Raw genomic sequence first — 57671 nt, 5'->3', positions numbered from 1 at the left:
ACGGCCTGTACGCTGGGCGGCGCAATGCGCTGTCCGAGGGCGGCGCTTTTGAGCACAACGTCATTCGGGCCGTCAGTGATAAGAATGACCTTTACGCCAGCATCCAGGCGCTGAGCCAGCCACGCATCCTGAGTCTGCTCGCCGCGCAGGTAGTCAACCTCCTCAAGAGATACCTTAAGCAGCTCGGCAGTGTCTAAAAGCTGGGTCACCAAGCCCGTATCGGCCGCGGCATCTGCCCATAAGTTATGCCGCAGGTTGGCATCCACGCTAACCAGGCAGCCCGACTGCTTGGCCATTTTTGCCAGAGCAAGAGTGGTTTCGGCAATTTCTGGGTCGGTGAGGCTATTGCTGCATAGGTGAACAATGGCCGGTTTTTCAAATACCCCTGGCGGCAAATGATGAAGGCGGTAGAGCAGGTCGGCAGCCGGTGGGCGGTAGAAATCAAAGGTGCGCTCGCCCTGAGCATCACGTGAGACAAACGCGAGCGCCGTACGGGCTGCTTTGGTCAGCACAACGCCGTGGGTATTGACGCCGTGACTATCAAGTTCGCGAATCAGAAAGTGGCCAAACGTGTCATCGCCCACCATGCCTAAAAAACAGCTGGGTACTCCCAGGCGAGCACAGGCAACCGCCACATTAGCGGGTGCGCCGCCAGCGTAGGGGGTGAAGGTTTCCTGATGATCGTGTGTATCCCCCAGGCGACTAGAGAGCATATCGACGAGCGCTTCGCCAAAGGTAATCACAGAAATCATGGGCGTTCCTTGTTGTTATATTAGTTATTAGACGATAGATATTCGGTGTTGACCTGGGTGTTAAAACACTTCTTCGTTGTGCAACGCTTCGGCCGCGCCCAATAAACCGGTCCAGGGAGCGGTGACGACCCATATGGGGATATCAGCGTTATAGGAACCCATGCGGCCTTTATTGATATACGCGCTGCAGAGTTCGCTTTTCGGCAGCCAGTCCAGCAGGCGGGGAATGATGCCGCCACATAGATAAACCCCGCCGCGCGCGCCCATGGTCAGCGTTGCGTCGCCACATACATCGCCCAGGATTTTTAGAAACCGCAGCAGCGTCCGGCAAGCGATTTCATCACCCTGGTTAGCGGCCTGAGTGACTTCGGCCGCGGTGGTAAAACCTGACGCTACGCCATCAAGGGCACAGTGCGCGGCATAAAGATCCACGATTCCCTGACCGCACAGCATGCGTTCTACACTTACGCGTGAATAGTGCTTGTGCAGCTCATCAAGCAGCTTACGCTCGTAGGTGTCGGTGGGCGCAAACGTCACGTGGCCGCCTTCCGTAGGTAGCGGGACCCAGGCGTGCAGCCCAGGAAATACGCCCGCGACCCCCAATCCTGTACCCGGGCCGATCACCAAACGCGAGGCATGCGCTTGGGTGGTGCCGGCCTTTACTTCCACTAGATCCTGTTCAGGCACGTGGGGAATGCCGAGCGCCTGTGCAGTAAAGTCATTAATGACCTTAAAAAGTGACAGGTTCAGCGCCTGCTGAACCTCGCTTTTTAAAAACTGCCAGTGGTTGTTGGTCATTTTGACCTGCTCGGCGTGTACCGGGCAGGCAAACGCCAAACAGGCTTCGGTGGGCGCGTTATTGCCGGTAGCGCCCACCTGACTTAAGTAGTCCTGAGCAGCTTCAACCACACCTGGATAGTCGGCGCAGGGCAAATTGATAATCTGCTGGGGGGCCGTTTGCCCCGGGGTTACTAACGCGAAACGAGCGTTAGTTCCCCCGATATCGCCAATGAGAGCGGGTCGGCTCATTGGTCCTCCTGCTCAATTTTTTCAAGCTCGCGCGACAGCACTTCGGCTTCGAAGCCGCCAAACACACCGGCGCCTTCTTCGGCTTTGGTCGCCAGGTGGCGGAAGCCGCCAAATAGTTCACGGCCCATGCCGAAGTGACTGTGTTCAAGATTGACCTGTGCACAGGGGCGGGCATTGAACGTGGCGGCATCCACCAGCACGTTAAGCTCGCCGGTTTCGGCATCCAGGCGCACGATATCGCCATCCTGAAGCTTGGATAACGGCCCGCGATCAACCGCCTCCGGCGTTACATGAATGGCGGCAGGCACTTTGCCCGATGCGCCCGACATACGGCCATCGGTGACCAGGGCAACTTTAAAGCCCTTGTCCTGCAACACGCCCAAAAACGGCGTGAGCTTGTGAAGTTCGGGCATGCCGTTGGCTTTAGGGCCCTGGAAGCGCACCACGACGATCACATCGCGATCCAGCTGGCCGGATTCAAACGCCGCTTTGACCTGATTCTGGTCATCAAACAGCTGAACCGGCGCTTCTACCACGCGGTGGGCCTGCTTGACGGCGGAAATCTTGATCACGCCCCGACCCAGGTTGCCGTCCAGCACGGTAAGCCCGCCGGTGGGTGAGAAGGGATTGCTGACCGGGCGGAGTACCTCTGAATCAAGGCTTGATTCAGGCCCTTCGCGCCAGGTGAGCTTGCCGTCTTCAAGGAAAGGCTCCTGGGTGTAGGCGCTCATGTCGGTGCCAAACACCGTAGGAATGTCGCCATGCATAAGCCCGGCTTGAAGCAGCTCGCGAATCAGCAGGCTCATGCCGCCGGCCGCCTGGAAGTGGTTCACATCCGCCTGGCCGTTGGGGTAGATACGCGTCATGCTGGGCACTACCGCTGAAAGCTCGGTGAAGTCATCCCAGTTGATGGTAATACCCGCCGCCGCCGCCATGGCGACCAGGTGCAAGGTATGGTTGGTAGAGCCGCCGGAGGCCAGCAGGCCGACCATGGCATTGACGATGGCACGTTCGTCGATCTGCTTGTAGAACGGGCGATAGTTGCCGCTCTGCTCGGTATTGCGAATCGCCTGCTCGGTGGCGTAGCGGGTGAGTGCTTCACGCAAAGGTGTGCCGGGGTTAACAAACGACGCGCCGGGCAGGTGCAGGCCCATCATTTCCATCATCAGCTGGTTGGAGTTGGCGGTGCCGTAGAAGGTGCAGGTGCCAGGGCTGTGGTACGACTGGGATTCGGCCTCCAGCAGTTCGTCTCGGCCAACCTTGCCTTCCGCATAGAGCTGGCGCACCCGGGCTTTTTCATCGTTGGGCAGGCCGGTCGTCATCGGCCCGCCAGGCACAAAGATGGCCGGTAGATGGCCAAAGCGCGCGGCACCAATAAATAGCCCAGGCACGATCTTGTCGCAGATCCCCAGATACAGCGTCGCATCGAACATGTTGTGGGAAAGCGCGACGGCTGTTGCCATGGCAATCACATCGCGGGAGAAAAGCGATAGCTCCATGCCGGGCTGGCCCTGGGTCACGCCGTCGCACATGGCGGGCACGCCGCCGGCAAACTGGGCGGTTGAACCCATTCCCCGGGCGGCTTCTTTAATAACCGCGGGGTAATCTTCAAAGGGCCGATGGGCTGACAGCATATCGTTATACGACGATACGATGCCCACGTTGGCGCTATTGGTTAACTTGAGGCGGCCTTTATCGGTAGGTACGTCACAACCGGCAAAGCCGTGCGCCAGGTTTCCGCAGGAAAGCTCACCACGGTGCACGCCTTGCTTATGCTGGTCGGCCATATGCGCTTCGTAAAGCGCACGCCGCTGCCGGGAACGCTCGCGTATACGTTGAGTAACCTCGGCGACGGTGGTATTTAACGTAGCAGGTGTTGGGCTCGGCATAAGGACCTCTGCATGATAGAAACGGCACGATTTGTGTAGTTATTTTACATACTAATGCGCGAAATTAAGAGTTTTAAAAGCGTAACAGAACCAATCGCGTAGTTTTATTACTCTATGTTGATAAAAACGGTTGATAAAAACGGTTGGTAAGACAGTTGATAAAAACAGCTGGTAAAGACAGTTGGTAAAAGAACGTCTTGCTCATTAAAAGCTAACCACGTGCAGTGCACTTCACGTGGTTAGCCCAGCGTAGGCCTCTGAATGAAACCTAGTATAGCGTATGCCGGTGCTCTCTCAGGCAATGCCGCCCCATAAGGCTATCGGCTCTCCACTTCGTCGCGTTTGATCTTGAAGAACATCGCATAAAACGTGGGAACGGCAATCAAGGTCAATATAGAGGCAAACAGCAAACCGCCCATGATGGTTACGGCCATGCTGTTGAAGAATGCATCCCATAAAAGCGGAATCATGCCCAGTATCGTCGTGCCCGCGGCCAGAAAGACCGGCCTCAAACGGCTGATGCTGGCATCCACCAGAGCGGTAAAGCGCGCGGTGCCCGAGCGTATCTGTTCATCAATCTCGTCCACCAGGACGATGGCGTTTTTCATCAGCATGCCCGAAAGGCTCAGCATGCCGAGCAATGCGGTAAACGAGAAGGGCAGGCCGGTGATTAAAAGCCCAATCACCACCCCGCATACTGACATGGGCACCACCAGCCATACGATCAGCGGCTGCCTAAGCTTGCCAAACAGCAGAATCGAGGTGAGTACCATGATCAAGAAGCTTACCGGGAGCTGCTCGCCCAACGACGCCTGGGCATCGCCCGAGTTCTCGTGCTCGCCACCCCACTCAAGCGTGTAGCCGGGCGGCAGTTCGATAGCCTCGATTTCCGAGCGCACGGCATCAAATGCCTGGGCGGCGGTATAGCCCTTGTCGGGCTCGGCGCCGACCGTCAGGGTTCGCACGCGGTTGCGCCGCTCAATCAGCGCTTCCTCTGCGCGTATTTCAAAATCGTCGACCACCTGGGTGATCGGCACGAACTGCTGCTGTGCTTCGCTGTAGATCTGGCGGTCGCGTAAAAGCGCCACATCATCACGCTCGGCCTGGGGGGCGCGTGCGATGATGGGAATCAAGTGCTCGCCCTCGCGGTAGGTGCCCGCGCGAATGCCGGAGGAGGCGAACTGCAGTGTCTGGGCGATATCTTCGCGGGTAACGCCGGCAATACGCGCGCGCTGCTCGTTGATGATCGGCGCCACGACAAGCTCCTGCTGGCGCCAGTCGATACGTTCATCGATCAACAGCGGGTTGGCCGCCATGCGCCGGCGGGCCTCGTTACCCAGCTCACGCAACACCTCGGCCGAGGGGCCTTGAAAGCGTGCTTCGATATCCGCGCCGTCGCCCGGGCCGAACTGCAGCCGTTGGGTGCGCACCTGGGCGTTGGGATAGCGCTCGTTTAGCTCCTTGTAAAACTCCCGGTCGAGCGCGTCGATGGCGTCAAGTTCGTTGGTGCGAATGATGAACTGCGCGTAGCCGGTATTGGGCTGCTCCGGGGAGTAGGTAAGCATGAAGCGCGTCGCCCCCCGGCCCACGAAGCTTGCCACGGACACCTCGTCCTCGTGTTCGAGAATATATGCCTCAATCTCGCCAACATCACGAATCGTTGCGCGGATATCCGTGCCCTGGGGCAACTCGTAATTGATAAAGAAAAGCGGCGTACTGGAGTCTGGAAAGAACGACTGCGGCACCAATGTGAATGCCCACATGCACACCCCGGTGAGTACCACCAGAGCCGTCACGGTGATAATGCGCAGTTTAAGCGCCGCCAGCAGCAGCATCCGGTAGGTGCGATAGACAATCCCGCCGTAGCCGCGGTCTTCGTTGTCTTCGTCGCGCTGTTCGCTGCTTTCCTCGCCTGGGTCTTTTTCTTGGTCTTGGTCTTGGTCTTGGTCTTGGTCTTGGTCTTGGTCTTGCTCTTCGTCTTTCTCTTCACCTTTCTTGCGCAGCAGAAAGTAGCCAAACAGTGGGGTCACGGTCAGTGCCAGCAGCCAGCTCAGCATTAATGAAACGAGAATGACGATAAACAGGGAGAACATGAACTCCCCGGTCACATCGCTTGAGAGGCCAATGCCGGCGAAGGCCATGATGCCGATCAGCGTGGCGCCCAATAGCGGTATCTGAGTGCGTTTGGCGGCAGCGCTTGCTGCGCGCTTGGCCTTCATGCCGCGCTTGATATTGGTGACCATGCCTTCGGCCACCACGATGGAGTTATCCACCAGCATGCCCATGGCGATGATCAGCGCGCCCAGCGATATGCGCTCCATCTCGATATTGAAAATACCCATGACAAACAGCGTGCCCAGCACGGTCAGCAGCAGCGTACTGCCGACCACTACGCCGACCTTCCAACCCATGACCAGACACAGCACCGCGATCACGATGGTCACCGACATGGCCAGGTTGATCAGAAAGTCATTGATAGCGTCGTTGACCACGTTGTGCTGTTCGTAAAGCGGATGCAGCTCCACGCCGAGAGGAATCCGGCTTTGCAGCTGCTCCATGCGTGCTTCTACCGCCTCGCCGATTTCGATGATGTTTTCAGTGGCGATACCGGCGATGCCCAAAGTAAACGCTGGCTCGCCGTTATAGTGCATGATGTGGTCGGGAATATCGGACGGCTGACGGTAGATCGTCGCGATATCGGCAAGCGCGACCTGCTCAGTGGTGCCGGGTCGGCCGATGCGGATGGATTCCAGAAGCGTCGTGCTATCGATATTGGAACGCGCCACCAGGCGCACCTGTCGATCGCCCGTTCTGAGCGTGCCCGCATCTTCCACAGCGTTCTCGGTCTGGATGGTGTTGATGACCTGCTCGATGGGAATGCCCAGCGTCGTCAGCCGCTCATTGGAGATATCGATGTAGATGCTCTCTTCGCGCTCGCCGGCGGTGGTGACCCGGGCTACTCCCGGCACGGCCAGTATTTCGCGCTGAAGAAATGTCGAGATATCGCGCACTTCCCGGGCGGAGAACCCTTCGGCCGTGACGGCGTAAAACAGCCCGTATACCTCGCCAAAGTCGTCGTTCACCTGAGATGCAAGAGCCCCCTGAGGCAAGTCAGACTGGGCATCGTTGACCTTGCTGCGTAGCTCGTCCCAGATCTGCGGCAACTGGTTGCTGCCGTAGTTGTCCTGGATCTCGACCTGAATCTCCGAGCGGCCCGGCAGCGATTTGGAGTCGAGCACGTCGAGCTGCTCCATCTCTTGAATCGCGCGCTCCAGGCGCTCGGTAACCTCTTCTTCCACCTCTTCGGCGGTTGCGCCGGGGTAAGGAGTATTGATGATGGCGTAAGGAATGGTAAAGGAGGGGTCTTCGAGCTTGCCAACGGTATTGAATCCCCAGATGCCGCCCAGCAGACAGATCACCACAATCAGCCACGTGTTGATCGGTTTCTCGATCGAACGTTTTGCAATATCCATGCGGCCCCCTTAAAGCGCGGCGTCGAGCGGTTTGACCTGCATGCCATCGCGCAGCAGATGAACGCCGGTGGCCACCACTCTTGAGCCAGCCTCAAGGCCTGCGGTAATCATTACCTGGTCGTCGACCATCTCGCCCACGCTGACGCGCTGCGGGGCCACCGTGCCTTCGTCTGGATCAAACACCCATACCCGAAACTCGCCGTCTGCGTCGTTATCCAGGGCGCTGCTGGGCAGGGTGATCAAGGGGCTATCGATCTGTGCTTCCGGTTGGATGTAGACCGTGGCGGTAGTGCCGGGCAGGGCGATAATGCCATTGCCCGCCGGGGCGAACTCGACCTCGAACGTCTGGGCAACGTCATCGGGCTCGGTGACGTGCTCGCGGTACTCAAGCGGAATGCGTTGGCCCGGGAGGGTGGCAATCTCCGCCTCGGCGCTGAAGTGTCGGCCGTTCTCCAGGTGCTGCATCAATGCCTGGGGCACATTGAAACGAATGCGCAGTTCTGAAACATCCTGAATGCGCACGACTTCGGTATTGGGTGGAACAGTGGTGTATTTCTCGACCAGACGCCGGGCGATCAGCGCATCAAACGGGGCGTGAAGCGTGGTGTAGGCGAGTTCCTGACGAGCGCTGTCGAGCTGGGTTTCGGCGCGCTCGGCCTCGGCAATGGCGGCATCGAGTGCAGACTGGGAAACCGCCCCCTGAGCGCGTAGGTTGCGCTGGCGGTTCAGGTTGCGCCGGGCCTGCTCATACTCGGCTTCAGCGGCGCGCACCTGTAGTGCGTAGTCGGTCTGGTCCAATTGGGCGATCAGCTCACCCTGGGGTATTACCGCCCCCTGTACGGCGGGAAATTCGGTGATCCGCCCGCCGACCTGAAAGGCGTAGTTCACCGTGCTTCGTGCATCGACCCGGCCCACGAAACGGCGTCCGGGGTAAACCGCTTGCTGGCTTGCCTCTACTAGCTTGACTACCTGTGCGGGGCGCTCTTGCTGCTCTTCGTCGTCACCGCAGCCGGCCATTATCAACGGTGCAATAAGTAAAAAGATCCCTAAAAAAACCGGCTTCATGCGCTGCCTCCCTGCAAGCGGTTAACATGTCCCAATGGTGTTATTACGTCAGCCACCTACTATAGTTGTTGGCTGAAAAAAGGCGAACAGTCGTTTAAATTTTTAATTGAGAGTAACACTTAAGCGAAATCAATAAAGGCGCACAGGTAAGCCAATAAAAAGCAAGGAGAATTAATGAAGAAGGGATGCACAAGAAGCCGTTGGACGGGCATCGCGCTGGCGCTACTTCTCAGTGGTTGTGCGGTGGGACCGGACTACCAGGCGCCAGAACTCGAGCTACCTGAAACTTGGCCTGAGCATATCGAGCTTAGCCAAACCGAGCGCATGGATTGGCGCAACTGGTGGCGCCAATTCGATGACCCGGCGCTCACCGCGCTTGTGGAGCGCGCCACCCAGGATAATCTGGAGCTTGCCGTTCAGCTGGCGCGAATTCAGGAGGCGCGCGCCCAGCTCGGCTTTGCCGATGCCGAACTGTTTCCAAGCGTTGGGTATCAGCTGGAGGCCAACCGCGAGCGCACGCCCGGTGCCTCCATTCCGATCGACATCGAGCCGGTGCAGGATCTGATTACCTCGACCAGTAACCAGTTTTCTCTGGCAGGAAGCCTTGAGTACGAGTTTGACCTATGGGGGCGGCTTGCCCGTCAGCGCGAAGCGGCGCTGGCCACGTTCAGCGAAAGTCTGTTTGCCCGGGACGCCGCCGAAATCGGGGTGATTGCCGATGTGGTCACCACCTATTTTGATCTCAAGAGCGCCCAGTACCAGCAGGATATTCTGGAGCAGACCGAAGCCACCTACGAAGAAACCTACCGCCTGCAGAAGCTGCGTTATGACGTGGGCGATATCAGCGAGCTTGCTTTTCGTCAGGCCGAGGCCGAGTGGCGAGGCGTGCGTACCGAGCTTCCCCAAGTGAAACAGCAGGTGGAAACCCTGAAAGGGGCGCTGGCGATTCTGGTGGGGCTCACCCCACGTGAACTGATGAGCGAGCTCGATTACGGCGATACGCATCTGGTGGAAATTGCCGAACCCCAGCGGCTACCGCGCCTTCTGCCCTCGGAACTTATTCAGCGCCGTCCGGACATTCGCTCCGCCGAAGCCACGCTGATCGCTGCCAATGCCGGGGTGGGCGTGGCTGAAGCCGCCCGGCTTCCCTCGATCAACCTCAACGCCTCCATTGCCAGCGTGGCCGCCGATACCAGCGACCTGTTCACCGACAACGCCCGCGCCTGGGGCCTGGGGGCATCGATCGTCGGCCCGCTTCTGGATTTCGGCCGCAGCCGCGCCAATGTGGAGATTGCGCGATCCCAAGTGGAGCAAGCCGATGCCCAGTACCGGCTGACCGTACTCACCGCTTTTAACGAAGTGCGCGATGCGTTGAATAACTTCGAGCTGACCGATCAGCGTGTCGATGCGGTGGACGCGCAGCTTGCCGCGGTCTCGCGCGCCCGCGATCTGGCGGTGCTGATGCATGACCAGGGCCAGACAAGCATGCTCGAACGTCTGGATGCCGAACGCTCGCTGCTCTCAGCCAAGCTTGACCGCGCCGAGGTGCAAAGCGAGCGCCTGACCGCCGTGGCCACGCTGTTCAAGGCGCTGGGTGGGGGCTGGAAGGAAAGCACCTCAACCGCCGGGGAAGAGACGATCTAACCGCCCCTCGCATGGCTTGCCTCAGTGAAAGAGCCACCCGCCAAGGCGCAAGTTTTGATACTATTTGCGCCTTTCGTCGCGGTTGACCTTTATCCTGCCCTGGAGCCTGCCATGCATTCCCTTATTGCCCAGATACAACCTGCTGATTGCGCTGCTGGCGACAGGGCGCGGGCTTATCTGGACACGCTTACCAAACCACCGGGAAGCTTGGGGATGCTGGAGCAATTGGCTATTCAACTTAGCGAAATCAGCGGTGAGCTTGCGCCTTCTATAACACCACCCGCCGTGATTGTATTTGCCGCTGACCATGGAGTCGCCGCTGAAGGCGTCTCGGCATTTCCTCAAGCCGTTACGGCGCAAATGGTAGCTAACTTTGCCAATGGTGGGGCAGCCATCAATGTGTTTGCTTGCCAGATCAATGCGCACTTGGAAGTGGTGGATGTGGGGGTGGTCAGCGATGTTGAGGCCCCTGGTGTGGTCGTTGATAAGATACGCCGCGCCTCGGGAAATATCGCGATCGAAAACGCCATGCTTCCCGAGCAAGCCGAGGCTGCGATTGAGGTGGGCATTAATGCCGTAACGCGTGCGCAAAAAGCCGGCTGTCGCAGTGTGATTGTAGGCGAAATGGGCATTGCCAATACCACTGCCAGCAGCGCCATGCTGGCGGCCTTCACCGGCACGCCGGTCGCGCAGGTAGTGGGTGCGGGCACGGGGCTGGATAGCCAGCAGCAAACGCATAAAGTCGATGTCATTCAGCGCGCATTAGCAGCGCGCGTATACCAAACTGATGAGCCGTTAAGCGTATTGACCGCGTTGGGCGGGCTTGAAATTGCCGCGATGACCGGCGCTTATCTAGCCGCAGCCGCTTACCGACTGCCCGCGATTGTGGATGGCTTTATTGCGAGCGTCGCGGCACTTGCTGCCTGTCGAATTTGCCCTGCCGTGCGCGGTTATCTCATTTTTGGCCACCGCTCTGAAGAGCCTGGGCACGGCGTGGTGCTAGATGCGCTTGAAGCAACCCCGCTGCTTGCTTTGGGCATGCGCCTGGGCGAGGGCAGTGGCGCCGCGCTGGCATTCCCGTTGCTTCAGGCCGCCACCGCCATGATGGCTGAGATGGCGACGTTCACCTCGGCAGGTGTCGCGGACAAAGCGCCGTGACCCTTATGCTGCTTATCACGCTCGCCATTGGCTTGGATTTACTCATAGGCGATCCACGCTCTTTACCGCATCCCGTCGTTGTCATCGGCCGCATGATCAGCTTTTTGGAAAAGCGCTGGAACCAGGGCACGCCCACCCAGCGAAAGCGGCGGGGCTTTCTACTCACCGCGACGGTAGTGATAAGCGTATGGGGAATAAGCTGGGTGGTGCTTGCGCTGTTGACGGCCATTCATCCCTGGCTTGGGTTGGCCGCAGAGCTTTGGCTGCTGACCACTACCCTTGCCATTAAAGGGTTGGCGGATGCGGGGCGTGCCGTGGCAGCACCGCTTATGCGAGGTGATTTGCCAGGCGCACGCCAGGCGCTTTCCATGATAGTGGGGCGCGATACGGCAAAGCTTGATGAAGCGGAAATTACCCGCGGTACGGTGGAAACCGTGGCAGAAAACACGGTGGATGGCATCACCGCACCGCTGCTTTTTGCCATGCTGGGTGGCGCGCCTTTAGCGCTGGCTTATAAGGCGATCAATACGCTTGACTCAATGGTCGGGTATCGTAACGAGCGCTATGAAAACTTCGGCTTTGCGTCGGCCAAGCTAGACGATATCGCCAACTGGCTGCCCGCCCGGTTAACGGCGGGTTGCCTTTGGCTGGGTGGCGTTGTATTGACTGCGGTAACAACCAAGCCGCTGCATTGGCGGGGCGCGCTGCGTGCTACCTGCCATGAAGCGCCGCGCCATCCAAGCCCCAATGCCGGTTGGCCGGAAGCCATGGTGGCTCGGCTACTGGGCGTGCAGCTGGGCGGTATTAACACCTATCAGGGAATTGTCTCGCGCCGCGCGCCGCTCGGCGAACCTTTAGAGCCGCTTAACGTAACGCATATTAATATCACCATTGCGCTAATGCATATGGCTTGGCTGCTGTTCCTGGGGCTGATGTGGATATGGATATTGCTGATGCATGCAGTGTGAATATTATGTGTGTGAGTGATAAACCGCCGCGTATCACAAGCGCAGGGAGGCGGCGAAATCTCTTCATACCTGTTGGCGACGCGTTATAGTGCACTTTTTTCGAGCAGAGCCTAATAATGCTTTGCGAAAGCGTGGGCTTGCCAGTAACGTATTTTTGAACGGCGGTTGCGCAACGGCATGCTTATTCGCCATCCCCATCGTGTTTCCGGTTTAAGCAGTGGCCGGGTGCGTATTGCGCTGTGTGATACAGGTTTAATCCATTGACTATTAACGGTGCTGAATGATTGTGTTTGTTAGTGGCGGTGCACGCTCCGGAAAAAGCGAGGTGGCCGAGCTGCACGTAAAACAGGCTGCCAGCGGGGGTAGCTGCTACTACATAGCCACCGCCGAGATTTATGACGCTGAAATGGCCGCCCGTGCAGCACGCCATCAATGCGCTCGGGATGCCCGCTGGATCACGCTTGAGGCACCGCTGGCCATTGACCAGGCAATTGCGCAGGTACCTGACGGTGCCGCCGTATTGCTGGACTGCTTGACGCTCTGGGCAAGCCAGGTTCTGTACGCCAGTGAGCTAACCGAATCCCAAGGCAAGATGCTTTTAGCAAAAAGCATACGTGATGCGCGGGCTCGTGGATTACAGCTGGTGCTGGTGTCCAATGACATTAACGAAGACTTACCCGCTCGTGACCCGGAAACCTGGCGCTATGTGGCCTTTTTGCAGTCGCTGCATTGTTGGCTTGCCGCTGAGGCTGACTCAGTGCTTGAAGTAGTCGCAGGCCGTGTCATCGAATGGAAGCCCAAGGCAACCGCATGCTGAAGAGTGCGCTTTACGGGTGCGTTCTGGCGCTTCAGTTTTTAACCCGGTTGCCGCTACCCATTGCCTGCCCGTGGAACTCTGAAACCCGCCGTTGGGCCATCCGTGCCTATCCCCTTGTTGGACTTTTTCTGGGCTGCCTATTGGCGCTGCTGGCGCTATTAATGCACAACGCACCCACGCCGATTACGGCGCTTGCGCTACTCAGCCTGTGGGTAGGCTTAAGTGGTGGCTTACACCTTGACGGAGTAATGGATTTAGCCGACGCGCTGGGCAGCAACCAGCCGCTGGCGCGCCGCTGGGAAATCATGAAAGACCCTCAGATTGGCAGCTTCGGCATATTAGCGCTGCTTTTCTTGTTAGCCTGGAAGGGCGTGTTGCTGTGGGCGCTACTGAGCTATAACGCGCCGCTGTGGTGGCTGATCGTTTTACCTGCCCTGGGCCGTTGGGGCGGCGCAGCGCTGTTGATATTAACGCCCTGTGCGCAGTCAAAAGGGCTGGCTTGGGCCTGGAAGCAATCGCTTGGCGTGCATGACGTATGGCTTTCGCTAGTGCCTTTGCTGGCACTGGCGCTTTTTTACCCAGGCATCATTGCAATGCTGATCGCCACTGGCGTACTAGTGGGCGGCTGCCGGTGGGCGCTGGTAAAACTGTTTCAGGGTATTAACGGTGATATGGTGGGCGCTACGATTGAAGGAGTGGAACTATGGCTGATGGGATTAATGTGGAGCTGGTGGTGGTTCGCCATGGCATCACCGCCTGGAATGTAGAGCGCCGCTATCAGGGGCAGCGTGATATCCCGCTGCTCTTTCCCGAAGCCGAAGAAGGGCTTTTAGCACTACGTGCAGGGTTGGCCGATGAGCAGTTTGACGCGATCTACTCAAGCGATCTTCGTCGCTGCCAGCAAACCCTTGAGTGGGTGCAAGCGGCCAAACCGGGCGTACCGCTAAGCCTGGAACCCCGTCTGCGTGAGCTGCACTTTGGCGAGTATGAAGGCAAAGTATACGACGAGTTAAAAGACCTGCCGCATTATCGCGCCTGGATCGATAGCGTAGGCGAGCTGCAGATCCCCGGCGGGGAGTCAGCGGCCCAGTTACGTGAACGTCTGGACCTATGGCTTGCCGATGTGGCAGCGGATGCCCTGGCACATGGGTATCGAAAAGTTCTCGCCGTGACCCACGGTGGGGTTATTCGAGAGCTACGCCGACGTTTTGAAACCATCGATTTTTGGGAGGGTACCGTACTTCAAGCCCAGGGACGACGCTGGGAATTGACGTATCAACCGGACGTTAATGGGCAAGGAGAGTGGCTATGCAAGTGTTCATCGGTGGTGCCTGTTCCGGTAAGCGAAGTGTTGTAAAAAAGCGCTTTCCAAGTGCCGTATGGTGGCGGCTGTCACCCGGCCAGCGGTTACGCGAATGTGTAGGCATAATGCTACCCGGCACGCCGCTGGTAGTGCACGGCGTACTGGGTTGGTTAACGGCGACCATTGAATCGGATGTAGGTAGCGACGATTGGCGCGCGCAGTGGTGCGATGATCTAAACGAGCTTCAGCAGTCCGCGCAAGCGAACCACGTTACCCTGGTGATGATCGTTAAAGAGGTCGGGCGCGGCATAGTGCCCATGGAGCGCCAGCAGCGCCGCTTACGCGATTTGAACGGCTGGTTTTGCCAGGACGCCGCTGAGCGTGCCGAACACGTTTGGTATGTGCGCCATGGGTTGGTGCAGGCGTTAAATAAGTAATGCTATGTATTTATAAATTCAAATCTTTTAGTTTTTTGTAAGAAATATCTTACTTGCTTGTAAGACATTGGCGCTTCGTGTCGTGAATGGGTTGCCCTTTAGACTAATGCCGTTACCCTGATTGTTTCTCATTTTTGAGTCTCGGTCCAAGGAGCGGCACGATGGCAGACGGCACTGGCCTACAATTCACCTTAAAGCTACCCGGCGTTGATGATGCCGCTGTCATCGATTTTGCCTACCGAGAAGCGCTTTCTCAACCGTTTGAGCTGGGGCTAAATTTTGCCAGTCGCGATAGCCGCTTAAGCGCAACCGAATTACTTGACCAACCCGCCACACTCACTATCTGGCAAGATAGCAAGCCGCTACGCTACGTAAACGGCATGATCAGTGAGTTTATTCTAGCCGACCGTGGTCACCGGCGCACATTCTACTCTGTCAGGCTTAGCCCTTCGCTATGGCGCCTTTCGCTACGCCAGAACTCGCGTATTTTTCAAAAAGTGGACCCACTCTCCATCATCAATACCCTGTGTAGTGAACGGGGCATTAATGACGTGGTTTTTAACGTGATCCGCGAACCGTTAGAGCGAGAGTACTGCGTACAGTATCGCGAAACAGACCTCGCCTTTATCGAGCGCCTGGCGGCGGAAGAAGGGCTGTTTTACTACCATACTTTTGAAGAAGGCGCCCATCGGCTGGTATTTGCCGACGACCCGCGCCTGCTTGGCCACGTAGGGCAGCGTACCTACCACAGCCGCGCCGGAGGCACCGCGCCGATTCGCCATGTGCGAAAGCTTCGCCAGACCGCTCGCGTAGCGGCGGCTTCCGCCACGTTGAAAGATTACACCTTCAAGAACCCGGCTTATGCCCAGTTGCACGAACACGTGGGCCGCGACGTTGAACAGCACGGCCAGCGCAGCGACTACGAACATTTCGATTACCCTGGCCGCTATAAAGAAGACGCCTCTGGTAAGCCGTTTACGCGCATACGTGTAGAACATCTGCGCCGTGAAGCGCTCACTGCCCAGGCAGAAAGCGACCTGCCGGAACTCGCGCCGGGGCTGCGCTTCACGCTGGCCGACCACGATACCGAAAGCCTCAACCGCGACTGGCAGCCCATCGAGATCCTCCACCACGGCGAACAGCCCCAGGCACTTGAAGAGGACAGCGTCGGCCATTTCGACGCTAACGGCATGACGCGATATTTCAATCAGGTCACGCTCATTCCTGGCGACACACCCTGGCGAGCGACGCCCAACCCCAAACCGCGCGTGGATGGCCCTCAGGTCGCCTTCGTGGTGGGGCCGGAAGGTGAAGAGATTCACTGCGACGAACACGGCCGGGTCAAGGTCCAGTTCCCCTGGGACCGCTACGCCGAACCTAATGAAACCGCCAGCTGCTGGGTGCGGGTAGCCCAGGACTGGGCGGGCGGTGGCTACGGGGCCATGGCCATTCCGCGCATCGGCCACGAGGTGATCGTTTCATTTTTAGAAGCTGACCCGGACCAGCCGCTGGTGACCGGGCGTACCTATCACGCCGTCAACCAGCCGCCCTATGCGCTACCGGAACACAAGACCCGCACGGTATTGCGTACCCAAAGCCACAAGGCCGAAGGCTTCAACGAACTGCGCTTTGAAGATGAAGCGGGTGAGGAGCAGATCTGGCTACACGCCCAGAAAGACCTGGAGCTTTTGACGCTGAATGATCGCACTGAAGAGATTAAGCGCGACAGCCACCTCAAGGTGCACAACGACCGTATCAGCGAGATCGACAACGACGATCATGAAACGATGCACGGCAAGCGCCATACGCATATCAAAAACAATGACCACCACATCGTCGACACCACCCAGCACCAGAAACTCGGCCAGGCCCATCTGGTCGAAGCCGGGCAGGAGGTGCACCACAAGGCGGGTATGAAAGTGGTCATCGACGCCGGTGCCGAGATCACCCTGAACGTCGGCGGCACCTTCATGAAACTCGACGCCAGCGGGGTCACCATCGTGGGGCCTCAGGTCAAGATCAACGCGGGGGGTAGTCCGGGGAATGGGACGGGGCAAGCGGCGCAGCCTCCTAAACGTCCGCCGGTGTTGGAGGGTAAGGATCATGATCGGGTTGAGGCGATTGGGCATTCGCCGGTGTTGACGCCGATTCACCATGCCGCGCAGCTCAAGTCACTGCTGAAAGCCCCCGCCTACTGCGATATTTGTGAAGCGCCCAGCGATCAACAAGGGGAACGCTAAATGCGGACTTTCTCTACCGCGACGCACGCACTGATCGATGGCGTGCGGTATCCCGATGCCCTGAAACGCTTGTATCGCCGTGACGATGTCGAAGAGATCGAGCCGCTTTACCTCGCTACCCGCTGGAGCGATCTGGCCGAGCATGGCCCCATTGTGGTCAAACTCAAGCGACAAGGTTTGCTCAGTGAAGCCAATGATAGTCAAGACAACACGCTGTATCGGGCTCTCTCGTTTATCAATAGCCAAGCGGATACAGGGCAGCTTAGCCGCCATTTTCGCCGATTTATTACCTTCAAAGGCGCGGCTGGCCAGGAGCAACTGCTGCGTTTTGCTGATCCGCTGGTCACGCGCTTATGGTTGGAAAGTTACGCCGGGGCGCTGCTCCCTTCCCTGATGGGGCCTATCACTACCTGGTGGGTCGCCCACTGGTCCCCCAACTGGCGCGAGCAACGAACGTTCTCATGGCAGGCGTTTCAACGGAGCGACGATTCGTCTTCGGGAAATGCCCGTGTAGTCTCCAACAGCGCCCAGGCGCCCGATTTTCTACCCATGGCACACGCGCAATACGACGCATTGGAGGCAGTCGCTCACTGGCAGCTGAAAGAGCGCCTGACCGACTACTTTAATGAACATGCACGTACCGCCTGGCACGCCCTGCCTGCTCAGTACCGGGGGCAGTGGCTGGATGCACAATTGGCACAGGCCAAGGCCTGGGGCGCCAATACGCACCGCCAGCTGGCTATCTGGGTGGACCTCAGCTTGCACTGGGGGAATGACTTTAGTATCGCCAGTGATGGGCTTTACCATCGCTGGCGAGAACACGCCGCTGACGGCGCCCATCTCTCGGCGCAAGAGCAGCTGTATGCCATGGATCGTTGGAGCCGCACGCCCGCCGCGGATAGTGTTCCCTCTACTTCCCATCACACCGTCGCGACCCAAACACCACCTATCAATAATGAGGCCGCCCATGGCTAACACGGATGCTCAGGCGCAATCGCGCGATGCCGCCTTTGATGAAACGCCCATGGGAGGCGGTGTCTGCCCGCTGTTACTCGACATCGATATTTTTCCCGTACGTTATGCCATTGATGAGGCCCCCACCGAGGCAGGGGCGCCCGCGCCGCATCCGATTGCGGAAGAGTGGCAGGGCCCGGGTTATCCCGAGATCGACACCCGTGATTACACGCTACGGCAGTTGCGGGATGGCTGGCTGTACGTCTGGGTAAGCGAGGAAGGGGAGACGCGTATTGATGAGTACCTTATAGAGGGTGCCACATTCAATGGTGATCCCCATCTCACCTACTCCACCGGTATCTCCATCGCCATGGCGTACTCTTCCGTGAAATGGACCGAGCGCATTAACGAATATGTGCTGGAGAACGCGGATGTTCGTCAACGTATCATGCGCTCCGTCAATTTAAGCGCGGCGGTTAATACAACCACCAGCGCATCATTCTCCGCCCATGCCGGCCCGATCGCGCAGCTTGGCGAGCATGTGGCGGATATTACCCCCGATGGCGCGGTGGATGGGTTTACCAGTACCACGGTCTCAACGGTGGAAAGGCAGGCGGCAACGGAAAATGGCGACAATAGCGGTGATGAAAATCATGAAGAGACAGGGGGGGAGAGTAACGCCGAGGCTGATGAGGAAAGCATTTATCGACTGCTTGAAGTCAAGCCGGAGATAACCCAGGCCAGCGTTCTTGCCAATATCGATAATCACGATGAAGCGATCTTTGTAGCCTTGGATGACGATTTGGGCATCGTCAACGACCTGGCCATGGCCCTGGTTGGACGTGAAATCGAACTAGAAGCTTTTCTAGATGAATACGGACATAAGCTCGAGACCGCGCAAGTCATCAAAGCGCTGTGCCTGATCGATATTGATGACTTGATCAGTGATGATATTCGACAAGACCCTGAGCGCTATCGCGAGATAACCGTCAAGACTGGTGAGTTGCTCGATGCCTTGAAAAACGTCACTAATGGATCGGACAATACGTTGCTCTATAGGGATCAGAGTGCCAGTCAGTTCCGTGAAGAGCTCATTGAGCTAGGCATGTCGAACCCACCTGATCGCAATAGCCCCCTATACGAAGAGTGGCATGGCAAAGAGCTTACCCGTCTGGACGTTAGGCTGGACGAGGCAATCGCCTTCCTGGCCGAAAAGGTGCCCCTACTTGAGCGACTACAGGATCATATCGAAAACAGTCTGGCCGACCTGATCATTTGGCTGGAACGCTTGCCGCTATCTGCTCAGGAACTCTGCTTCGATACTGTTGATGCTGAACAGAATCGGGCCATTCATGAATGCGGCTGTATGGCAATGGAAGCGCTCGGCGCGACACAAACAGGACGCGCATGGCTGGATGACACCTATCAAGCACGCGAATCGCTGATTGGTTTTGCGATGAGTAACTTCGACCCTGCGTTGACGACCGCGTTAGAAACCATCGTGCAACACTTCATCGATGAAGGTACCGAAGATGGGAAGCCAGCGGATAGCGGTGTAACGGCGACCAGCGCAGTGTCGCAGGTCAGCGCGGGTATCGGCGTGCTCAAACTGGATGTGGTGCAGAATCACCCAATATATAAGGCGTTAGCGCCGCCTGTAAAAGAAGCGTTTGAAACGCTGCGAGCGGATGTCAGTCGCTCGAACGCACGTATATGGGGAACGATTGGTTATCAGGTTTTGCCCTCCTTGAGCGCTAAAGGCCAAGTCTCATTGCAGAAAGCGGTAAAGTCACTGATGCATCCCTCGATGGTGGCGTTGGTACACCCCGACGTGATCTCTACAGAAATCGTCCTCGACCCTGAGTATGAGGCTAGGCATCGGGCGTGGCGGGAACAGGCATGGAAAATCACGGGAGACATTCACGACGAAAAACGGCGCAGCAAAAACGCGGATAGCGCTCAAAAGCGCGCGGCCAGCACCAGAACATTGGAGCGGCTTGAAGAACAGCGTTACGAGCATGCCTTTGATGAGCCCAAGCGTGTTACCGCCTCCGACGGTTCGCTGGATCAGAGCGCGTCAGGCAATCAAACGCGGGCCAATAACCTTACTAGTGCGGGTTATCACGAGCTTCGTTATCAGCATCAACTAAAATTGATGGACGGGGCCAGTGCCGCTCGCCGACACTTGGCAAATCGCGTTGAACAGTTGGGTGGTGGCTTGGCATTGTTAATCGCAGGGTTGAATCTTTACAACTTTATAGACGCCGCGCGTACCGCCCAAAAAGAGGGCGTAGATGAAGAGGATATGCGTAAACTGGCGGCGACCACCGGGGCGGCTACGGTAGCTGTTATGAGCCTATGGGTGATGCCGTTTTGGGATCGCGCAGCGAAAAGATCTTTCCGCTTTAATGGCAATATGACCCGACTTACGGATGCCTCTATAAGAGAATGGAACAGCAATGGTAGAAATGCGGCATCACGTATCGCCGCCAAGTTAGCGACTCGAATGGCGGGGTTATCGGCTATTGGAGCGATTGCTGCTGGGTTGGATGCACAGCAAAGCTATCGTGACTTGGGTAAAGCGACGAGTAGTCAAGAGTACTTGGCTCTTGGAGCCAAAACGCTAGCAGGAGTAGCTATTACCAGTATGGCTGTTATTCAGTTCGGTGGCGCTGTTCTGGGCCGCTGGTTTGCATTTGCCTGGATACTAGGGCCTCAGGTCGCTATTGCTCTCTTTGTCGCCGGGGTTATTCAATTGGTCGCTTCGAATTTTGCTGCACGCTATAAACGTGAAGGGATAAGGAAGTGGCTATATATTAGTACTTGGGGTCTGGGCGACCTAGAGTGGGAAGACAGTGACGAGGGCAATAAAAACGAGTGGAAGGCGTTAATGGAAATTCTGCTTCAACCTTCCGTGAAGTTGACCAGTGTAACTGATGTGGCATTTGACTCATCCAACATGAGCTATTACGGGGTGGGTGGTATTGCTAGAAGTTATCAAGGCTGCTGGGTGCAAATTGCTTTTCCCACTATGCTAGCGGGAGAAACAATTAAACTGTCTGAAAATGTTCGAGGTGGATTCTGGGCACCCACCGGCAGCTATGAGAAAAGCCCTTCTCAGCAAGGCGAGCGTGGCTCTGCACTACCTGCAGACGCTGACTATGACTCAAATCATGTGCGTGTTTGGCAGGCCTGGATACCTGCTAGCGAACAAGCAGAAAATGCTCCCTTTATCCTTACGGTGAGTTATGCCGAAACTTTGCTATCGGCAAACGAAGGCCGCTCAAATTATACCTTTTATAAAGTCGATGTCACCTCTGGCAAAAAAGAAATCGAACCTAATGATGATAAAAACCTTGGAATAACTGCGCCTACCCGTTTTACGCACACGGTTCCCATAACTACTGAAGAGTAAGGATGCATTATGTGGTTTATTCAACCCAAACAGGACTATTTTTCTCAGATGCCTTGGAAGCATGTGCATGAATCAGCAGTTATTAACTGGCAAATTCGAGCACGTAACTATAATGTTTTTTTAGCTAATGCTTTATTTTATGTGCTTACTATTGTATGTGCAGTGGCAGCATATTTATCTTCTTTTGTTGGGGTAAGTTTGCTATCTAATTTTCTAATTGGGGGAGGGATGTTTATTTTTTTAATGTTAATTAATATGAGTATGACGCATCAAACTGCAATCCTTGTCTATCGATTTACAGAAAAAAATGCTGAAGTGTGCTCCTGGAAGCCGAAAATGGATACCGTAAAACCATTTCTAAAGTGGTCAGCCATTATTCTAATGCCAATTGTGGGAGTGCTTATCCTTATGGAGCCTTCTTTACTGATTGCCAGTTTTGGCCCGTTAGCAATGGGCCTAGCAGCATGGATGATGGGTTCATCAAAAGGATATCAAGAAATGGCGCGAGGCAGCCGGTATGAAGAGATTAACTGGGCTAAGACAGAACAAATAAAGGTATGGCGGAAAAGAAGTATTATTTCGCTGACCTATCAATGGAAACCCTTTAAAAGGAACTCAAGCTATCGTCCGCGAACGCATCTGATTTACTGTCTACCAGAAGAATTGGAAGAGCGTATACAGTTTTTTAAAAGTCATCTACCTGATGCGGAATATGAAGAAGGGAAAGTAGATATACTATAATGTACTGTATTTCAAAATGTATTTGTTTGGTTTTGTGTGTATGGGAGAACTTAATAGTAAGGAGAGCTATGGGGTTGGTGCGCCTACCCGTTTTTGAACTCACTGCTCCTATAGACCAAGAAGAGTAAGGATACTGATATGTGGTTTATTCAGCCCAAGCAGGACTTCATTGCCGAAATGCCCTGGAGGTATACGAATGAAAATGCCGTAATGAGTTGGCAGATTAAAGCCCGTAATTATAACACTTCTGGCATGAATTTTATTTTAATTCCAATGGTGCTGGTTAGTCTTGGAACGGGTTTTTTTGGTTTCAATATTGGTTCTATTGGTAGTGAAGGACTTTTACTCCCGCTATTGGTAGGAGCAGTGTTTTTTTTGTTTACAATATCACTTTCCCTATTTATTACTCATAATACTACCATCTTTGTCTATCGTTTTACTGAAACGTTAGTGGAGGTGCATTCGTGGGAGCCGCGGGAGGTATCGGGCAAGGCATTCCTGAAGTGGTCCGCCATTATTTTGCTACCTGTAGTAGGTGTGCTGGCATTGTTTGAGCCAGCCTTGATAGTAGCGGGTATTGGCCCCTTGGGAATGGGGCTAATGGCCTTAAAAGCGGGATCTCAACAGACAAAGCAGGATAGTAGTAAGCATCATTCATTTTATTGGCAAGACACTGACAAAATCTATCTTTATCCTGGTAGAAATATTATAGGTTTGAACACCCCTTGGTACCACCCTGAAAAAAAAACAATTATTCCTAATGGAATGAATGCAATTTATTGTAAAGAGGGCGAACGTCAAGAAGTGTTTAGATTCTTTAAAGAAAGATTGCCAGATGTTGAGGTGGTAGAAGAGAAGTTTCATCTGTGGTGATGCTGATTTGGTTGCTGATGCAACACGAACCTACCCTATCGGCGTATCGTTTTTGAAAACTACTTTATGGAGTCGCTGCAGCATTTTGGACAATGTGTTAGCAGCAGGGCCAGCATTGGCACTCTTATGGTTTTACCGTCCCAAGTGACGCAGGCAATGAGCTACCGATAAACGAGGCTCAACGATACCTGGTCCATGGCCGCGTTGAATGGGGTATCAATCAGCGTCAGATCGGCTGAAATATGGGTGTTCACAACAGCACAGTTAGACGTAAGCTTCGCTGCCATTCGACCGGGTAGAGATCCCAAGTAGCCGCAGGCGTGCAGTGATCACTGCCGTGGCCGACTGGCTGTGGTAGGAGTGTATCCTTGAACCGATTCAGTGACCCGAAACGCTGCTCTCACCAGGCGAAGACCGCTTACGTTTTACCTTTTACAAGCCTGACGCTGCCGCAGGCAAAAAAGAGATCGAACCCAATGGTGAGGAAACTCGGGGTATCCGCGCGCCTGCCCGCTTTGCAACCTACGCATGCCATTATCGAGGCACATTACGGTAACACCTTCATGCCAGACTGGTTTGACGAATTGACCGAGGGCGTCCGTAATCCGACCAGTTATCGTATTGCTGTACATATGCCCAATGTATCGCCAGCCATGCTTGAGTCTTTGGGCGGAGAGCCACCGCTACATCTTGCGCTAAAAGTGTGGAGATTGACTCCAGCAGGCCCGCGGGGACGCTGGTCATCGTCTCACTGGGAAGAGATTACTGAGACATGGACCAATAGTATGGTAACCACTACCGCCCTATCACAACATGCTGGTTTGCTAGTGAGGAGCGAAACATTCCCTGAAGAGCCTGGCAAGGTGCGTTATGTAGTGGGAGTGCGTTATTCGCGGCCCAATGAAGAGGGTGAGCGTCGCAGAGAGGAGCAGTACATTCTGATTAATCCGCGCCATGGGCGGGATACTGGTGGCAAACACCGCCATATGCCTGACGCTGAGCTCACACCTAACTCTACTAATGGCGATTGGCATGATATCGACGGCCGAACCATCGTAGCCCCAGCCACGCGCACGGACTGAGTATCCAATGGTAAAAAAGACACTTAACGAAGCGTTTCCAGAGCCAGCACCGGGCCAGCCCCACAGGGCTGGCGATACTGAGCGCATGGGCACTAACAAGGTAACGTATCTGGCACCGTTGCCACTACCTACTGGTATGGCACCAGTAGATTTTAGTCATGTCATCGGTGAGCTAAACGATACCTGGCTCGATTATGGGGCTGGACCACCTAATGTTCTTGGTTACCAGTTGGCATTATTAGGCCCTTTATTTATTATTTTTTTCTGCCTTGTATTAGTCCCATTAGTATTGATCTCTATTCTAGATTGGGAGTTCTATCGTCTTTTAATTAGTAGCGCTATTTTTGGGGGGGGAGGAATTTTCTTAATCTCATTATGGTCTATTCGAGGAGCATATCGGGAGCGTTTGAAAGAAGCCCCCATCCGCTTCCATCGCCAGCGCCGTGAAGTGTGCTTTATCATTAAGGAACGACGCGTGGGGAATGAGGTAGATGCGCCAGTCATCCTCCCTTGGGAGTCGCTGATGGCCTGGGCGGTCGAAGGGCACGGGGCGACTCAATACGGCACCACTCGGCAGTATGGTCTGGGAATCGGCTACGCACATCCCAAAACAGGTAAGTGGCTCAAGACAGAAGGTCGGACTGCTGGAATGGCACTATCTCTGGGAGAGTGGGAAGTGCTGCGCGCTTATATGGAGCATGAGTTGCACAGCCTTGATGAAGTGCAAGATCCCTTCGGCTTGCGTGCACCCGGCGACCCACCCCATCAGGGCGTGCACACCATCCGCAATGCTCGCCGTAAACTCCATCAAAGCTTGCGTGAACAGCCCTCGCTCTGGCGCTATCTCTATGCGATTGGTTGGTACTTTATTCATGCACTGACACTATGGACGCTACCGGGCTATCTGGGCGAGCGATAGCATCGAATCATTCAGCAGAAGCGGCCACTGCGGAAGTTAGCCGAAGTAGAAGAGTGGTCGAAGTCTCTTCCCAAAGAGCAGTGGGCCAAGCCGAGTGAGGAACTGGTACGTCTATCTGAAGAGGTGTACCGGATTCGTGAGCGCGACCTTCAGCGGCCCATCGAAGAAGTATTTGCTGAGGCTTACCGGCGGCAGGGGTTAGAAACCTGATTTTATGGCCAAAAAATATAAGGACCTCACGGGGCTAGACCCAACTAAACCGCAGCAAGCAGGAGATGTAGAGCGTCTGCCAGCTGGGCAAATCGTATTTCTGGCGCCTCACCCTCTTCCCACGGGGGAGGCGGCACTAAACGAAGGAGCGGTCAGCGAACTAAACGACACTTGGCTGGACTATGGTGCAGGATGGCCTGGCGTATTTGGTAATCAACTAATTTTGGGGGGGGCGTTTAAAGGATTTCTTCTGATTGCTGTTGTGGCGCCGCTATTGCTTTCTCCGTTTATGTCACAAAGACAGTTCAATGCTCTCGCTGATGGATTTATTATAAATGGCCTTTATATAGCGGCTGTTGTGCTGTTTTTTGGCCTATGGGGAGTACTTTCAGTGTACTCGAAACGCAAAAAAGTTATCCCGACGCGTTTCCACCGTCAACGTCGCGAAGTGTGCTTTGTTCCGGAAAGTAAAAACGGTAATGGCTACGAAGCACCTGTGTTTGTACCTTGGGAATCACTCCGGGTATGGGTTTTCGAGACCCGTGGCGCTACCCAGTATGGCGTGCAACAGCAATACGGCATGGGGATCGGCTATGTGCTGCCGGGTACTGATAAATGGGTAAAAACCGAATTTATGACCCCTGCTTTGCCGTTGGCTCTGGCCGAGTGGGAAGCGCTTCGCGGTTATATGGAGTATGAAATCAACTCCTTGGATGAGGTCCAGAGCCCCCTTGCCATTCGAGAAGAAGGTGATCCGCCTTGGGAGGGGGCGCATACCATCCGTAATGCCCGCCGCCGTCTGCATCGACGCCGTCGCAACGGGGAGGTTGGCTGGTTCTACACGCTGGGTTGGTATCTCTATCACCTGCTCACCTTCTGGACGCTTCCGGGGTATCTGGCCGAGCTCGAGACGTGGCTACTTAGACGCTCTGGTAAAAAGACACTGCCTGCTGAGATGGTGGAGTGGTCGAAACCATTGCCCGAAGAACAGTGGGCCAAGCCAAGCGCCGAGTTGGTAAGGCTCTCTGAAGAAGCCAGGCGGATTCGTAACGCCGACCCACAGCGTCCCATCGAAGAGGTTTTCGCGGAGGCATATCGTCATCAAGGTATAGAGGCCTGACGACGGCTACCCAAGTATATATTTTTCATGTAAGGCACCCCTATGTCGGCCAAACAACACCCAACGCCGCGTCCGGATATTCTTCAGTCCCACCGGGCTGGAGATGTTGTGTCATTTCCAGGTGGCAAGATTATTTACCTGTCGCCTGCTCCCTTACCAACAGGGTCGGCGCCCTTAGATTTCAACCAGGCGATTGGGGAAGTAAACGATGCCTATTTGGATTTCGGAGGAAGCCTTCCTACGCCATTTACTTGGCAGTTTACGTTGGGCATACCCTTTATAAGCTCACTTTGGGTTGTTGTGCTTACTCCATTGGTGCTCGGTTGGCTGACTTCTAATGAAGATATCTCTTTGGCCAGTGAGTTCATGGCATTCTTCGACATTACTATTGGAATAGGGCTATGGGGGGGATAATCCTTGCATTAGCTTTGGTAATCAAAGCCCACTACCACTTCAAGTTCCGTGAGGCTGTCCCTACTCGTTTTCACCGCCAGCGCCGTGAGGTCGCCTTTGCGCCGGGTGACGGCAAGCCGCCCATCATCGTGCCCTGGGAAAACGTGGCGGCTTGGGTGACTCAAGCGCAGGGTATGACGCAATACGGTGTGCAGCGTCAGTATGGCTTGGGGATAGGCTTTATCGAGCCTGAAACCGGGCAGCAGCACTTTCTGGAATTATCACAGCCCGGTATGCCCTTGGCGTTGGGGCTTTGGGAAGCGGTGCGGGCTTATATGGAGTACGAGGTCAATACGCGCGAAGAGATTCAGGATCCTCATGGCTTGCATCGCCCCGGTGATCCGCCCTACGAGGGCGTGCACACCTTCCACAATGCCCGGCGCCGGTTGCACCGCCGCTACCGCGAGGGCGACATCGGGCTGTTCACGGTCACCATGTGGTACCTGTGGCACATTATCGACCTATGGACGATACCTTTTCATCTGGCGGAATGGGAAATCCGCACCATCCAGAAGGCAGGGCAGAAGACACTACCAGAGAGCCTTGATGAGTGGTCACAACCTCTGCCTGAAGAGCAGTGGGCCAAGCCCAGTGAAGAGCTGATGCGGCTATCAAAAGAAGTTAAACAGCGCCATGACCGGCAGCCGAATCGGCCTATTACCGCTATCTTTGCCGAGGTTTATGCAAACGAAACGTCGCTCATAACATGAGGCAATGGTAGCTAACACTACAGTCAGCGCGTTCCATAACGCTATATCGATACACCAGTATTGGAGAGTAAAGAAGTGAGCGAAAAAGTAGTAAGTGATCAACAGGAAAAAGTCTTAATCGAAAATATTGATTTTAAGTGCCCCTCATGTGCTTCTTGCTTCAGTGAAGAATCGCAATGGATCACTAATCTTTTAGAATCCAAAACGACCACTTGCCCAAACTGTGGAAGCGAGCTGCTGATTGGAGCAGAAGAAGAGGGCCTTCTGGCAGCTTTAATGAAGAAGAAAGAGCGATTCGGTAAAGCAATGTTCGTCTTTATGGTGCCCTACGCTATAGGAGGGCTTATCGTATCCCTTTATTTCGGCGGGCTCGGTTTTATGCTTTATATGCCGGTCGGACTGGTTATTTTCTCTCTGTTGAAAATGTTGTTTGATAACCAACCTGACCTGACGATTGGCTTGAATCAAGCCTCATAACAGACATGCCAACGATGCAATCAACAATGGGGATAACGTAACCTCAGTAATGAATGGCAGCATGGCTCCAGAAAAGGTATTGCTCCTAAAGTGATTAAATGTAAATCGAATGTTTAAAACCAGCCCCAACAAAGCGCTGCCCCCCATGCGTGCGGGTGAACGGGAAAGCCGCGCAGGGGGCGAGCAATACTGTTTAAGCCCCCTGCCACTGCCTACGGACAGCGAAGGCTTGGCCGATGTAGCGCATATCGATGTACACCACGATGGTGTCACAATGGATATTCGCCAGGGCGCTAGCCCCGACAGCATGATGACGGCAGGACATATGTTAAGCGTCGGGACTGTGTTTATGAACGGCTTTTTTTTAGTGGTGTTTTGTATGGCAATGATAAAAAACACGGCTTACAGCCAGGTATTAGCATTCTGGGGCGGGGGGCTGTATTTCGGTTTTTTATTTGTATTTATTTTAGGCATTATTTGGATCAATACATTACTCAAACGCATCCCTCCTATTCGCCTAAACCGCCAGCGCCGTGAAGTTGCTTTTGTAGTAGAACCCCCAAGTCGCTTCTGGCTTCCCGCGCCTCAAAATCTGTGGTTAACGTCTGCGGCGGGTGTAGCTGCAGCGGCACCAGGAGGAATGGGGGTCATTGAAATTGGCGAATGGCTGCGCGGTGCCCGGGAGAGTTTCCCTGTGGGTTTAACGCTACTGCATATCGGCGCCATGGCCTTTTTCTTTGTTTATCCTGCTATTTATGACGCCCTCTGTCGGCTATTCAAACGCGAGCGGCGCACGGTGTTGGTGCCCTGGGAAGATGTGGTCGCGGTGTGTGGCTTCAATCCTAACCTGGGTCCAGGGGCGATCACCGGCTTTGGCTGGAACTTTGCGCTGCTGCCGCCGGATCCGGAGCGCCCAGGCTATACACTGCCAGGGGCGGGTATCATCGTCAGCGTGGGTGGCCTGCCCGGAGCGTTGGCCCAGTGGGAGTATATTCGTCGCTTTATGGAAGAGGGGGAAGAGGCCATTACCCCTTCCGCCAAAGAGTGGGGCGTCGAGTGGTACAATGCCTATGTGGCCCGTGAAAAAGCTGAATGCGAGCGTACGAACGACCCAGCCAGGTGGAGGCGCTTTCGGCGTAAGCGGCTCTGGGAACACGCCCGCTTTGCTCACTGGTACACCGAATACCGCATGAAGCATATCCTACCCAAAGCTGTGCCCCGCGACTGGCTTGCCGAGTGGTCGAAGCCTTTACCCGAATCCCAATGGGCCAAGCCCTCGCCAGCACTTGCTGAACTGAGCGGAGCACTCCGTGCGGCTTACCAGCGCGGTGAAAAGTTTGTTGAAATGGGCGATGTCGAAAAACGTTTCGGCATTAATTCTATTAAGTTCAGGCAAACCCCTTACCCTTCGTTTCCATTTAAATAGGAGTGGGGCGTTCTATGCGACTTCGCATGATAGGTGCATGGCGAGCTAGGCAGACATTTAGAAAATTCAACATGACTAGATGCAGTGAGAAAGTAAGCCACGGGGTAATCGCTTAGCGTCTGCGGTAGCGTGGTATTGATGAATGTACTTGAGTAGTAAATCTTACCGATTACTTGGCCACGCCACGTTCAGAGATATATGTTCGCAAAGCCTTCCTCTGGAAGCCTGGTTGTGCAATTGGCTATTCCAAAGAGGCAAGATAACATGCTGGTATTATCAAACGCTCTATAAGGAAGAAGCCATGTCGATGCATGAGTTTGAAGACCTAGTGGAAATGTCAGTCCAGAGTCTTGATCAAGCTGGCGAGCATAGCAGCGAGGATTTGCGTGATCTGTTTTACAATCTTTACCAATTTCAAGCGTCATGGGATACCAGTTTCACGCATTTTCGAGTGATCGATACTCTGCTGGAGCATAAGTTTGTGTATCAGTTTGAGATATCTCAGCATCCTGATTATGCGGAGCACGAGACGTTTTTTAATGGAATCAGTGATTTTTCTTTCATAAATTTAAAGCCACAAGAAGAGTGGCACGAGCAGTCCAATCCAACGGCAGGTTATATCAAGCCTCCTTATTTATTTTTTGATGCTAGTTCACCTCTTTGGCAGCAGTTTGTGGAACAAGGTGATCTTATAGGCAGTGATGCGTTGCCCCCCAAAACGATAGATACTGTAGATATGGTTAAAGAAGTGATTTTTTCCGCTAAATCTCAGGACGATCATGAATTGATCAGTCTCTGGTACACGGCGTTAGGTTTACATGTTGGGTTATTTTCTTCAGAGGAGGAGCAGATTAGTATTAAGGAAAGCTCAAGTATCAGCAATATTAGAGATATAGTACTGGAAACGAACGCTTTAGAGATTGATGCAGGCTACGGTTTTTTAGCACAGCCTACGCCTGACCTGGTTGAGGAAGATGCTTTTTTAACCTGGTGGTTTCAAGTAGGCGAATAATATTTTCAGTTGGGCAACATTAAACTATGCAGAGCATACCTTATTTGTACCCATTGATTATATTTTCGCTTGGTATTGAGTGATTTCGGCTAGATTGGAAAAAATGATCTGCTACCAACCGGTCAGGGCAATCGTTTTTTAAATGTTGTGTTTTGTACGGTAAGGAACCCGTCAAATTGACCGGGTCACGACAACTTGCTAGTTTACGCGCTCTTTCAGGTGTCGGCGGCCAAAGCCGCTGGTGAAACGGGAAGTTGGTGCCCAATCCAACGCTGCCCCCGCAACGGTGATCAAGTTAAGAGCCCTCGTTACCACTGTGCAATATAAACGCATGGGAAGGTGAGTGCTTGGAAGCGTCAGTGTGCTTCGCTTGTCAGCCCGGAGACCGGCCTGAGAGAGAGGGCTATATCAGCCGAACATGCCAGGACGCGGTGGGCGCTCTCAAGGCGATTAGTGACTTCCTGCTATTCCCTTGTGGTGCCTGCGCTTGGCGATTATAAAAACCACGCTGTGCGGGTTGGCACAGCGCGCAAGGTACCTCCTCATGCCTAACTATCTTCCTGTTTCTGCCGCGCTTGCTGCGTTGGTTGTATCTCCCGTGGTCGTTGCTCAGAGTGACCTGCCAAGCGCTCAAGCTGGTTTGCAAAGCACTCTTAACCCGGTAGTGGTTACTGCCGCGCTGGCGCCGCGTACGGCCAATGACAGCCTTTCCTCGGTTACCGTATTGGATGAAGCCACGCTGCGCCGCCAAGACCCGGTGAGCATTACCGATCTGTTTCGTGGCCAGCCGGGGGTGGATGTAAGCTCTAACGGCAGCTTTGGAAAAAACAGCAGCGTGTATATTCGCGGTACTGGAAGCGGCCAAAATGTGCTGTTGATTGACGGTATTCGTTTACGTTCAGCCACCAGCGGCGGGGCTGCCTGGTCGTATCTTGACCCGCGTATGTTTGAGCGCGCTGAAATCGTGCGCGGACCACGGGGTAGCCTGTACGGTGCCGATGCGATTGGCGGGGTAGTGCAGTTATTTACGCCCCAAGCGAGCGAAGCGGGGCCGCAGCCGAGGTTTTCGATAGGCGGTGGTTCGTTCAATACTCAGCGAGTAAGCGCGGGAATCAGCGGTCGCGAAGGCGGTACCCGCTACAGCTTTGCGGGCAGCCACTTGACTACCGATGGCCAGCCGGTTCGTCGCGATGGCGAAGATAAAGGCTACGACAATACCTCTGCGTTGGCGCGGGTTTCGCATACGTTTGAAAATGGCGCTGAGGTGGGTGCCCTTGCGCTACGCGCTCGGGGTAATAACGAATACGATGGCGGTGAAAACGACTTTGTTCAACAAGTAGCCGGTATTTATGGCGAGTTGCCGATCAAGAACAACTGGCACAGCCGCCTCACGCTGAGTGAGTCCCGCGATGAGAGCGATGACTATGCAAGCTTTGGCGACTCGGTATTCAACACCAAGATTAGCACTGCGCGCTGGGAAAATATTGTTACCGCGGGGGCTCACGAGCTGATCGCAGGCGCTGAATACAGCGAGGATAAGGTTGACAGTACTATTGAATACGATGAAACCAGCCGCAGCAATAAAGCCGTATTCACCCAGGCGCTGCTGGACTTTTCACCGTTAACCCTGCAAGCCAGCTTACGCTTTGATGATAATGAAGCCTACGGCGATGAAGTCACCGGCAGCCTGGCAGCAGGCTACGCGCTGGATAACAACCATACCCTGCGGGCCAGCTATGGCACGGCGTTTAACGCGCCGACGTATAACCAGCTTTACTACCCGGGGTTTGGTAATCCGGACCTTGAGTCTGAAACCTCTGAAACCGTTGAAGTGGGTGTTCGTGGCCAGTATGCGCAGTGGTTTTGGGATGCCGCTCTCTATCAAACGGATATTGATAATCTGATTGCGGGGCAGGGCGTTCAGTCTAACGTACCTTCGTCACGGATTCGGGGGGCAGAGCTTGCCAGTGGCGTTGAGCTAAATGATTGGATACTGGCTGCCGCGTTGACCTACACCGATCCTGAGAACCGCTTAACAGGCAATCGGCTGCAGAATCGCGCTACGCAAAGCGTACGTCTGGATATCGACCGCGAATTAGGTAAGTGGTCGCTGGGCGGTTCGTGGGTCGCCCAAAACCACCGCTATCGTGATGCACAAAACCAGGATCGGCTAAGTGGTTATGGGCTGGTCAATCTGCGCGCCGGCTGGCAGTTTGCTCCATTGTGGAGTGCTCGCCTTACATTAGAGAACGTTATGGGCCAGGATTACGTGACCACACGCTCCTTTGACGGCGCGGACTATTTAAATGCGGGACGGGCAGGTTTTCTGAGTGTTCATTTTGGTCAATAAAGTGCATAAATTGGCGCGAACGGCGCTGGCCCTCGTGCTAGTAATGCCTGTGGGTATGGCGCAAGCGAATCACCATGCGCGCTGCGTGGTGGATGATCGCGACCGCGAAGTCTGCCTGTACAATCCTGCCCGGCGCATCGCCACGCTGTCGCCTGGCGCCACTGAGCTTACCTACGCCGCCGGTGCGGGTGAACAGGTGGTGGCGGTGGTCTCCTTTAGCGATTATCCGCCCGAGGCAAAGCAGGTTGCCTCAGTGGGCAGCCATACCCGTATTGATCTTGAGGCGCTGGTAAGCCTTGCCCCTGACCTGGTCGTTGGCTGGGTCACGGGCAATCCAGCCGAGCAGTTGGAAACGCTGGAAGCGTTAGGCCTATCGGTCTTTTATATTGAGCCCCGCACAATTGAGGGCGTGGCCAGCACGATTGAGCGCATCGCGCGGTTGGCCGGTACCGAAGCCGCCGGGCAAAGTGTCGCTGATGGTTTTCGGCGCCAGATGGTAGCGCTTGAAAATCAATATGAACACCGTGAGCCGGTCAGTACGTTTTACCAGGTGTGGGACGAGCCGGTTATGAGCGTTAATGACCAGCATCTTATTGGCCAGGTCATTCAGCTGTGCGGCGGGTTTAACGTGGTGGGAGAACAGTCACGTTTAGTTCCACGCCTTGATGATGAGGCCGTGCTGGCAGCCAATCCTGAAGCTATCGTGGCCGGTGGAATGGGTGAAGAAAACCGCCACTGGCTAGCCCACTGGGAGCAGTATCCGTACCTTACGGCGGTGGTCAATAACCATCTGTTCTTTGTACCGCCTTCGCTTATTCAGCGCCCGACGCCGCGCATGGTACAAGGTGCCAAAATTCTGTGTGACCAGCTGGATAGCGTTCGCCGAATGCGTGGGGCGCGGTAATGAGGAAAGTAGCGCAAGGCAGCCTAAGTGCGCCCTTGGGAGTGCTTGTCCTTGCCGCGCTAATCGCTTTGCTGTTTGCCGTGAGTATCGGCAGCGCCTCCCTCTCAGTTGCTCAACTGTGGGCAGTTGCCCAGGGGCAGGGCGAGCTTTTAGCCAGTACGCTGGTGTGGGAGTTGCGTTTGCCCCGGGCGCTTTCTGCGTTTGCAGTCGGCGGCTTGCTGGCGGTAGCCGGGGCGCTGATGCAAGTACTGCTGCGCAACCCTTTGGCCGACCCTTACGTGCTGGGGCTTTCCGGCGGAGCCTCTATTGGCGCGCTGGCAGCCATGCTGGTGGGTCTGGGCGGTTTCCTGGTATCGGGGGCGGCATTTATAGGCGCGCTGTTTTCAACGTTATTGGTATTTGGTTTAGCGCATGGCCGTGGCGGCTGGAGCCCTGCAAGGTTGCTGTTAACCGGGGTGGTAGTCGCTTCAGGTTGGGGGGCTGTGATTACGTTGATGCTGGCGATGAGCCCTGCCGAGCGTCTGCCGGGCATGCTGTATTGGCTGATGGGCGATCTTTCCTATGCACGCACTCCTTGGCCGCCACTTTTACTGCTGCTGACAGTATGTCTGCTGCTGGTGCCTTTGGGGCGAAGTCTCAACGTGCTGGCCCGTGGCGCACCCCAGGCCGCCGCGTTGGGCGTTAACGTACGCCCGCTGGAGTGGGGGATTTATGTTCTTGCCAGCCTGCTGACGGCAGCGGCGGTCACCACCGCAGGCAGCATTGGGTTTGTGGGGCTCGTGGTGCCGCATATGCTGCGTTTGCTATTAGGTAACGACCAGCGGCTTATTCTACCCGCCTGCGCGCTGGCAGGCGGTACGTTGCTGGTGTTGGCCGATACCTTGGCGCGTACCATGATTGCCCCTGAACAGCTGCCGGTTGGGGTGATTACCGCGCTTTTGGGCGTGCCCACGTTTTTATTTCTGCTCCACCGGAGCCGCTAATGAGCATATTGACCACTCAGCAGTTGGTGATCGATGTGCCTAACCGCCCAGGCGGCACACCGCTGAATTTGACCATTCAACCAGGGCAGGTGTGGGGTGTGCTAGGCCCTAACGGGGCGGGTAAAACTACCTTACTGCATAGTCTGGCTGGGCTGCGCGCGCCACGCTCCGGGAGCGTTCACCTTGACGAAGCACCGCTTGCCAGCCTACGTCGCCGCCAGGTCGCGCAAACGTTAGGGGTCGTGTTTCAGGAGCGAATGGATAGCTTTCCGGCTACGGTGATGGAAACGGCGCTGATTGGCCGCCATCCGTTTCTTTCCGCCTGGCAGCGGGAAAGTAACGCTGACTACGCGCTTGCAGCTCAGGCGTTGGCCCGGCTAGATATCGCTCCCTTACGCGAGCGACTGGTTAATACGCTTTCCGGGGGCGAGCGCCAGCGCGTTGCTCTGGCCACGGTTCTTACTCAAGCTCCCGCTATCTGGCTTGCCGATGAGCCGACCAATCACTTGGACCTTCATCACCAAAGTGCCGTCATGGCGTTAATGGCCGAGCAGGCGGCAAGCGGCAAAAGTGTGGTGATGTGCCTGCATGATCTTAATTTAGCCGCCCGCTGGTGCGACCAGATACTGCTTCTGTACCCTAATGGGGAGGCCAAGTGGGGCCCTCGCGAAAGGCTGCTAACCGCCGGTACGCTCGAAGCGCTCTACCGTCAGCGGCTCACGGTCGTTGAGGTCAATGGTGCGCCGGTATTTGTGCCGATATAAAGCATATCAACGCTGTCGCTAATCGCGTGAGGGGGAATAGTGGTGAAGGTAAATATCTTTATTGAACAGTGGCCATTATGCGCCATAAATAGGCCTTGTGATCTACACTAAATATGGGCCTGAGCTTTGATTGTCGATCCGACTGATCATCACCTGATTTTAACACCCGATCCCAACAGCTGATCCCAATAACAATGCCATTGCATTAGCGGGAGGTCGTTATGATCCACCATGTTTGGGGGCTCCTCCATCATCCTGACGTAGAGTGGCATAAAATCAGCGACGAGCATGAGTCCGTCAGCCATCTCTATGCCCATCATGTGCTTATTCTGGCGGCTATACCTGTGGTCTGTGCGCTAATCGGCACAACCCGTCTGGGTTGGACCTATGGCGGTATCGATACCTATAAGGTCTCTATTACCAATGGCCTGGCGCTAGGTGTTGCGTTCTATGCGCTGATGTTAGTGGCCGTTGGTTTGGTCGGCAATGTGATTTACTGGCTAGCCCGCAAGCTGGAGAGCCGTCCTAGCCGCCGCGACTGTATTATTTTCGCGGGATACATTGCCACGCCGATGTTTCTGAGCGGTGTTTTTGCGCTTTATCCGGTTTTCTGGTTTTGCATGTTGGGCATAGTGATTGGCCTACTTTACAGCGCTTACCTGCTCTACAAGGGAACGCCCAGTTTCCTGGGTATCAGCCATAAGCGTGGCTTTATCATGTCAACCGCGACGCTATGCATCGGCGTGCTGGTATTAGAAGTGCTGCTTGCGATCGTTGTGCTGCTATGGAGCATGGGATCTGAACACAGCGTGGTGTGGCGGTTCTTACGATAGCAAAATAGATAGCAAGATAGATGGCCCCGGAGGTGCAGTCAGCAGCACTACGCACGAGGCATATTGCCAAGCGCGTAGTCCTCATGCACTGATCAGGAATCTTACAGGGAATCCTTTTCTGAGATAGTGAGGCGAGATAGTGAGATAAGAAAGTAAGACAAGAAAGTAAGACGTGTTGATTTACTACTCCAGCTCAGCTCGCCAAGAGTGACGCGGTTCGAAACCCACCAGGCGCCGCGCTTTGTCGATACTGTAGAACGTCTCATATTCTCCCATTGCGTGCTGTACAGGTACGCCAGGATAGAAGCGCTCAATCACCTGGGCATTGGTAAGCCCTACCGATAGATCCTCATTGGCGACGTTAAACACCTCGTAACCCAAACCATCCGTTTTCAGACAGCAGTCGACCATCTGCCCCAGGTCGCGGGCATCGATATAGGCGAAGATGTTGCGTCGGCGCAGCGCCGGGTTATCCATATACGCTGGGAAGTTCTGGCGGTATTCATGAGGCTCGATCACGTTATTGATACGCAGGGCGTAAATGTCGATGCCTGAGCGCGCTTGAAACGATCGCGCGGTTACTTCGTTGACTACCTTGCTCATGGCGTAGCTGTCTTGCGGCACAGTGGGGTGTTCTTCATCGATAGGCAGGTAGTCTGGCAGCTTCTCGCCATCGGCAAAGCAGATGCCGTAGGTGGTTTCGCTGGAGGCAAAGATTATCTTGGGGATGCCCAGCCGGGTGGCAGCATCCAGAATATGGTAGGTGCTTAGCGTGTTGATACGGTAGGTTTCGTTATCCGGGCGGTGCAGAATGGCGGGGATAGCGGCAAAGTGAACGATGGCGTCGTAGCGTGGCATTCCAGTGCCCGGCTCCAGCTCATCAAAAGTGGCGTAAGCTTGGCACGCATTGAACACTTGGCCCGCGTCGGTCAGATCTACCTTCAGCGTGGTGATGCCCGGCACATCGGACGCTACCCAGTCCAGATTGGTGATGCTGTGACCCTGGTCGCGCAAATACGCGGTCGCATGACGGCCAGCCTTGCCGCTACCACCGGTAAACAAAATACGCATGTGGAGTTCCTGTTTATTGTAAGAGTTCGTTACAAGGACCCACACCTTAGCAAAGAAAGCGTTACACCGCCGAAAAGCGTTTAAACCGCGCTTCTAAAACGCATGAACCGCTTGCCATCAACTGGATCATCTAGCACATGGGCATACACGCCGAACGTCTCTTGTAAGCACTGGGCGGTTAGCACGTCATGTGGCTGGCCGCTGGCGATCAGGCGTCCACCGTCCATCACGCCAATGCGGTCGCACTCCATGGCCTGGTTAAGGTCGTGCAGGGAAATTACCACGGTGATGGGCAGCTGCCTGACCAGCTCAAGAATCGACAGCTGATGACGAATATCCAGGTGGTTGGTGGGCTCGTCCAACAGCAGGATTTTGGGTTGCTGGGCAAGTGCCCGGGCAATATGCACGCGCTGGCGCTCGCCGCCGGAAAGGGTATGCCAGAGGCGGTCCGCCATGTGCGCCATATCCACATCATTCAGCGCCTGATCCACAATGGCGTCATCCTGAGCTGACCAAGGGCGAAGCGCCGAAAGGAACGGCGTTCTGCCCAATGCCACGACTTGGCGCACGTGAATCCTGTCGGTAGTCTCCGCCTGCTGTTCAACCAGCGCGACTGATTGGGCGATATGTCGCTGGCGCATTTTTGCGATGGGCTGGCCGTCGATACGAACGTGGCCCTTTTTAGGTTTGTTCAAACCTGCCAACAGGCGTAATAGCGTAGTTTTACCGGAGCCGTTCGGGCCAATCAGGCCGAAGGTCTGGCCGGGCGCTACATCAAGACAAACGTCTTCTAACAGCGTGCGCCCATGTACGCTCCAGCCCAGCTGTTGTGCAGTTAATTTCATCGGTTCCTCGTGCCGCGCACAAGAATCAACGCAAAGGCCGGCGCGCCAATCAACGAGGTAATCACCCCAATCGGCAGTACCTGGCCGGGCACCAGAATGCGCGAAAGAATATCTGAGCCAATCAAAAACACGGCGCCAGCAAGTGCCGAAGCGGGCACCAAACGCGTATGTTGGGTACCCACGATAAAACGCATGGCATGGGGAATTACCAAGCCCACAAAGCCAATAGCGCCGACCATCGACACCATAATGGCTGTCACCAGCGCTACCGCAATAATTAAAAGCCCCCGCGTTGGGCGAACGGCGATACCCATGGACGCCGCGCTGTCGGCGCCGAAGGTAAAGGCATCCAGCGCGCGGCGGTGCCAAAGGCAAATCAACAAGCCGCCCAGGGCGGCAGGAAAGGCGATTGCCACATCGCTCCAGCGCACCCCAGAAAGGTTGCCCAAAAGCCAAAACATGATGCCGCGGGCTTGTTCGGCACTGGCCGACTTGGTAATGATGAAGGCGGTGAGCGCGTTAAACAGTTGAGAGCCTGCGATGCCCGCTAGAATAATGGCCCCGGCCGCCTGAGTGCTACGCCCGCCGCCGGTACCGCTACTGGCTGCATGGGCAAGCAGTACCACCAAACCAAACGCGAGGCCAGCACCGGCAAATGCCCCCGCGGATAGCGTTAAAGCACCCGCGCCAAGCCCCGCCACCGTGACGGCCACGGCACCGGTCGAGGCGCCTGCCGATATACCCATCAAGTACGGGTCGGCCAGGGGATTGCGCAGTAACGCCTGGAGCACTACACCCGCCAGGGCCAGCGCGGTGCCGCAGCACGCAGCCATAATGGCGCGGCTTAAGCGGTAGTTCCAGATAATACCCGCGTCAATGCGATCAACCGCGTAGTTAGCGCCCAGCAGATGATTGGCCAATACTTTAAGAATTGTATCCACAGGAATCGAGGTTTCACCAATCGCCGTACCGGCGAGCAGCGCTACCAGCAATACCAAAGGGGCAAGCCAGAGCCAGTGCGCCTGAGCGCGCGGCGCTTGTGTACTTTGCATGGTAACCGCTTTCATAGCATAAAAGAGGTAGCAGGTAGAGCGGGGAAAGGCTTCATGGGATGGTGTTCCGGGTGCCGATGGATATAAAACTCGACAGACTGCCGAAGACGTGATGATAAAGCACGAAAAACCTTTGCGATTGATGACTTGCTCAAGCGGGGAGGTGGCTACACCCTGATGCCATCCTCTATAATGCGCGGTTATTGTAGAGATTTTATCAGCTCTTGGCTCTATCGATATTCTCTTGTCAGTGATGAATAACTTTCACGTGTCTTGCAGTGTCCATGCGTCGCTTAATGTATTAGTTTTACCCGCTTGAAAAATAAGTGCTTTAAGCGCATTTCTGGCGCTAATCGTTCAATATCTTCTTGTTAAATCAAGTTAATGTTCCTTCTGCCCATGGTGATGCCTGTGGTTGAGTTTCCCTTTACCGCCGTCGTCGGCCAGGCAGCGCTTAAGAAAGCGCTGCTTTTAAATGTGATCAACCCGCGCATTGGCGGGGTGCTGATTAGCGGCCCGCGAGGCAGCGCAAAATCAACCCTTGCCCGCGCGTTGGCGGCACTGCTGCCCGAATCTGACAAGGGCGGCAAGTCGCCGTTTGTGACCCTGCCGCTAGGCGCCAGCGAAGATCGCCTGACCGGCAGCCTGGACCTTCAAAAGGTATTGAACGAGCGCGAAGCCACCTTTCATGAAGGGCTGTTGGCCAAAGCGCATGGCGGCGTTTTGTACGTTGATGAAGTCAATCTGCTCGCCGATACCCTAGTCGACCTGCTGCTGGATGTAGCCGCAAGTGGGGTCAATATCGTTGAACGCGACGGTATTAGTCACTCCCACGCGGCACGTTTTAGCCTGATTGGCACCATGAACCCGGATGAAGGCGAACTGCGCCCGCAGTTGCTCGACCGGTTTGGCCTCTGCCTGGAACAGCCGGCCTCCATCCGTATCGAAGAGCGCATCGCCATCGTGCAGCAGCGCGATGCTTTTGATCGCGACCCCGAACGCTTTATCGCCGACTTCGCCGCTGAGCAGTCAGCCCTGCGTGAACGTATCGAGCAGGCGAGAGATGTGCTAGCAGCCGTGAGCGCACCTGAATGGGTTTACGCACACATCGCCAACCGCTGTGAAGAAGCCGGCGTCGAAGGCCTGCGTGCCGATGTTACCTGGCACCGCGCCGCCCAGGCCCATGCCGCTTGGCGGGGAGGCGATACAATCATTCAGGACGATGTGGATACCGTTGAGCCCTGGGTATTGGCCCATCGGCGTACGCATGAATCTTCCACACCACCATCAACGCCGCCGTCTTCTCCACCACCTTCGTCCACGCCAAATGAAAAGCCTTCTGGCGGTCAGTCGTCTGCCGGTGGACATTCAGGCGAGCAGGGGCAGTGGGGCGCCATGCCGCCCATCGCGCAGAACATGCTGGATAGCCAACTGCTGAATCTCCCTGCGCTTACACCCATCAACCGGCCTGCGGCTAAGCCGCTGCTTTCACTTGGCGGTACGCGTAAGGGCACCGAGTTGGGCCAGGGGCGAGCTAATAAACCACCTTCGTCTACCTCTCGCCCCGACTGGTTCGCCACGCTGATCGCCAATCGTGGTCAGTGGCCCTGGCGACAGTTGCGTGATCGCAAAGCGCGCACCGGGCAGCCAGTGCTGCACCTGGTACTGCTGGACACCTCCGGCTCGACGCTGGGTAAGCGCCTGTTGGGCCAGGCCAAGGGCTGGGTGGATAGCCTGACCCGCCAGGCGTACAGCGCTCGCGAGCAGCTGGCCGTGCTGGGGTTTGGCAACAATACGGTGACACCGCTACTCACCCGCCAGCGTGCGCCCAAAAGCCTAGAGGCGACGCTGAACAGTGCCGATGGCGGGGGCGGCACGCCGCTGCGTAAAGCGGTTGAGGAGGCAGGAAAGTTGATTCGTCAGTGGCAGCGCCGCGAACCCGGCCTACATATACGTACCTACTTGATCACCGACGGGCGCACCCGCGAGTCCGTTGCAGACCTGCCAACGCTTGGCGATTGTGTAGTGATGGATACCGAACACTCATTTGTAAAACGTGGCCAGGCGACACGCCTTGCCCAGCAGCTGGGCGCCTTGTATTGGGCACTGCCCACCCAGGAGTCAGCATGAGCGATAGCAATCACCAAAACCGCATGCAGCGCAAAAAAGAGGTGGTCGATGAGCGCATCAGCCGCGCCACTGAAGAGCGCGGGGTATTAATCCTGCTCAAAGGCAACGGCAAGGGTAAAAGCAGCTCGGCGCTCGGTACGCTGGCGCGCTCGCTGGGGCATGGTCAGAAAGGCGCGGTCATTCAGTTTATTAAAGGGCGGCGCGAAACCGGTGAATACCTGTTCTTTCGTGACCACCCAAGGCTTGACTGGCACATCATGGGCCAGGGCTTTACCTGGGAAACCCAGGACCGCGAGCGCGATATTCAAGCCGCCGAAACTGCCTGGGAAATCGCCAAGGGCCTGTTGGAAGACCCGGCCTACAACATCATCGTGCTGGACGAAATGAGCTACATGTTCAAGTACGGCTACCTGGACCCGGTGCCGGTGGTAGAGGCACTCAAACGCCGCCCAGCGCATCAGAATGTGATTATTACCGGGCGCACCATGGCACAGCCACTTCAGGAAATTGCCGACACCATCAGCACCGTGCAGGATGAGCGCCACGCGTTTCGCGGCGGCGTCAAAGCTCAGGCGGGGATCGAGTACTGATGAGTACACCTTCTGCCAGCTGCCCCGCGCTGTTTATCTCGGCACCCGCCTCAGGCCAGGGTAAAACCACGGTAACCGCGGGGCTTGCGCGGCTGCTGCGCAACCAGGGCAAAGTGGTGCGGGTATTTAAAACCGGACCGGACTACTTGGACCCGCAAATACTCGCCCAGGCCTCTGGCCAACCGGTTGATCAGCTTGATTTATGGATGGCAGGCAAAGCCTACTGTCGCCAACGCTTTTATGAAGCCGCTGTTGAAGCCGATTTGATTCTGGTGGAAGGCGCTATGGGAATGTTTGACGGCGAGCCTTCCAGTGCCGATTTAGCCGCGCTGTTCGGTATTCCCATGGCCATCGTGATGGATGTCAAAGGCATGGCCCAAACCGCCGCTGCGCTGGTAACGGGGCTGGCTGGCTTTCGTGACGATATTCAAATTGCTGGGCTGATTGCCAATAACTGCGGCTCCCAGCGCCACCGTGAGCTGATTGAAGGCGCGCTGCCCGCAGCCATTCCTTTTTTAGCTGCCGTACCGCGTGACCCTGAGCTGGCACTTCCCGAGCGTCATCTGGGCCTGGTGCAGGCGGAAGAGATTCGCGACGATCTGGAAATTCGCTTTGAAGCCGCGGCGCAGGCGCTGGAAGCCGCAGGGCTGCTGGACGCGCTCGCCACGCTTTCGCCGGTCAGCTTTAGTGCTTCTACTGAGGCGCTTCCTGCTGTGCCGCAGGCACTGGCTGGGCAGACGATAGGCGTGGCCCGCGATGCGGCGTTCAGCTTTATCTATCAGGCCAACCTGGACCTGCTGGCGCAGATGGGTGCGCAGGTGCGCTTTTTCTCACCACTGAGCGATGCCGAACTGCCTGAGTGCGATGCCCTTTGGCTACCCGGCGGCTACCCGGAGCTTCACGCGCAGGCGCTTGCGGCGAACACCGCCATGCGCGATGCCATTAAAGGCTTCTTTAGCGCGGGCAAACCCATCCTCGCCGAGTGTGGTGGCATGCTGTATAGCTTGGAAACGCTAACCGACTATGCTGAGAACACTCACCCCATGCTCGGCTTACTGCCGGGGCACGGTGCCATGCGCGGGCGTCGCGGCTGCCAAGGCATGCAGACCGCCGAGCTACCCGAAGGGCCGGTTCGCGGCCATGCCCACCATCGCTCAATGGCCGAGCAAACGCCTGAACCGATTGCTTACGGGCGCCGCCAGCGCCACCCAGCGCCCGGCGAGCCGATCTACCGTGCCGGTCGCTTAACGGCGACGTACTTACATCTTTTTTTTCCGAATAATCCTGCCGCAGTGGCGCGTCTGTTTAGCCACGGTTTTGGCAACGATTCAGCGCAAGCCACGGCCGCAAGCCCCCACATTAAGGAATCCTCACATGCAGTTAAATAAAATTCCCGCCACGGTTGTGACCGGCTTTCTAGGTAGCGGCAAGACCACGTTGCTGGCCAATATTCTGCGCCAGATTACCGGCAAGCGGATTGCCGTGATCGTCAATGAGTTTGGCGAGCAGGATATCGACTCAAGCCTGCTGCGTAGCTGTGCGCTAGGTTGTGAAGACGGAGCTGAAGAGGGCGAGCAAGTCGACGCCGGTGAAGACGGCAGTATTTACGAGCTGGCCAATGGCTGCATCTGCTGCACGGTAGAAGAAGAGTTTTTGCCGGTGATGAAAAAGCTGGTGGCGCGGCGTGATGATATCGACCACATCCTGATCGAAACCAGCGGGCTGGCCTTGCCCAAGCCGCTGGTACAGGCGTTTAACTGGCCGGAAGTCCGCCAGCACTGCACCGTGGATGCCATTATCACCGTGATCGACGGGCCTGCCGTAGCCGCTGGCCGGTTTGCCAACGACGAAGAAAAGGTTGCCGCCCAGCGGCTGGCCGATGACAGCCTGGACCACGACCCCAGCCTGCGCGAACTGCTGGATGACCAGCTAAGCGCGGCGGATTTAGTGCTGGTCAGTAAAACCGACCTGCTGAACGCCGACGAAAAAGCCCGGGTTGAAGCGCTGGTACAGGCGCGGGTGCCCGCATCGGTCAAAACGCTGTTTATCGATCAAACGCTAGCGACTGACACGGCCCAGCTGGAAGCCCTGATGGGCATTGGTGCGGCCAGTGAAGAGCATATCGACAAGATTACCAACCATCACGACAAGCACCATGCCGAAGGCGCCCACCACGATCACGCCCACGATAACTTTGATTCCTGCGTGATTACGCTGGGCGAAGTCGATGGCGATGAGCTGGCGGCCAGGCTTCAACATCTGCTGAAAACCCAAGAGATCTATCGCGCCAAGGGCTTTGCGGCCATTCCCGGTAAGCCCATGCGCCGAGTTATTCAGGCCGTTGGCGAGCGCCTGGACGGTTATTTTGACCGTTTGTGGCGCCAGGACGAGGCGCGCCAAACCCAGCTGGTGATTATCGGCAAAACGCTGAACAGCGATGAAATTCATAAGGCGCTGGCCAGCGCTGAGACGTCGGTAAGCGCCTAATGCATCTTTTCGCCGCCAAACCGGGGGGCTTTATTGATGATGAAGGCATCATCGATCTGCAGCAAAGCCCTGCCGAGGTTGTGATTATGTCCGCCGCTGACAGTAACTTGTCGGCGTTGGCCCAGGCGGTTGATCGCCTGGGCGATGACTACCCCTCGGTGCGGCTGGCGAACTGGATGAACCTGGTAAAACCGGCGGCGTTTGATCTTTACGAAGACCGTGTGCTGGAAAAAGCCCGCTTGGTGGTGGTGTCACTGCTGGGCGGAAAGGGCTATTGGCAGTACGGCTACGAGCGGCTTCTGGCCTGGGCGGCTGCCAGGCCTGAGCGCCAGCTGATACTGGTGCCCGGCTGCGACGCCCCGGACGATGCTTTGCTTGAAGACTCAAGCATAGCCTTCGACGATGCCTACCGCGTGTGGCGCTATTTACGCGAAGGCGGTGTGGACAACGCCGAGCAGCTGCTGCGCTTTATCGGAAGCGAATGCCTGGCGCACGAGTGTCTAACACATGAGTACTTGGCGCATGAGTATGCGTGGCAAGAGCCTAAAGTGATTCCGGCAGCGGTGATTTACGCACCCCAGGCCAACGGTCAGCAGGCGGTCAGCCTAAGCGAGTGGCGTGATCAGCGTATTGCAGAGCGCCCGGTGTGCCTGTTGCTATTTTATAGAAGCCACCTGCAGGGTGCGAATACCGCTGTGCTCGACGGCATGATCGACGCGCTGAAAGCCGAAGGGCTTGAGCCGTTAGCCGTCGCGGTGGCCTCTTTAAAAGAAGGCCCCTGCATCGCGTTTGCCAATCACCTCATTGAGCAAACCGGCGCCATGCTAGTGGTCAATACCACCAGCTTTTCAGTAAACCGTACCGCCGATGACGCCACTGCCGCAGATGAACTGGGCAGTAATCTTCATGAAAGCCTTTTTGTCGGGCGGCCCGTCGTACTTCAGGCGATACTCGCCAGCAGCACTTTGGATGACTGGCAGGGCATGGCCGCAGGCCTGCATAGCCGGGATGTTGCCATGCAGGTAGTGCTACCCGAAATGGACGGGCGGATTATCACCCGCGCCGTTGGGTTTAAAGCCGAAGCGCACTATAACGCGCGCGCCCAGCTGTCGGTGACGCACCACACGCTGCACCCAGAACGCGCTGCCTTTGTCGCCAAGCTGGCCCGGCGGTTTTGCGCGCTGCGCCAAACGCCCAATAGCCAAAAGCGCGTCGCGCTGATTATGGCCAACTACCCCAACCGCGATGGGCGTATCGGTAACGGCGTGGGGCTGGATACACCGGCCTCTACGCTGCACATTTTAAATGCCCTGAAAGGTGCCGGTTATCCGCTAAGCGAATTGCCGGAAAACGGCGATGCGCTGATTCGCCTGCTCCAGGGCGCGGTTACTAACGATCATGACAGTCTGGATCAGCGTGCCTGCTGGCAAAGTATCAGCGTTGAGGATTATCTGGCCTGGTTTCAAACCCTGCCTGCCGCGCTTCAGAAAACGATATGGACCCGCTGGGGCGCGCCGCAAGATGACCCCAAATGCCGCCAGGGGCGGTTGATGATTTCGGGTATCCGCTTGGGCGAAACCTTTGTGGGTATTCAGCCGGAGCGTGACTTTATTGATGACCTGACCCAGTCCTACCACGATATGGAGCTGGCGCCGCCGCATAGCTACCTGGCGTTTTACCTCTGGCTGCGCGAGCACTATCAGGTCGAGGCGGTTATTCATGTGGGCAAGCACGGTAATCTTGAGTGGCTGCCGGGTAAAAGCACCGCGCTAAGCGCCGAATGCTGGCCGGATATCGCGCTCGGGCCGATGCCGCACTTTTATCCGTTTATTGTCAATGACCCCGGCGAAGGCGCCCAGGCCAAGCGCAGAAGCCAGGCGGTGATTATTGATCACTTGATGCCGCCACTGGCGCGCGCTGAACTTTACGGCCCCATGGCCGAGCTTGAAGCGCTGACTGATGAGTATTATCAGGCGCTGGACATGGACCCGCGTCGCGAAGCGCTGATTCGCGAGCAGATACTTTTGCATCTGCGGGCAACCGGCATCGACCAGGAGCTTGCCCACGCAGTGAACAGCAGTTGTGACAGCGAAATTCTCAACGAGCTGGACACCTTTTTGTGCGATATCAAGGAAGCTCAGATTCGCCACGGCCTGCATATACTGGGCATGCTTCCGCCCGAGGAGAAACGGGCGGCTACGCTGGTAGCCCTGTTAAGGCTGCCGCGTGGTGAAGCGGTGGCAAGCCGTGGCTTGCTGCACAATCTGGCTGCTGACCTGGCGCTGGGGGAAGACTTCGACCCGCTGGCGGCGGGCAGCGAGCCTTGGCTTGGTCCTAAACCGGCTGTGCTGGCAGGCAAACTAACCACTGCCTGGCGAACCGGCGCCGATACTCGCGAGCGGCTGGAGCTGCTTGGTGAAGAGCTGGTGGCCGACTATGTGCTGGCCCAAGGGGATTTGGCCGCGCTTGCCCAGGTGTATCCCGCCACGGTCGAGCAGCTTAAATTTGCCCGCGAGCAGCTGTGGGCCGCCATGCAGCAGGGCGTAAAGATGGAGATTGGCTCGCTGCTGGATGGGCTTGAGGGAATTTTCGTACCCGCCGGGCCGAGCGGTGCGCCGAGCCGGGGGCGGTTGGATACGCTGCCCACCGGGCGCAACTTTTTCAGCGTGGATAACCGCTCGATCCCATCGCCCGCCGCCTGGACGCTGGGTGAAAAGTCCGCCCAGGCGTTTGTCGAACGCTATCTGCAGGATCACGGCGACTATCCACGCCGCTTGGGGCTTTCCATTTGGGGGACCGCCACCATGCGCACCGGCGGCGACGATATCGCCCAGGCCTTTGCGCTGATGGGTGTGCGGCCCAAGTGGTCATTGGGTTCTCAGCGGGTGATTGATTTTGAAGTAATCCCTTCGATGCTGCTTAATCGCCCACGGGTAGATGTCACGCTGCGCGTATCCGGATTTTTTCGCGATGCTTTTCCCAACGTGATTCGCCTGTTTGATGCCGCCGTGCAAGCGGTTGCCAGCTATGCAGAACCAGGCGATAGCAACACCATTCGCGCAGCCGTGCTTGAGCGCCAGCACGCCCTTGAAGCCCAAGGGTTAAGTGCCGAAATGGCTGCCCAGGAAGCGAGCTACCGTATTTTTGGCAGCAAGCCCGGCGAGTATGGGGCAGGCCTGAACCGGCTGATTGAAAACCGTAGCTGGGGCGATGCCGATGACTTGGCCGAGGCCTACCTGGGCACCGGCGCCTACGCTTACGGGCAGTTTGCGGATTCCGGCACCGCCGCGCGCGGCGCCTTTGAGCAGCAGATCAAAGGGCTGGATGCGGTGATGCAGAATCAGGATAACCGCGAGCACGATATTCTCGACTCCAACAGCTACTACGCCTTTCAGGGCGGCATGGCCAACGCGACCCGTGCGCTTGCCGGCCAAGCGCCGGAGATCTATCACGCCGACCACGCCAACCCCGCCGTGCCCAAAATTCGCACGCTCAAAGAGGAACTTGCCCGGGTCATTCGCTCGCGCGTGTTGAACCCAAAATGGATCAACGCCATGCGCGAACACGGCTACAAGGGCGCGTTTGAGATGGCCGCCACGGTCGACTACCTGTTTGCTTACGACGCCACCACGGATTTGGTGGCGGATTACCAGTACGCCCAGGTGAGTGAAGCGCTGGTGCTGGATGAGGCCAACCAGCAGTTTTTACGTGAGCATAACCCAGCAGCCCTTGAAGAGATGGCCGAGCGGTTGCTGGAAGCCGCTCAGCGCGGCATGTGGCAAGAACCCGGCGAGCACGGCGACGCGCTTAAAGACCTGCTGCTGGAAATGGACGAAGCCAGGGAAACCGCCAGTTTATGAGCACTAGTCCGCTGGTCAAAGGCTGGTGCCCCGGCGCCTGGCAGCCCATGGAAACCGGCGATGGCTGGTTAGTGCGCGTGCGCCCACCGCTCGGCCAGCTTTCCAAAGCGCAGATGCTCGCGCTGTGCGATGCCGCAGAAACCTATGGCAACGGGTTAATTGAGTTAACCAGCCGCGCCAATATTCAGCTGCGCGGCGTCTCGGAAACCACATGGCCGCCGCTAATGGATTTTTTGGTCGCACACGAATTGGTCAGTGCGGACCCCGCCACCGAGCAGCAGCCCCAGTGCCTGCTGGCGCCCAGTTGGCAGGCGGGCGATGACACGCATCAACTTGCCTGCTTATTACAGCTGCGAGGCAGCGAACTGGCCGCGATGCCCAGCAAAGTCGGTATTGCCATTGATACAGGTGAATTAGCGGTATTGGGAGATACCGCCGCTGATTTTCGAGTTGAGCGCTCAATCGACGGCGGGCTGATAGTGCGCGCCGAAGGCCATGCCTGCGGTACACCGGTGGGCTCTATTGAGGCGGCCATTGAGCATTTAATACGCTTGACGCACTGGTTTGTGGAAAGCGGCGGAAATGACGCCGGGCGGATGCAGCGGCATAAAGTGCCGCTTCCCGCGTGGTCACCTGCTAAAATGCGCCCCGCGAGTGCTTCTGCCATTGAGAATGCAACGCAGGGCGCGGCGTTGGCGCTTGGCAAGTATCAAGCGGGCATGGTTTACGGGCTGCCGTTTGGCCGCGCAGCCGCTGCTGCATTGCGGGCGTCTGTAACGCCTGCGGCGGTGAGCCATGTGCGGGTAACGCCGTGGCGACGTTTATGGGTCAAGGGCGCAAGCGGGCCGGTTGAAGGATTTATCAGCGACAATCGGGACACGCGCTTATTGATGGATGCCTGCCCCGGCGCGCCTTACTGTGCCCAGGCAAGCGTTGCTACCCAGCCGCTTGCTAAACGATTAGCGCACGACGTGAAAAGACATAGCGTTCATATATCCGGCTGCGCCAAGGGGTGCGCCCGCCGTTCATCGGCCGATGTGTGCCTGGTCGGTCAGGCAGGCCGATTTAATCTTATTGTTAAGGGTGATGCGCAGAGCACGCCCGTTAAGACAGGCCTCACCGAGACTGAGGCCGTCGAATATTTGGAGAGTTTGGGTGCCCTATACGTATGAAACAAGCGGCCCGGCAATTTACCGGGAATCCTTCGCGATTATCCGCAGCGAGGCCGACCTTGCGCGCTTTTCTGCCGAGGAAGAGACCGTTGCCGTGCGCATGATTCACGCCGCCGGGCTTGTCGAGTTGGCCGCGCATATTCACTTTCAAAATGACGCGGTCAATAAAGCGCGTTCAGCACTCGAACGCGGCGCGCCGATTCTTTGCGATGCACGCATGGTGTCTGAAGGCATCACCCGCAAGCGGCTGCCAGCCAATAACGAGATTATTTGCACCCTGAACGATGAGCGCACGCCACACCTCGCCCAGGAGATGGCTAACACCCGTTCGGCCGCAGCGCTGGAACTATGGCGCCCGCATCTGGAAGGCGCCGTGGTGGCCATTGGTAACGCACCCACCGCGCTGTTTCATCTTTTGAACATGCTGGAAGACCCGAGCTGCCCACGCCCGGCGGTAGTAATCGGCTGCCCGGTAGGCTTTGTAGGCGCCGCCGAATCCAAGGAAGCGCTGTGGGCAACACCTGAAATTCCAAGCTGCATCGTACGTGGCCGCCTGGGCGGCAGTGCGGTAACGGTCGCGGCCATTAACGCCATGGCGGATCGCGTCGAATGACTCAGGCATCAACACAGGGCACGGTTTACGGCGTTGGCCTGGGGCCGGGCAGCCATGACTTGATGAGCGTGCGCGCCGACCGGCTGATTCGCGGCGCCACGCATATCGCTTATTTTCGCAAAAAGGGCCGCCGTGGCCATGCGCGCAGCATTGTTGAAGGCCTGTTGGCATCAGGCACTATTGAGCTTCCCATGGAGTACCCGGTCACCACAGAGATCCCTTTCGACGACCCGCAGTACAACGCACTGCTCTCGGCGTTTTACTCGCGGTGCGTGGCCCAACTGATCGAGATAGCCAGCGCCGGTTGCAACGTGGTGGTGCTCTGTGAAGGCGACCCGTTCTTCTACGGCTCGTTTATGCACCTCTACACGCGGTTGCTGAATCAGGTGCCGGTGTCGGTAGTGCCGGGAATTACCGGTATGTCCGCCGCCTGGACGGCGACCGGGCAGCCGATTACCTGGGGCGACGATATTCTGACCGTGCTGATGGGCACGCTGCCGGAAGAAACGCTCACCCAACATATCGCCGATACCGACGCGCTGGTGGTCATGAAGATTGGGCGCAATCTTCACAAGCTGCGCCGAGCGCTTAAACAGGCGGGCCGGGAAGACCAGGCTTGGCTGATCGAATACGCCGCCATGGAGCAGCAGCGCGTGTTGCCGTTGGTAGACGTTGGCGAGAGCGTGCCTTACTTCTCGATTGTGCTGATTCACGGCAACGGGAGGCGCCCATGAGCGGCTGGCTAAAAATTGTCGGCCTGGGGCCGGGCGCGGATGCGATGATTACCCCTGAGGTAACGGCCGCGCTTAGTGACGCCACGGACGTGGTGGGCTACGTACCCTACGTGAACCGAGTAGCACCGCGCTATGGCCTGACCCGCCACGGCTCAGACAACCGCGAAGAGATTCGCCGTGCCGAGCAGGCGCTACAGCTGGCGCTTGAAGGCCACCGAGTCGTGGTGGTTTCCTCTGGCGACCCCGGCGTATTCGCCATGGCCTCGGCGGTATTTGAAGCGCTGGAAGCGGGCGATGCCGCGTGGCGTGGGCTGGATATTCAGGTGCTGCCGGGTATTTCCGCGATGCTGGCGGCCAGCGCCCGTGCGGGTGCACCGCTGGGGCATGATTTCTGCTGCATCAATTTATCTGACAACTTGAAGCCTTGGGCGCTTATCGAAAAGCGCCTGCGTTTGGCCGTTGAAGCCGATTTTGCGATGGCGTTTTATAACCCGCGCTCAAAATCGCGCCCGGTAGGGTTTGAGCGCACCCTGGACGTGCTGCGAGAGGCGTGTGAGCCTGAACGGTTAATCATCTTCGCCCGCGCGGTTTCAATGCCTGACGAATCAATCCGCGTAACAGCCTTAAAAGACGCCACGCCGGATATGGCCGATATGCGCACGCTGGTGATTGTTGGCTCCCGGCAAACCCGGCTGATCGAGCGAGACGGCGAGCCGCTGGTGTATACGCCGCGCTCAGCGCTTTGATCAGGAACGATCATTAAGCCAGGCAAGCACCTCATCAACGCTATGCACTTCATGGCGAGCGGGCAGTGCCGGGCGGTCAATCATGATGACCGGCACGCCAAGCGCGCGAGCGGCATCAAGTTTTGAAACGGCACCTTCGCCACCAGCGTTTTTGCACACGATGCGTTCGATACGTTGGGTTTTGAGTAGCGCTAAATCGCCTTCCAGCGTGAACGGGCCTCTATCCACCGTGGTGGTAAAGTGGGCAAGCGGCGGCGGGGCGGTTGGCTGGTCGACCAAACGCAGCACATAGTGGTGTTGAGGCTGCGCGACAAACGCGGCCAGGTGCATGCGGCCAATCGCGAGCAGCACGCGCTGGGGCGGGCCTTCGAGGGCGCTAACCGCCTCTTCGATACTCGCCACGTGTTGCCAGTTAGCGTGAGTGGTGGGCACCCAGGCCGGGCGCGTCAGGGCAATTGCCGGTACGCCGGTCTGCTGGGCGGCGGCCAACACGTTACGGCTCATCTGCGTGGCAAACGGGTGGGTTGCATCAATAATATGGGTGATGCGCTGTTGGGTGATAAACGCCGCCAAACCGTCGGCGCCGCCGAAACCGCCCACGCGGGTGGGCAGCGGTTGCGCCTTAGGCGTTTTGACCCGGCCTGCATAGCTGAAAATGGCTGGAATGTTGTGCTGGCTAAAAGCACTGGCCAAGGCGCTGGCCTCACTCGTACCCCCAAGAATCAGGACGTTTATCATGGCTGAGGTTAACAAGGCTCCGTGGCTCACACTGTTAGGGTGGGGGGAGAGTGGCACAGCGGGCCTGACAGCGGCAAGCCGCGAGCAGCTTGAGCGTGCCGAGATCGTGTTTGGCGCCCGCCGTCATCTGCGCCTGCTTCCCCCGTTAAACGCGGATATTCGCGAGTGGCCAGTGCCGTTTCTTGATGGCATCCCCGCACTACTCAACGAGCGCGGCCGCCGGGTGGTCATGCTGGTATCCAATGATCCGTTCTGGTTCGGGGCGGGCACCAGCCTGGCGCGCCACGTAGACGCCAGCGAATGGGTCGCCGTGCCATCGCCCTCGACCTTTAGCCTGGCGGCGGCCCGCTTAGGCTGGCCGCTTGAGCGCTGCACCTGCCTGGGCCTGCACGCCAAACCGCTCACCCGCATTCGGCCCTACCTGCAAGGCGGCCGGCACTTGCTGGTGCTGTTGCGTGATGGCGCCGCCGTGGCTGAATTGGCCGCGCTGATAAAAACATTCGGCTTTGCGGATTCTCAGCTAAACGTGCTGGAAGCCTTGGGCGGCGTGGATGAGCGCATCCGCACGCTGCGCATGGATGACGCGCTACCCGAGGATATCGCCCACCCGGTGGCGGTAGGTATTGAAGTTGCCGGTAATGGCCCCGCGATCCCCTCAACGCCCGGCCTTGCCGATAGCTTTTTTGAGCACGACGGGCAGATCACCAAGCAGGCCGTGCGCAGCCTGACGCTTTGCGCACTGGCCCCCAGGTCTGGGGAGCGGCTGTGGGATATTGGCGCAGGCTCTGGCTCCATCGCCATTGAGTGGCTGCTGGCCCACCCGGATAACCAGGCCATCGGCTTCGAGCAGCACCCAGAGCGCGCCGCCCGGGCGCGGCGCAACGCCGACAACCTGGGGGTCGATTGGCTGGAAGTAAACGAAGGCCGCGCCCCGGAGGTGCTCGAGAATGCGCCGTTGCCCGATGCGGTGTTTATCGGCGGTGGGCTTTCTCAGAAACTGCTGGATACTTTATGGCAGGTGCTGCCCCGCGGCACGCGAGTAGTAGCCAACGCGGTCACCCTGGAATCCGAAGCCCTGCTGGCGCACTGGCAGCAACAGGCCGGCGGCGAACTGCTGCGCCTGGAGCTGGCCCACGCCGCCCCCATGGGCACGCGCCGGGGCTGGAAATCCAGCTACCCGATTGTGCAGTGGCGTGGTGTTCGATGATTCAGCAAACAGTGGCTAGGCAGGCGCTTAAAGTCGCCGGGTTCGGCTTTCGCCAGCAGGCAACGCTTGAATCACTGGAACAGGCGCTGGATCAGTTGATTGCCGAGTACGGCCCTATCGACCAGTTGGCCGCGGCGCATAGCATGCTGCCACTGGTTGAAGCGCTGGGTAGCGCCCGCCACATCCCGGTAATGGGTGTCGCGGATACAGCGCTGGCAAGCGTTACCACGCTGACCCACTCCGCCTACAGCCTGCGCGAAAAAGGCACCGGCAGTGTGGCCGAAGCCGTGGCGCTGCTGGCCGCGGGCAGCGGGGCACGGCTTTTAGGCCTACGGACAGTTTCAAACGATAGAAAGGCCACGGCCGCGGTGGCCACCACAGCGGCGCAAGGAGTTGGATTATGAAGGTTCATTTTATTGGCGCAGGCCCCGGCGCGCCGGATCTTTTGACGCTGCGCGGTCGCGATTTAATTGCCGCCTGCCCGGTATGCCTGTATGCAGGTTCACTGGTGCCCGAGCAAATCCTCGAGCACTGCCCGGAAGGCGCGCGCATCATCAACACCGCGCCGCTGTCACTCGATGAAATCATGCAGGAAATCCAGGCCGCTCACACGGAAGGTTGTGATGTGGCCCGGCTGCACTCCGGCGATCTCTCGGTATGGTCCGCGATGGGCGAACAGCTGCGCCGCCTGCGAGAGCTTGATATTCCCTACAGCGTGACCCCCGGCGTGCCTTCCTTCGCCGCTGCGGCGGCAACGCTCGGCCAGGAGCTAACGCTACCCGGCGTGGCGCAATCCGTGGTGCTGACCCGCACGCCGGGCCGGGCCAGTGCCATGCCAGAAGATGAAACGCTGGCCAACTTTGCCCGCACCGGCGCCACGCTTGCTATTCACCTCTCCATCCACAATCTGGCCCAGGTGGTGGAAAGCCTGACGCCCCATTACGGCGAAGCGTGCCCGGTAGCGATTGTATGGCGGGCCAGCTGGCCGGACGAGCACGTGGTGCGCGGGCGCTTATCCACGGTGGAATCCCTGATCAATAACACGCTTCAGCGCACGGCGCTGATTCTGGTAGGGCCGGTACTCGAATCCGAAGACTTCCAGGAAAGCAGCCTGTACGCGGTAGGCTACGACCGCCGCTTTCGCCCCCAGTCCGCCGATTCGCCGTTTGCCAGTAGCGATGAAGAGGGCGGCGCATGATCACGCTCTCGCTGATCGGCATTGGCACCGGCAACGTTGACCACGTAACACTCGCGGCGGTTCGCGCCCTCAACGAAGCCGAGGTGATTCTGCTCCCCCGCAAGGGCGAAGCGAAATCGGACCTGATCGACCTGCGCCGCGTACTCTGCGAAGAGCTGCTTGATGAAGCGACCAACACCCGCATCGTCGAGTTCGATTTACCCACCCGCGATGCCAAGTGCGCGTACCTAAGCGCAGTAGACGAATGGCATAACGCCATTGCCAGCGTATGGGCCGAGCTGATGGATAAGCACCTGCCAAACGGCGGGCGCGTCGGCATGCTGGTATGGGGCGACCCCTCACTCTATGACAGCAGCCTACGCATCGCCAAGCGCCTGACGGATAGCGGCCGTGCGGTTGAGGTCAACGTTGTGCCCGGCATCACTAGCCTACAAGTGCTCACCGCCGAGCATAAACTCCCGCTTAACGCACTCGCCGAACCCATCCAGATCACCACCGGCCGCCGCCTGCGCGAACGCGGCTGGCCAAGCGACGCCGCGACGGTAGCCGTGATGCTCGACAGCGGCGGGGCGTTTACCACGCTGCCACAAGCTGACACCTACATCTGGTGGGGCGCCTACCTGGGCATGGATAAACAGTGCCTGATCAAAGGCACGCTAAGCGAGGTAAGCGACGAGATTACTAAACGCCGTGCCGCGCTGCGTGAAGCGCACGGCTGGATTATGGACTGCTACCTATTGGCCCGCGAACCGCTATTCTAAGCCGGTAGGAATATGGAAGTTTTTTCCATAAAATAATTGAATGAGTGATTTCTTCATGTGCCCTGGATGGAATCGTGACCATGCAACAGGACCTACGTGTTATTTCCCGCACATCCTTTTTCACCCGCCGCGTTTTTCCGATCATATGGTTATCGATAGTGGCTTTGGGTTGCGTACTAAGCCTATTGACGGCGGAAACGTTTTCCCCATTTCTACTGATACCCCCGCTAATGATCTTTTTCGGTGTGTTTATATTTAAAATGATGTTGGGCGGTCTCGCGGATCGTGTATACGACAACGGCGATAGTCTGATTTTTGTTTACGGGAAAAACCGCGAGCAGGTTTATCTAAAAGACGTGGCAAACGTCAATTACCAATCTATGAGATCGCCCGACAGGGTGACGCTAACGGTACGAAGCCCCAGAGATCAGGGCAGTTCAAATCAGGAGTTTTCATTCCTACCGGCCCGCAGCATGCTGGGTTTAAGTGAAATATCGTTCAAGCGCTTCCGGATCGAAAACCAGGTGGTCGACGAACTCATCGAGCGCGTCGATACAGCGAGGCGTCAAGCCAAAAACCCGGGATAAAAGCATAAGCACCTCTGTGCGAATTTTTTGAGACAAAACCAGATCACGCTATCGTTTGTTTAAATTAAAGGAGTACCCCATGAGCTTTTACGTCTACCTTTCCGGCGAGATCCACACCGACTGGCGCGACGAAATTCAGCGTGGCGCAGAAGCCGCAGGCTTGGATATCGTGTTTACCGCCCCAGTCACTGACCACGACGCCAGTGACGCCGCAGGCGATCACTTGGGCGAGCAGAGCAATCAGTTCTGGCGCGACCACCAATCCTCCAAGGTCAACGCCATCCGCACCCGTACGCTGATCGAGCAAAGCGATTTAGTCGTGGTGCGCTTCGGCGACAAGTACAAACAGTGGAACGCTGCCTTTGATGCAGGCTACTGCGCCGCACTCGCCAAGCCCTATATCACTTTGCACTCTGAGGATATCGTTCACCCGCTGAAAGAAGTGGATGCCGGTGCACAAGCCTGGTGCACCACCACCGAGCAGGTCGTTGAAACCCTCAAGTACGTGCTCAAAGCATAACGCAAGCCACCACTTTGCAGGCCGACTTGGCCTGCAGCCCTCTTTGTTGGGGCTGCTAAAGGCTGGTTTTGTGGGAGCCCGCTTTAGCGCGCGAAAGGCCCCGCCCCAAGAATCATCATAAGTAGCGTGGCGTAACGTTTGGCGAGGCACGAGCCAATAAGGCACCCGCGAAGGGCAGCGCTAGCTGCCCAGGATAAGCCACCACACCAGCCCACGCCCGGTTTTGTGTGAGCCCGCTTTAGCGCGCGAAAGGCCCCGCCCCAAGAATCATCACCAGTAGCGTGGCGTAACGTTTGGCGAGGCACGAGCCAATAAGGCACCCGCGAAGGGCAGCGCTAGCTGCCCAGGATAAGCCACCACACCCGTACCCGCCCAGTTTTGTGGGAGCCCGCTTAAGCGCGATGATTACGCTACTTGGTTCAAAGCCCCCAGCAAATCCTATGGCTGCATATGGCCATCAAATTTCCACGTGACCTAAGCAAAATTTACCAATAAAGTATGATTGAATAGAGCAAAACGAGCGGTCATGCGAATTTTGGATAGGCGGCCAAAATTTAATTTGCTAGTAATATTATCAATGAGGTAGATTTGGTTTAGGCGGCTAGATAACCTCAATGAACGTGCTGGAGCGTTCATTGAGGTTATGCCGCTGGCTATATAATCACTGTTAAGCGCCTAATGGAGTTATTCATGAATAGTCGAGATTTGTTTAAAGCAACCGTTATGAATGCAGTCAAAGAGTGTTATCAGATTGGTTATGCTCCTACTAGGTTTGAAACAATGATTCAGGAGGCACATCCTGTTGAAGTGGCAAAGAAGTTTGTTATATCTGGGGAGTTTCAGTACGGATTTAAAGAGTTATTAAAACTTGGTAGAGCTGACTTAACAATCGAAAACATTATGTTAGATAAGCAGTTTATTGAATTATTTGGCCCTCAGGAGCTTGAGGCAGCAGAGTGGCGTTTAGAAAATGGATAATAGACATATGAAGCACTGGTATGGATATAGAGTTATTGAATTAGATGGTAGCAACCCCGGTATTAAATGCCTCTCCGAATCATTTAATACATATGAAGAAGCCAAACGCGATAAACAAAAATTGAAAGCTAGAGATATGGAGCATACTCCTATCTTCAAAGCAGAATCCAAAGCTGATGCAGAAGAAAAATTACAAACTGAGCAGTTTTCAAGGCTATAATTCTGTGTAAATAGCGCATAGCAAGCGCTTTAAACGGAACAAAAACAGTTGGTTAGGTTCCGCTTCGCTCCACATTATAACCAACAATTTTTGTCCGCATAAGCGGGCGTTAAGTAGCAAAGGAGAAACTATGCCAGACGGAAATTCTATAATTAATCTAG

The 57671-nt window shown here is 56.5% G+C and carries 51 protein-coding genes and 1 riboswitch (1 of these 52 running past the window's edge); of the genes, 42 read left to right on the top strand and 9 right to left on the bottom strand.

What is annotated here, in order from left to right; genetic code table 11:
- From ACT3R7_RS14565 to ACT3R7_RS14545, 5 genes are all read right to left on the bottom strand, one after another.
- Positions 1 to 752 carry the 5' portion of a carbohydrate kinase family protein gene (locus tag ACT3R7_RS14565; RefSeq protein WP_193092469.1) on the bottom strand. Its footprint begins 211 nt before the window's first position, so the window shows 752 of its 963 coding nt (coding positions 1-752); its start codon is at positions 750 to 752; its stop codon lies off the left edge, out of view.
- A gap of 60 nt (positions 753 to 812) precedes the next feature.
- On the bottom strand, positions 813 to 1781 hold the full coding sequence (gene glk, locus ACT3R7_RS14560; RefSeq protein ID WP_193092470.1) for a glucokinase: 969 nt from the start codon (positions 1779 to 1781) through the stop codon (positions 813 to 815).
- Positions 1778 to 3670, bottom strand: coding sequence for a phosphogluconate dehydratase (edd, locus tag ACT3R7_RS14555; RefSeq protein WP_192539094.1), 1893 nt, complete (start codon positions 3668 to 3670; stop codon positions 1778 to 1780). The genes glk and edd overlap by 4 nt, the downstream gene beginning before the upstream one ends.
- Before the next feature lie 317 nt (positions 3671 to 3987).
- Entirely contained in the window at positions 3988 to 7143 is a 3156-nt protein-coding gene (locus ACT3R7_RS14550) for an efflux RND transporter permease subunit (RefSeq protein ID WP_496199266.1), read from the bottom strand.
- A 9-nt stretch (positions 7144 to 7152) separates the two neighbouring features.
- On the bottom strand, positions 7153 to 8208 hold the full coding sequence (locus ACT3R7_RS14545) for an efflux RND transporter periplasmic adaptor subunit (protein WP_193092472.1): 1056 nt from the start codon (positions 8206 to 8208) through the stop codon (positions 7153 to 7155).
- Between the two features lie 174 nt (positions 8209 to 8382).
- Between ACT3R7_RS14545 and ACT3R7_RS14540 the strand changes: the two genes are divergently transcribed.
- The 25 genes from ACT3R7_RS14540 to ACT3R7_RS14420 all read left to right on the top strand — a co-directional run bounded on the left by ACT3R7_RS14540 (position 8383) and on the right by ACT3R7_RS14420 (position 36001).
- The gene (locus tag ACT3R7_RS14540) at positions 8383 to 9852 is read left to right on the top strand and encodes an efflux transporter outer membrane subunit (RefSeq protein ID WP_018917415.1); all 1470 of its coding nucleotides are present in this window, start codon (positions 8383 to 8385) and stop codon (positions 9850 to 9852) included.
- A 111-nt stretch (positions 9853 to 9963) separates the two neighbouring features.
- Positions 9964 to 11010: a nicotinate-nucleotide--dimethylbenzimidazole phosphoribosyltransferase gene (cobT, locus tag ACT3R7_RS14535; RefSeq protein ID WP_193092473.1), complete on the top strand. Its 1047-nt coding sequence runs from the start codon at positions 9964 to 9966 to the stop codon at positions 11008 to 11010.
- 5 nt (positions 11011 to 11015) lie between these two features.
- A complete protein-coding gene (gene cbiB / locus ACT3R7_RS14530) occupies positions 11016 to 11978 on the top strand; it encodes an adenosylcobinamide-phosphate synthase CbiB (RefSeq protein ID WP_193092482.1) in 963 nt (320 codons plus the stop codon).
- 280 nt (positions 11979 to 12258) lie between these two features.
- Positions 12259 to 12795 carry a bifunctional adenosylcobinamide kinase/adenosylcobinamide-phosphate guanylyltransferase gene (locus ACT3R7_RS14525; protein WP_193092474.1) on the top strand — a complete coding sequence of 179 codons (537 nt, stop codon included), beginning with the start codon at positions 12259 to 12261 and terminating at the stop codon, positions 12793 to 12795.
- Positions 12792 to 13562, top strand: coding sequence for an adenosylcobinamide-GDP ribazoletransferase (locus ACT3R7_RS14520; protein WP_193092483.1), 771 nt, complete (start codon positions 12792 to 12794; stop codon positions 13560 to 13562). Before ACT3R7_RS14525 ends, ACT3R7_RS14520 begins: the two co-directional genes overlap by 4 nt.
- Positions 13499 to 14152, top strand: coding sequence for a histidine phosphatase family protein (locus ACT3R7_RS14515; protein WP_193092475.1), 654 nt, complete (start codon positions 13499 to 13501; stop codon positions 14150 to 14152). Before ACT3R7_RS14520 ends, ACT3R7_RS14515 begins: the two co-directional genes overlap by 64 nt.
- A complete protein-coding gene (locus ACT3R7_RS14510) occupies positions 14104 to 14535 on the top strand; it encodes a bifunctional adenosylcobinamide kinase/adenosylcobinamide-phosphate guanylyltransferase (protein WP_193092476.1) in 432 nt (143 codons plus the stop codon). The genes ACT3R7_RS14515 and ACT3R7_RS14510 overlap by 49 nt, the downstream gene beginning before the upstream one ends.
- Positions 14536 to 14696: 161 nt before the next feature.
- Complete coding sequence (locus ACT3R7_RS14505) at positions 14697 to 16775, top strand: type VI secretion system Vgr family protein (protein ID WP_496199265.1); 2079 nt, start codon at positions 14697 to 14699, stop codon at positions 16773 to 16775.
- The gene (locus tag ACT3R7_RS14500) at positions 16776 to 17750 is read left to right on the top strand and encodes a DUF4123 domain-containing protein (protein ID WP_193092477.1); all 975 of its coding nucleotides are present in this window, start codon (positions 16776 to 16778) and stop codon (positions 17748 to 17750) included.
- Positions 17743 to 21144, top strand: a complete 3402-nt coding sequence (locus ACT3R7_RS14495; RefSeq protein WP_496199264.1) for a T6SS effector BTH_I2691 family protein — start codon at positions 17743 to 17745, stop codon at positions 21142 to 21144. The genes ACT3R7_RS14500 and ACT3R7_RS14495 overlap by 8 nt, the downstream gene beginning before the upstream one ends.
- Positions 21145 to 21153: 9 nt before the next feature.
- Positions 21154 to 21885 carry a hypothetical protein gene (locus tag ACT3R7_RS14490; RefSeq protein WP_193092478.1) on the top strand — a complete coding sequence of 244 codons (732 nt, stop codon included), beginning with the start codon at positions 21154 to 21156 and terminating at the stop codon, positions 21883 to 21885.
- Positions 21886 to 22023: 138 nt separating this feature from the next.
- Entirely contained in the window at positions 22024 to 22758 is a 735-nt protein-coding gene (locus tag ACT3R7_RS14485; protein WP_193092479.1) for a hypothetical protein, read from the top strand.
- Between the two features lie 476 nt (positions 22759 to 23234).
- A complete protein-coding gene (locus ACT3R7_RS14480; RefSeq protein WP_193092480.1) occupies positions 23235 to 23840 on the top strand; it encodes a hypothetical protein in 606 nt (201 codons plus the stop codon).
- 7 nt (positions 23841 to 23847) lie between these two features.
- Positions 23848 to 24759, top strand: a complete 912-nt coding sequence (locus ACT3R7_RS14475) for a hypothetical protein (protein ID WP_496199263.1) — start codon at positions 23848 to 23850, stop codon at positions 24757 to 24759.
- A gap of 214 nt (positions 24760 to 24973) precedes the next feature.
- Positions 24974 to 26089: a hypothetical protein gene (locus tag ACT3R7_RS14470; RefSeq protein WP_226940246.1), complete on the top strand. Its 1116-nt coding sequence runs from the start codon at positions 24974 to 24976 to the stop codon at positions 26087 to 26089.
- A gap of 42 nt (positions 26090 to 26131) precedes the next feature.
- A complete protein-coding gene (locus ACT3R7_RS14465) occupies positions 26132 to 26503 on the top strand; it encodes a hypothetical protein (RefSeq protein WP_226940247.1) in 372 nt (123 codons plus the stop codon).
- Positions 26491 to 27252 (top strand): hypothetical protein, encoded by a 762-nt coding sequence (locus ACT3R7_RS14460; RefSeq protein WP_226940248.1) that lies wholly within the window; start codon positions 26491 to 26493, stop codon positions 27250 to 27252. Before ACT3R7_RS14465 ends, ACT3R7_RS14460 begins: the two co-directional genes overlap by 13 nt.
- Before the next feature lie 75 nt (positions 27253 to 27327).
- Positions 27328 to 27729, top strand: a complete 402-nt coding sequence (locus ACT3R7_RS14455) for a hypothetical protein (protein WP_192539082.1) — start codon at positions 27328 to 27330, stop codon at positions 27727 to 27729.
- Positions 27730 to 27838: 109 nt separating this feature from the next.
- On the top strand, positions 27839 to 29155 hold the full coding sequence (locus tag ACT3R7_RS14450) for a hypothetical protein (RefSeq protein WP_496199262.1): 1317 nt from the start codon (positions 27839 to 27841) through the stop codon (positions 29153 to 29155).
- Positions 29156 to 29456: 301 nt separating this feature from the next.
- Positions 29457 to 30167: a hypothetical protein gene (locus ACT3R7_RS14445; RefSeq protein WP_193092553.1), complete on the top strand. Its 711-nt coding sequence runs from the start codon at positions 29457 to 29459 to the stop codon at positions 30165 to 30167.
- Between the two features lie 200 nt (positions 30168 to 30367).
- A riboswitch (cobalamin riboswitch) is annotated at positions 30368 to 30575 on the top strand.
- A 136-nt stretch (positions 30576 to 30711) separates the two neighbouring features.
- Entirely contained in the window at positions 30712 to 32517 is a 1806-nt protein-coding gene (locus ACT3R7_RS14440; RefSeq protein ID WP_193092552.1) for a TonB-dependent receptor domain-containing protein, read from the top strand.
- Positions 32498 to 33421 (top strand): cobalamin-binding protein, encoded by a 924-nt coding sequence (locus tag ACT3R7_RS14435; protein ID WP_193092551.1) that lies wholly within the window; start codon positions 32498 to 32500, stop codon positions 33419 to 33421. The genes ACT3R7_RS14440 and ACT3R7_RS14435 overlap by 20 nt, the downstream gene beginning before the upstream one ends.
- Entirely contained in the window at positions 33421 to 34404 is a 984-nt protein-coding gene (locus ACT3R7_RS14430) for a FecCD family ABC transporter permease (RefSeq protein ID WP_193092550.1), read from the top strand. The genes ACT3R7_RS14435 and ACT3R7_RS14430 overlap by 1 nt, the downstream gene beginning before the upstream one ends.
- Positions 34404 to 35168 (top strand): ABC transporter ATP-binding protein, encoded by a 765-nt coding sequence (locus ACT3R7_RS14425; RefSeq protein ID WP_193092549.1) that lies wholly within the window; start codon positions 34404 to 34406, stop codon positions 35166 to 35168. Before ACT3R7_RS14430 ends, ACT3R7_RS14425 begins: the two co-directional genes overlap by 1 nt.
- Before the next feature lie 221 nt (positions 35169 to 35389).
- Entirely contained in the window at positions 35390 to 36001 is a 612-nt protein-coding gene (locus ACT3R7_RS14420; protein WP_018917396.1) for a Yip1 family protein, read from the top strand.
- 183 nt (positions 36002 to 36184) lie between these two features.
- On the opposite strand, the gene ACT3R7_RS14415 is transcribed toward ACT3R7_RS14420, so the two are convergent.
- The 3 genes from ACT3R7_RS14415 to ACT3R7_RS14405 all read right to left on the bottom strand — a co-directional run bounded on the left by ACT3R7_RS14415 (position 36185) and on the right by ACT3R7_RS14405 (position 38969).
- The gene (locus tag ACT3R7_RS14415) at positions 36185 to 37072 is read right to left on the bottom strand and encodes an NAD-dependent epimerase/dehydratase family protein (RefSeq protein ID WP_018917395.1); all 888 of its coding nucleotides are present in this window, start codon (positions 37070 to 37072) and stop codon (positions 36185 to 36187) included.
- An 80-nt stretch (positions 37073 to 37152) separates the two neighbouring features.
- Positions 37153 to 37917, bottom strand: a complete 765-nt coding sequence (locus ACT3R7_RS14410) for an ABC transporter ATP-binding protein (RefSeq protein ID WP_193092548.1) — start codon at positions 37915 to 37917, stop codon at positions 37153 to 37155.
- Positions 37914 to 38969 (bottom strand): FecCD family ABC transporter permease, encoded by a 1056-nt coding sequence (locus ACT3R7_RS14405; protein ID WP_193092547.1) that lies wholly within the window; start codon positions 38967 to 38969, stop codon positions 37914 to 37916. Before ACT3R7_RS14405 ends, ACT3R7_RS14410 begins: the two co-directional genes overlap by 4 nt.
- Positions 38970 to 39368: 399 nt before the next feature.
- On the opposite strand from ACT3R7_RS14405, the gene ACT3R7_RS14400 reads away from it, so the two are divergent.
- From ACT3R7_RS14400 to cobJ, 9 genes are read left to right on the top strand one after another with little or no spacing between them, the layout of a single operon-like run.
- Entirely contained in the window at positions 39369 to 41099 is a 1731-nt protein-coding gene (locus tag ACT3R7_RS14400; protein ID WP_193092546.1) for an AAA family ATPase, read from the top strand.
- Positions 41096 to 41689 (top strand): cob(I)yrinic acid a,c-diamide adenosyltransferase, encoded by a 594-nt coding sequence (gene cobO, locus ACT3R7_RS14395; RefSeq protein ID WP_192539340.1) that lies wholly within the window; start codon positions 41096 to 41098, stop codon positions 41687 to 41689. The genes ACT3R7_RS14400 and cobO overlap by 4 nt, the downstream gene beginning before the upstream one ends.
- The gene (locus ACT3R7_RS14390; RefSeq protein WP_193092545.1) at positions 41689 to 43077 is read left to right on the top strand and encodes a cobyrinic acid a,c-diamide synthase CobB; all 1389 of its coding nucleotides are present in this window, start codon (positions 41689 to 41691) and stop codon (positions 43075 to 43077) included. The genes cobO and ACT3R7_RS14390 overlap by 1 nt, the downstream gene beginning before the upstream one ends.
- Positions 43064 to 44176: a cobalamin biosynthesis protein CobW gene (gene cobW / locus ACT3R7_RS14385; RefSeq protein WP_192539342.1), complete on the top strand. Its 1113-nt coding sequence runs from the start codon at positions 43064 to 43066 to the stop codon at positions 44174 to 44176. The genes ACT3R7_RS14390 and cobW overlap by 14 nt, the downstream gene beginning before the upstream one ends.
- Positions 44176 to 48036, top strand: a complete 3861-nt coding sequence (gene cobN / locus ACT3R7_RS14380) for a cobaltochelatase subunit CobN (protein ID WP_193092544.1) — start codon at positions 44176 to 44178, stop codon at positions 48034 to 48036. Before cobW ends, cobN begins: the two co-directional genes overlap by 1 nt.
- A complete protein-coding gene (locus ACT3R7_RS14375) occupies positions 48033 to 49208 on the top strand; it encodes a ferredoxin-like domain-containing protein (RefSeq protein WP_193092543.1) in 1176 nt (391 codons plus the stop codon). The genes cobN and ACT3R7_RS14375 overlap by 4 nt, the downstream gene beginning before the upstream one ends.
- The gene (locus tag ACT3R7_RS14370; protein WP_193092542.1) at positions 49192 to 49821 is read left to right on the top strand and encodes a precorrin-8X methylmutase; all 630 of its coding nucleotides are present in this window, start codon (positions 49192 to 49194) and stop codon (positions 49819 to 49821) included. Before ACT3R7_RS14375 ends, ACT3R7_RS14370 begins: the two co-directional genes overlap by 17 nt.
- Positions 49818 to 50555 carry a precorrin-2 C(20)-methyltransferase gene (locus ACT3R7_RS14365; protein WP_496199261.1) on the top strand — a complete coding sequence of 246 codons (738 nt, stop codon included), beginning with the start codon at positions 49818 to 49820 and terminating at the stop codon, positions 50553 to 50555. The genes ACT3R7_RS14370 and ACT3R7_RS14365 overlap by 4 nt, the downstream gene beginning before the upstream one ends.
- Complete coding sequence (gene cobJ, locus ACT3R7_RS14360; RefSeq protein WP_193092540.1) at positions 50552 to 51301, top strand: precorrin-3B C(17)-methyltransferase; 750 nt, start codon at positions 50552 to 50554, stop codon at positions 51299 to 51301. The genes ACT3R7_RS14365 and cobJ overlap by 4 nt, the downstream gene beginning before the upstream one ends.
- On the opposite strand, the gene ACT3R7_RS14355 is transcribed toward cobJ, so the two are convergent.
- Positions 51302 to 52039 (bottom strand): cobalt-precorrin-6A reductase, encoded by a 738-nt coding sequence (locus tag ACT3R7_RS14355; protein WP_193092539.1) that lies wholly within the window; start codon positions 52037 to 52039, stop codon positions 51302 to 51304.
- On the opposite strand from ACT3R7_RS14355, the gene cbiE reads away from it, so the two are divergent.
- From cbiE to ACT3R7_RS14315, 8 genes are all read left to right on the top strand, one after another.
- Entirely contained in the window at positions 52038 to 53246 is a 1209-nt protein-coding gene (gene cbiE / locus ACT3R7_RS14350; RefSeq protein ID WP_193092538.1) for a precorrin-6y C5,15-methyltransferase (decarboxylating) subunit CbiE, read from the top strand. The genes ACT3R7_RS14355 and cbiE overlap by 2 nt on opposite strands.
- Positions 53243 to 53650: a cobalamin biosynthesis protein gene (locus tag ACT3R7_RS14345; protein WP_193092537.1), complete on the top strand. Its 408-nt coding sequence runs from the start codon at positions 53243 to 53245 to the stop codon at positions 53648 to 53650. The genes cbiE and ACT3R7_RS14345 overlap by 4 nt, the downstream gene beginning before the upstream one ends.
- A complete protein-coding gene (gene cobM, locus ACT3R7_RS14340) occupies positions 53647 to 54444 on the top strand; it encodes a precorrin-4 C(11)-methyltransferase (protein ID WP_193092536.1) in 798 nt (265 codons plus the stop codon). Before ACT3R7_RS14345 ends, cobM begins: the two co-directional genes overlap by 4 nt.
- A complete protein-coding gene (cobF, locus tag ACT3R7_RS14335) occupies positions 54441 to 55205 on the top strand; it encodes a precorrin-6A synthase (deacetylating) (RefSeq protein ID WP_193092535.1) in 765 nt (254 codons plus the stop codon). Before cobM ends, cobF begins: the two co-directional genes overlap by 4 nt.
- 80 nt (positions 55206 to 55285) lie before the next feature.
- Positions 55286 to 55792, top strand: a complete 507-nt coding sequence (locus ACT3R7_RS14330; RefSeq protein WP_193092534.1) for a hypothetical protein — start codon at positions 55286 to 55288, stop codon at positions 55790 to 55792.
- Between the two features lie 79 nt (positions 55793 to 55871).
- On the top strand, positions 55872 to 56312 hold the full coding sequence (locus ACT3R7_RS14325) for a YtoQ family protein (protein WP_193092533.1): 441 nt from the start codon (positions 55872 to 55874) through the stop codon (positions 56310 to 56312).
- 690 nt (positions 56313 to 57002) lie between these two features.
- Positions 57003 to 57290 carry a hypothetical protein gene (locus ACT3R7_RS14320; protein ID WP_193092532.1) on the top strand — a complete coding sequence of 96 codons (288 nt, stop codon included), beginning with the start codon at positions 57003 to 57005 and terminating at the stop codon, positions 57288 to 57290.
- 7 nt (positions 57291 to 57297) lie between these two features.
- Entirely contained in the window at positions 57298 to 57510 is a 213-nt protein-coding gene (locus ACT3R7_RS14315) for a hypothetical protein (protein ID WP_193092531.1), read from the top strand.
- Positions 57511 to 57671 lie beyond the last annotated feature (161 nt).

The organism is Halomonas sp. AOP43-A1-21 (genome assembly GCF_052376775.1).
Taxonomy (GTDB): Bacteria; Pseudomonadota; Gammaproteobacteria; order Pseudomonadales; family Halomonadaceae; genus Vreelandella; species Vreelandella colorata.
This window is presented reverse-complemented; position numbering and strand designations above follow the sequence as displayed.

Bases quoted from the DNA above. Each gene is read 5' to 3' on its own strand.
- ACT3R7_RS14400 (WP_193092546.1), top strand. From the start codon at position 39,369: ATGGTGATGCCTGTGGTTGAGTTTCCCTTTACCGCCGTCGTCGGCCAG.
- ACT3R7_RS14320 (WP_193092532.1), top strand. From the start codon at position 57,003: ATGAATAGTCGAGATTTGTTTAAAGCAACCGTTATGAATGCAGTCAAA.
- cbiB (WP_193092482.1), top strand. From the start codon at position 11,016: ATGCTGCTTATCACGCTCGCCATTGGCTTGGATTTACTCATAGGCGAT.
- ACT3R7_RS14390 (WP_193092545.1), top strand. From the start codon at position 41,689: ATGAGTACACCTTCTGCCAGCTGCCCCGCGCTGTTTATCTCGGCACCC.
- ACT3R7_RS14375 (WP_193092543.1), top strand. From the start codon at position 48,033: ATGAGCACTAGTCCGCTGGTCAAAGGCTGGTGCCCCGGCGCCTGGCAG.
- cobO (WP_192539340.1), top strand. From the start codon at position 41,096: ATGAGCGATAGCAATCACCAAAACCGCATGCAGCGCAAAAAAGAGGTG.
- ACT3R7_RS14450 (WP_496199262.1), top strand. From the start codon at position 27,839: ATGTTTAAAACCAGCCCCAACAAAGCGCTGCCCCCCATGCGTGCGGGT.
- cobT (WP_193092473.1), top strand. From the start codon at position 9,964: ATGCATTCCCTTATTGCCCAGATACAACCTGCTGATTGCGCTGCTGGC.
- ACT3R7_RS14485 (WP_193092479.1), top strand. From the start codon at position 22,024: ATGTGGTTTATTCAGCCCAAGCAGGACTTCATTGCCGAAATGCCCTGG.
- ACT3R7_RS14515 (WP_193092475.1), top strand. From the start codon at position 13,499: ATGGCTGATGGGATTAATGTGGAGCTGGTGGTGGTTCGCCATGGCATC.
- ACT3R7_RS14470 (WP_226940246.1), top strand. From the start codon at position 24,974: ATGGCCAAAAAATATAAGGACCTCACGGGGCTAGACCCAACTAAACCG.
- ACT3R7_RS14325 (WP_193092533.1), top strand. From the start codon at position 55,872: ATGAGCTTTTACGTCTACCTTTCCGGCGAGATCCACACCGACTGGCGC.
- ACT3R7_RS14425 (WP_193092549.1), top strand. From the start codon at position 34,404: ATGAGCATATTGACCACTCAGCAGTTGGTGATCGATGTGCCTAACCGC.
- cobM (WP_193092536.1), top strand. From the start codon at position 53,647: ATGAAGGTTCATTTTATTGGCGCAGGCCCCGGCGCGCCGGATCTTTTG.
- ACT3R7_RS14510 (WP_193092476.1), top strand. From the start codon at position 14,104: ATGCAAGTGTTCATCGGTGGTGCCTGTTCCGGTAAGCGAAGTGTTGTA.
- ACT3R7_RS14445 (WP_193092553.1), top strand. From the start codon at position 29,457: ATGTCGATGCATGAGTTTGAAGACCTAGTGGAAATGTCAGTCCAGAGT.
- ACT3R7_RS14550 (WP_496199266.1), bottom strand. From the start codon at position 7,143: ATGGATATTGCAAAACGTTCGATCGAGAAACCGATCAACACGTGGCTG.
- cobN (WP_193092544.1), top strand. From the start codon at position 44,176: ATGCATCTTTTCGCCGCCAAACCGGGGGGCTTTATTGATGATGAAGGC.
- ACT3R7_RS14500 (WP_193092477.1), top strand. From the start codon at position 16,776: ATGCGGACTTTCTCTACCGCGACGCACGCACTGATCGATGGCGTGCGG.
- ACT3R7_RS14465 (WP_226940247.1), top strand. From the start codon at position 26,132: ATGTCGGCCAAACAACACCCAACGCCGCGTCCGGATATTCTTCAGTCC.
- ACT3R7_RS14415 (WP_018917395.1), bottom strand. From the start codon at position 37,072: ATGCGTATTTTGTTTACCGGTGGTAGCGGCAAGGCTGGCCGTCATGCG.
- ACT3R7_RS14440 (WP_193092552.1), top strand. From the start codon at position 30,712: ATGCCTAACTATCTTCCTGTTTCTGCCGCGCTTGCTGCGTTGGTTGTA.
- ACT3R7_RS14525 (WP_193092474.1), top strand. From the start codon at position 12,259: ATGATTGTGTTTGTTAGTGGCGGTGCACGCTCCGGAAAAAGCGAGGTG.
- ACT3R7_RS14480 (WP_193092480.1), top strand. From the start codon at position 23,235: ATGGTGAGGAAACTCGGGGTATCCGCGCGCCTGCCCGCTTTGCAACCT.
- ACT3R7_RS14410 (WP_193092548.1), bottom strand. From the start codon at position 37,917: ATGAAATTAACTGCACAACAGCTGGGCTGGAGCGTACATGGGCGCACG.
- ACT3R7_RS14345 (WP_193092537.1), top strand. From the start codon at position 53,243: ATGATTCAGCAAACAGTGGCTAGGCAGGCGCTTAAAGTCGCCGGGTTC.
- ACT3R7_RS14545 (WP_193092472.1), bottom strand. From the start codon at position 8,208: ATGAAGCCGGTTTTTTTAGGGATCTTTTTACTTATTGCACCGTTGATA.
- cobJ (WP_193092540.1), top strand. From the start codon at position 50,552: ATGAGCGGCTGGCTAAAAATTGTCGGCCTGGGGCCGGGCGCGGATGCG.
- ACT3R7_RS14505 (WP_496199265.1), top strand. From the start codon at position 14,697: ATGGCAGACGGCACTGGCCTACAATTCACCTTAAAGCTACCCGGCGTT.
- ACT3R7_RS14405 (WP_193092547.1), bottom strand. From the start codon at position 38,969: ATGCAAAGTACACAAGCGCCGCGCGCTCAGGCGCACTGGCTCTGGCTT.
- ACT3R7_RS14330 (WP_193092534.1), top strand. From the start codon at position 55,286: ATGCAACAGGACCTACGTGTTATTTCCCGCACATCCTTTTTCACCCGC.
- ACT3R7_RS14460 (WP_226940248.1), top strand. From the start codon at position 26,491: ATGGGGGGGATAATCCTTGCATTAGCTTTGGTAATCAAAGCCCACTAC.
- glk (WP_193092470.1), bottom strand. From the start codon at position 1,781: ATGAGCCGACCCGCTCTCATTGGCGATATCGGGGGAACTAACGCTCGT.
- cbiE (WP_193092538.1), top strand. From the start codon at position 52,038: ATGGCTGAGGTTAACAAGGCTCCGTGGCTCACACTGTTAGGGTGGGGG.
- ACT3R7_RS14490 (WP_193092478.1), top strand. From the start codon at position 21,154: ATGTGGTTTATTCAACCCAAACAGGACTATTTTTCTCAGATGCCTTGG.
- ACT3R7_RS14430 (WP_193092550.1), top strand. From the start codon at position 33,421: ATGAGGAAAGTAGCGCAAGGCAGCCTAAGTGCGCCCTTGGGAGTGCTT.
- ACT3R7_RS14365 (WP_496199261.1), top strand. From the start codon at position 49,818: ATGACTCAGGCATCAACACAGGGCACGGTTTACGGCGTTGGCCTGGGG.
- ACT3R7_RS14540 (WP_018917415.1), top strand. From the start codon at position 8,383: ATGAAGAAGGGATGCACAAGAAGCCGTTGGACGGGCATCGCGCTGGCG.
- ACT3R7_RS14495 (WP_496199264.1), top strand. From the start codon at position 17,743: ATGGCTAACACGGATGCTCAGGCGCAATCGCGCGATGCCGCCTTTGAT.
- ACT3R7_RS14315 (WP_193092531.1), top strand. From the start codon at position 57,298: ATGAAGCACTGGTATGGATATAGAGTTATTGAATTAGATGGTAGCAAC.
- ACT3R7_RS14475 (WP_496199263.1), top strand. From the start codon at position 23,848: ATGGTAAAAAAGACACTTAACGAAGCGTTTCCAGAGCCAGCACCGGGC.
- cobW (WP_192539342.1), top strand. From the start codon at position 43,064: ATGCAGTTAAATAAAATTCCCGCCACGGTTGTGACCGGCTTTCTAGGT.
- ACT3R7_RS14420 (WP_018917396.1), top strand. From the start codon at position 35,390: ATGATCCACCATGTTTGGGGGCTCCTCCATCATCCTGACGTAGAGTGG.
- edd (WP_192539094.1), bottom strand. From the start codon at position 3,670: ATGCCGAGCCCAACACCTGCTACGTTAAATACCACCGTCGCCGAGGTT.
- ACT3R7_RS14355 (WP_193092539.1), bottom strand. From the start codon at position 52,039: ATGATAAACGTCCTGATTCTTGGGGGTACGAGTGAGGCCAGCGCCTTG.
- cobF (WP_193092535.1), top strand. From the start codon at position 54,441: ATGATCACGCTCTCGCTGATCGGCATTGGCACCGGCAACGTTGACCAC.